Here is a 45,563-nt window from a genome sequence, read left to right as displayed (position 1 = left end):
CAAAGCCCGGGCTTGGGAAAGTCTGGGCTTTGAACATAAAAAAAGAGGATATGCCAGTTTTGACACACCCTCTTTTTGGCTTGTCTTCTAGGTTTATTCCAAGAAACTGTGCGGATGATAGGACTCGAACCTACACGCCTTACGGCACCAGATCCTAAGTCTGGCGCGGCTACCAATTACGCCACATCCGCAGGGTAATTTCGTTTAGCGTGGCAAAGATAGGAAGAATTTTGGTTCTGGCAAATTTGTAGGGTGGATAAATTCAAAGAAATACATGACTGAAGGATGATGTCGGATTGCCGGATGAAGTTCTTACCTCAGCAACCTTCTCGCCTCCTCGATAATTGTATCTATCCCATTATTTTCGTCCTTCTTGTTCATGTCCACCTTCTTGTCGGGGTCTATACCGAATTCGATGTGTTGTTTCTGGGCATCGAGGTGCGGGCTGGCGGAGAAGCGCACGCCCCATCCGTTGGGCAGTTCCGAGGAGAAGGGCAGGCCCGAGCCGCCGCCGGTTTTGTCGCCCACCAGGGTGACGTTGGGGAAATAGCGCATGGAATTGACAAAATCGTTGGTGGCGCTGTAGGAATGTCGGTTGGTGAGGACGGCGACCTTCTTTTGCCAGCGGATGTTGTTGGAGGGCTCGATGTAGATGGGGGTCGGTTCCGAGAAGTCGTTGTGTCCTTTGCCGGTCTTGTGCTGGATGTAGCCGGTCAGTACTTTTTCGTTGGTGAATCGTTGGGCCATGCGGGTGGCGTTGGTCAGGTTTCCGCCTCCGTTGTTGCGCACGTCGATAATCAGACCGTTGCAGACGGAGAGGTAGGAGAGTATCTCGCTCAGGTTGCCGTCGCCTATGCCGCTGGCGAAGGATTCGTAATACACGTAGCCGATGTTGTCTTCCAGAATGGTATATTTGGCGCCTCCGGCAATGCGGTAGCCTCTTCCCAGGTATTGTTCGATGAGGCTCTCGTTGAAGTTGCGGGGGTAGTCCAGGTACCAGTCCCAGTAGCGTGCCATGTTGTGTGAGGCGTAGAGATTGACGTGGCCGTCTTTCAGCTCGGCAAGCATGTTGCCCAACACTTCGAACAACCCGTCGTGACTCATGCCGGAAGTGATGAGGGGGCGATACTTGTTGTGGACGGCATCCCAGTCTATCTGTTTGTAGTCGAGGAAGCAGTATTGCTCGTCGATGATTTTCCACAAGGCCTCGAAGTTGCCTTGCGGGGTGTTGTCGAACTCCTCTTCACGGATGCATCCGTTCAGTAGGATGGGCAGTGCGAGCAGCAGGCTCCGAAGGATGAAAAGGTATCTTTTGGGTGTCATGATGGTATGTTTTTTAGGGAACGGAGTTAATGGGGTGTCAGGAGTTAGAGGCCGATAACTCCTTCTAACTCCCTTTAACTCCTTTTTTATTAGAAAACAAGTATAGCTCTTTCACAAACCCCACCATGAACACGTGCGAGTAGGTGTGGGTCTTTATCTCGTTCACCTTCGCCTGCTGCGTGTCCCACAGGTAGGCGAGGCGCATGCGGGCGCGTCCTACGGGGAAGTCGGCTGTCAGCATCTGCCTCAGAGAGGGCTGGTTGTGTAGGGAGGTGAAGCGGACAACACCGTCCCAATGGCCCAGCGTGAATATCTCGTAGTAGGATTGCCCGTAGTTGGGCATAAACATCACGCCCATCAGCGGGAGGTTCAGCTGGTAGCGCAGGGTGATGGGGCGGCCTTTGACGCGCAGTTCCCAGACGGCCATGCCCGATGCTGCCAGATTGACGTAGGCGCGTGCCTGGGCAGGATTATTACCGTTGCGCAGGTTGTAAACGAATCCGCCGTTGAAGTCGCCCACGCCTCCGGCAAGCAGTTTGAAGTTGCCGGTGAGGGGGAAGTGGTAGTGCAGCCCGTAGTTCCAGTTTGCCAGGGCGGAGAGGGTGTTGTTGTTATCGACCTTGTTGTGCGTATATCCCAGATCGGCCTGGAAGAGCGTTTGCAGCGACACGTGGCCGTTCAGGAGGCGTGTCATCCGCATGCTTTCGCGGACGATGCGGAAGTCGATGCCACGATATTCCTGTGGTGACAAGTAGGTGTCGAACACGTTGGTGAAGCCGGCACCATACAGGGTGGCGCGGGTGATGAGCCGGTGGCGGCTGGCGGAGTCGGTCCGCAGCGTCTGCGCCGGGTCGTCTTCCGCCTCCTGCGCCTTCAGAGGTGCGGTTGCCGCAAGCATGCCGCACAGAAGGATTATTATCTGGTATAACCTTGTCATCATAAAATCATCGTTCAAGCCGAAGGCTTATCATCGGGTGACTGTTATAAATCATAAATCTGAAATCATAAATCTCAAAACAGCTTCATCTGTCCGGTCATCTCGTCCAGAATGTCGCTCTCGCTCTTGCCGTGATCGGGGTCCAGGATCTCCGGTTCTTTGTCCGTTTCCGTCCGTTCGGGCTTCTGCGGGGGGAGCGGCTGTCGGGTAGGCTCCAGTTCGTTGATGGTGTCAAGGGTATAGGTGGTCAGGCGTTTGCCTTTGGCCTTGAATCCTTTCACGGCGATGAACTCGTCGGCCTCCACCACCAGCGGCTCGCGGAAGCTGTCGTGTCCGCCGAACACCACCTCAAGGCGCGGATAGCACTCGTCGGTCAGTAGGATAAGTTCGTTGTGCCTGTTTTCGCCCAAGTAGTTCTGTTTGCGGGCGGTCGTTTCCAGACAGAAGCGCTTGATGTAGGGGTAGTTCTGCTGGTCGGCGTCATACAGCACGGCGGTCCATATCTTGTCGGGTTCGTATTTTTCGATGATGCGTATGCCGTTGTCGTAATGGTTGTTCAGGTCGAAGCTGGTCGTGCAGAAGTCTCCGTTGTTGTATATCACCAGAATGGAGTCTCCGCTGTGGAACTCGCCCAGATACTCGCCGCGTCCATCGTAGTTGAGGCGCAGTACGTCGCTGTCGAACCATACTTTGCGTCCTCCCAGGGTGGAGCCTCCGCGCTGTTTGAGGGTGATTTTGTGTACGGGCAGCTTTGTGAGGATGTTTCCCATGGCCTGGCGCCCCTTGATGTTTATCCGGCTGAAGTCTTCCTCGAAGATGAGGTGGCGCACGCGTGGATTGGGCTTTAGTGTCACCTTGATGACCTCAGCCTCGCCGTTGGGATTGGCGGTGAAGTAGGTGACGCGCGAGTCGGGGGTGCCTTGGGTGACGTCGTATTCGCGGTCGCGCACTACGGAGGTCACGGCAAAGCGCTTGATGTAGCTGGTGCCCTCTTTGCCGTCGCGGTAGCATACGTTGTAGATGGTGCGTTTGTCGTTCTTCTTGAACACATTGGCGTAGAGGATGTTCTTGCCCACGAACTTCTTGTCGGTCACGGGAGTGATGATGTATCGTCCGTCGCGGAAGAAGACTATCACGTCGTCTATGGGCGAGCAGTTGCCTATGAACTCGTCCTTCTTCAGCCCTGTGCCGATGAAGCCCTCTTCGCGGTTGATGTAGAGTTTTTCGTTGGCTTCGATGACCTTGGTGGCCTCGATGGTGTCGAAGTTGCGCAGCTCCGTGCGGCGGGGAAATCCTTTCCCGTACTTCTCTTTCAGCGTGCGGAACCATTCTACGGTATATTCCACGATGTTCGCCAGGTGGCGTTCGGTCTCTTCAATTTCCTGCCTCATGCGGGCAATCTGCTCTTCGGCCTTGTCGGAGTTGAACTTGAGGATGCGCGCCATCTTTATCTCCATCAGGCGGAGGATGTCTTCTTTGGTCACTTCGCGGACGAAGGTGGGGTAATAGGGGGTCAGGCGGAGGTCGATATGTTCGCAGGCGGCGTCCATGTGGCGTGCTTGTTCGAACTCTTTGTCCTTATAGATGCGTTCTTCGATGAATATTTTCTCGAGGGAGGCGAAGTGGAGGCTTTCCAGTATCTCTGTCTTGCGTATCTCCAGTTCGCGGCGCAGCAGGGCGAGGGTGTTGTCGGCAGACTTGCGCAGCACGTCGCTCACGGTGAGGAAGTGCGGCTTTTGGTTGTCAATGATGCAGCAGTTGGGCGAGATGCTCACCTCGCAGTCGGTGAAGGCATAGAGCGCGTCGATGGTCTTGTCCGACGAGGTGCCCGGTGCCAGATGTACCAATATTTCCACGCTTCTCGAGGTGAGGTCTTCCACCTTGCGGATTTTGATTTTACCCTTCTCGCTGGCCTTCACGATGGAGTCGCACACGCTTGCCACGGTTTTTCCGAAGGGGATTTCCTTGACGGCGAGCGTCTTGTTGTCTATCTTCTCTATTTTGGAACGTACACGTACGCTTCCGCCCCGCTCGCCGTCGTTGTACTTGGATACGTCGATGGAGCCCCCCGTCTGGAAGTCGGGATAGAGCGTGAACGTTTTGCCGTGCAGGTAGCTGATGGCGGCGTCGCACAGCTCGTTGAAATTGTGTGGCAGTATTTTTGATGACAGCCCCACGGCTATTCCTTCTACGCCTTGCGCCAGTAACAGGGGGAACTTCACCGGTAGGGTCACCGGTTCGCGGTTGCGCCCGTCGTACGACAATTTCCATTCGGTGGTCTTGGGGTTGAACACTACGTCCAGGGCGAACTTCGTCAGTCGGGCCTCGATATATCGGGCGGCGGCAGCGGCGTCCCCCGTCAGTATGTTTCCCCAGTTTCCCTGGCAGTCGATGAGCATGTCTTTCTGCCCCAGCTGCACCAGTGCTTCCTTGATGGAGGCATCGCCGTGGGGATGAAATTTCATGGCTTCGCCCACGATGTTTGCCACTTTGTTGTATCGTCCGTCCTCCATACGGCGCATGGTGTGCAGGATGCGTCGCTGCACGGGTTTCAGCCCGTCCATGATGTGGGGTACGGCGCGTTCCAGTATGACGTAGGAGGCGTAGTCCAGAAACCAGTTCTGGTACATGCCGCTCAACTGGTGCTTCACGTTGGCATCTTTCGTGTCGGCGGGTTTATAATCCGAATGCTCCCCGTTTCCGGCGGGTAGTTCGCTGTTCAGGTCGTCTTTCGGTGCTTCAAAATCTTCACTCATATTTGTTCGAGGGTTGTTCTGTGATATTACTGATTATCGGTTGCAGGCAAAATTACGAATTTTATTTTATATATGGGAACCTCTGCGGTGGATTTTGCGTTTGTATGCTTTTATCTGCTTCTGCACGCCTCCTTTCTGTCCTGTCCGCCTTTTCCGGACCGTCCGAAAACGACGGTACTGCTTTCTCTTTACACAGAATTGCATGGAATACATTGCTTTCCCTTTGTCCTGTCTGTGAAAAGGTTTTTCTTGATGTAAAATATTTTCCTGTTCTATTCCCGGGGCCGGAACGTCAGGTCGAGAAAACGCTCTTCAACCATCCTCCGTGCTGTTCTCCCTGTCGGCTTTCTGTCCGCCCCCTACCAGGACCTATTCGGCTTCGGACGTTCTTCGGACAAACTCCACTCCCTAGGACCGAAGAATGTCCGAAGAACGTCCGAAGAAACACCGAAGAAACTATGGAGCAGATTAGGGCCGGATAAGACGCGAACCGAAAAGACAGAGTGGGACGAATTTTTTGGAAAGAAGATGAATAATGTAAATGTTTTTGATTTTCGGATGCTTTTAGAGGAGCGAAAGTCGATACATCTGCGGCATCATGTGCAAGCCCCCTATTTGTTCTGTTGCATTCCGTAGGTGCATGGCGCTACGAAAGACGCTATCCGGTATGTCGCTTTGGTGCTGTTGACGGAAATCAATTCTGTGACGTACAATCCTACGATTTTCCCTGATGCAGATTGTATCATCTCCGAAGCGCTCCGATACTGGAACGATTCTTACATGAATACCGTAAGGAGGTACCTTTCATCAAGGATGACATCGTGATGTATAAGGAAATCGACAAGACTGTCGCCTTCCTTAATCGTACGAAGTTCGATTATTGATGAATCAGGAGGCATCGGGAGTTGTCGGCCGGAAGCCGATGGGGCCGCTTGCATCAGCCGGCGTATTGGCTATGGCTCCTGACTCCGGGGCGTAATAACATCTTTTAACTCCCGATAACCCCTAAAATGTATAAATATAATTTTTATTAATGCTTTGTATAAAAAAGGAGAAAACTCAATCGGTAAATAGAGTTTTCTCCTTATATTTGCCCTCGCTTTAGGTACAGATAGCCTAAAGTCCAGAAAAAGGTATTCAAGAGAGAGATGGGCGAACACACCAGACATTTCACATCGCGGTCGGAGTTGAAGGAGCGAATCATCAATGTGGCTTCGGAAGCCTTTTCCGCATCAGGCATCAAATGCGTCACTATGGATGAGATTGCGGCTTCTTTAGGCATCTCCAAGCGTACATTGTATGAAGTGTTTCCCGACAAAGAAACATTGTTGGAAGCATGTATCCTGAAAGTTCAGGGAGAAACGGATACGTATATTGAAGAAGTCCTTCAGGAGTCGGACAATGTGCTGGAAGTCTTGCTGAAACTTTATCAGCATAGCATAGAGAAGTTCCATGCCACTAACAAGAAATTTTTTGAAGAGATAAAGAAGTATCCCAAAGCCTACGAAGCGGTGAGGCGTGACAATAACCGCAACCACGAAGACGCCATCAGTTTCTTCAGGCAGGGTGTGGTACAAGGTTTTTTCCGTGATGACGTGAACTTTGCCATCGTGGGGGTGTTAGTACGTAAGCAGCTTGATGTGTTGATGGAAACCGACCTCTGCGAGAAGTTTTCTTTCCTTGAAGTATATGAATCCATTATGTTCACCTTCTTGCGTGGCATTTCTACGGAAAAAGGAGCGGCTGAACTTGAGGACTTTATCTATAAATATCGCAAAAAACAACTTCCGGTTGGATAAAGAATATAATAAACAAACAAATAACGATTATTTATGAAGATGCAGAGATTTTGGATTGGCAAAATGTTGTTGCTGACCATGGTAGTGTTGTCTGCGGGTGGCAGCCGTATGAAGGCGCAAGAAGCTGACACACTGACCTTGAATCTTGACAGGGCTTTGGAAATAGCCCTGAGCGACAATCCCACGATGAAAGTTGCGGAAGAAGAGATTGCTTTGAAGAAAGTGGCTCACAAGGAGACGTGGCAAAACTTGTTGCCGGAAGCGAACATTGGTGGCACTTGGAGCCACACCATTACCGCTCCTGAAATGAATTTGGCCGGACAGAAGTTTAAGATGGGTATTGACAATGCCAATACGGTGTCAGGTGCTTTGACCGTCAGCCTGCCCTTGTTCGCCCCCTCCGTTTACCGGGCGATGTCCATGACCAAGACGGACATTGAATTGGCGGTGGAGAAATCGCGTGCTTCCAAGCAGGATTTGGTGAATCAGGTGACGAAAGCCTATTATCAGTTGATGCTGGCGCAAGATTCCTACGAAGTGCTGAAACAGAGTTACAAAGTGGCCGAAGAGAATTTCAACGTGGTAAACGCGAAATTCCAACAGGGTGCGGTCAGTGAGTTCGACAAAATCAGCGCCGAGGTGCAGATGCGCAGCGTGAAGCCTAATTTGGTTTCGGCAGGTAATGCTGTTACGCTGTCCATTCTTCAACTGAAGGTGCTGATGGGAATTACGGCGAATGTCAGCCTCCGTATTGAAGACAGCCTTGCCACGTATGAGAATTATGTGTTTGCCAACCAACTGGAGACTTTTGATGAAGGATTGGTGAACAACTCCACGATGAAACAGTTGGATTTGAACAGGAAGATGTTGCTGCAGAACCAGAAGACGCTGAATACCAATTTCATGCCATCGTTGTCAACGACCTATTCTTATCAATATCAGTCTGTAAGTAACCCCAACTGGAAATTGTTCCATTACGACTGGGCGGGAAGCTCTTCGCTTGTTTTCAACCTGAGCATACCCATCTTCCGGGCAAGCAATTTTACCAAGCTCAAAACCAACCGCATCCAGATGAACCAGCTGGCGCAGAACCGTATCGATACCGAACGTAAACTGAATATGCAGGCAACAAGCTATCGCAACAATATGGCGGCTAGCTCAGAGCAGGTGTCCAGTAACAAGGAGAATGTGTATCAGGCTAAGAAGGCGGTAGAGATTGCCGGTAAGCGTTATGAGGTAGGTAAGGGTACGGTGCTCGAACTGAACAATTCGCAAGTGCAGCTGACGCAGGCCGAGCTGACCTACAACCAGTCCATTTACGACTACTTGGTGGCTAAGGCCGACCTTGACCAGGTATTGGGTAGAGACTATATTATAAATGTGCAGAAATAAAAAATGAACGACGATATGAAAAAAGGTTTTCAATTGATTGCCCTGCTGTCTGTTGCGATGCTGGGCGCATGTAGCGGAGGTGGTGAGAAGGCTGCTGAAGCAGAGAGAGTGGAAGAAAAGCCGAAAGTAAAACTGGCGAGTGTGGCTTCTCGCCCGGTTGACCAGATTCAGGAATATACGGCTACCGTTGAGGCTGATGTGAAGAACAACATTGCCCCCTCTTCGCCGGTGCGCATTGACCGCATCTTTGTCGAAGTGGGCGATCGGGTAGCGAAAGGCCAGAAACTTGTCAGTATGGATGCGGCTAACCTGAAGCAGATGAAATTCCAACTGGACAACCAACGCATAGAATTCCAACGTGTGGATGAACTTTACAAGGTAGGCGGAGCCTCTAAATCAGAGTGGGATGCCGCCAAGATGACCCTTGACATCCGTGAGACTTCTTATAAAAATCTGTTGGAGAATACAGCGTTGCTCAGCCCCATCAATGGGGTGGTGACCGCTCGTAACTATGACAACGGTGATATGTACAGCGGTGGCAATCCGGTTCTTGTGGTAGAGCAGATTACTCCGGTGAAATTGCTTATCAACGTGTCCGAAGGTTACTTCACGCAGGTGAAGAAGGGTGCTCCCGTTTCCGTGAAGATAGATGTTTATGGGGAAGAAGAGTTCGAGGGTAAGATAAGCCTTGTTTATCCTACGATTGACCCGGCCACACGTACTTTCCCCGTAGAGATACAGCTCGTCAACCGTGACCAACGGGTACGTCCGGGCATGTTTGCACGTGCCACTCTGAACCTTGGAACTCAGGATCACGTGGTGGTTCCCGACCTCGCCATTGTGAAGCGTGCCGGATCGGGCGACCGTTATATCTACGTTTATAAGGACGGCAAGGTATCTTATAATAAGATAGAGCTGGGTCGCCGCATGGATACGGAATACGAGTTGATTTCCGGTGTGGAGAACAATTCGCAGGTAGTCATTGCCGGACAGAGCAAGCTTGCCGACGGTGTGGAAGTAGAGGTAGAGAAATAATTACTAATTATGATTTATGATTTATAAATGAACTTGCGGCGTTGTGCCGAACAGCCATTATAATTCATAAATTAAAAATCATAAATTAAGAAATGAGTTTATACGAAGGAGCGGTTAAGAAACCGATTATGACCTCGCTCTGCTTCCTGGCAGTGGCGATATTTGGTCTGTTCTCTCTGTCGAAGCTGCCGGTGGACCTCTATCCGGACATCGAGACCAACACCATCATGGTGATGACCTCGTATGCCGGAGCCAGCGCATCGGACATCGAGAACAACGTGACCCGTCCGTTGGAGAATACGCTGAACTCTGTCAGCAACCTGAAACATATCACTTCGCGCTCATCGGAGAACATCTCCGTGATTACGCTGGAGTTCGAATACGGCTATGACATCGACGTACTGACGAACGACGTGCGCGACAAGCTGGACATGGTTAGCTCCATGCTGCCCGATGAGGTGGAGACGCCCATCATCTTCAAGTTCAGTACGGACATGATTCCCATCCTCCTGCTCTCGGTGCAGGCGGAGGAGAGCCAACCGGCCCTCTACAAGATATTGGACGACAACGTGGCCAATCCCCTGGCACGTGTGCCGGGTGTGGGTACGGTATCCATCTCCGGTGCGCCCAAGCGTGAGATAAACGTCTATTGCGACCCCAACAAGCTGGATGCCTACGACCTTTCGGTGGAGACCATCAGCGCCATCATCAGTGCCGAGAACCGCAATACGCCGGGCGGTACGTTCGATGTGGGCAGCAACACCTATTCGCTGCGTGTGGAGGGTGAGTTCAAGGACCCCCGGGAGATGGAGAACATCGTAGTGGGCACCCACAACGGAGCCTCGGTCTACCTGCGCGACGTGGCACGGGTAGTGGACTCTGTGGAAGAGCGTGCGCAGAAGACCTACAGCAACGGTGTGCAGGGAGCCATGATTGTCGTACAGAAGCAATCGGGTGCCAACTCGGTGGCCATCTCGCAGAAGGTGATCGACATGTTGCCGCAGTTGCAGAAGTCGCTGCCGAGCGACGTGAAGCTGGGCATCATCGTCAATACGTCGGACAACATCCTGAACACCATCTCCAGTCTGGAGGAGACCATCATCTACGCCATGCTGTTCGTCATCCTGGTGGTGTTCGTTTTCTTGGGCCGTTGGCGTGCCACGGTCATCATCTGCATCACGATTCCGATGTCGTTGGTGGCTTCGTTCATCTATCTGGGCATCATAGACGGCGGTTCGCTGAACATCATATCCCTCTCCTGTCTCTCCATCGCCATCGGTAATGTGGTGGACGACGCGATTGTGGTCCTTGAGAATGTCACCACCCACATCGAGCGCGGCTCCGAGCCGAAGCAGGCGGCGGTGCATGCCACGAACGAGGTGGCCATCTCGGTAATCGCTTCTACGCTGACCATGATTGCCGTGTTCTTCCCCCTGACGATGGTAAGCGGTATGTCCGGTGTGCTCTTCCGCCAGTTGGGATGGATGATGTGTGTGATTATGACCGTATCTACGGTATCTGCCCTGTCGTTCACTCCGATGATGTGTTCGCAACTGCTGAAGCTTCAGAAGAAGCAAAGCAAGTGGTTCATCGCTTTCTATAAGCCGATACAGCGTGCGCTGGATGCGCTCGATGTCTGGTACCAGAACCGCTTGAACTGGGCGGTGCGTCACCGCAAGACGGTGGTGGTCTGCTGTGCCGGATTCTTCGTGCTCAGCTTTATGTGTGCCAAGTACATCGGTTCGGAGTTCTTCCCGGCGGCGGACAATGCGCGTATTGCCGTGAAGCTGCAACTCCCCATCGGCGCGCGCGTGGAGCGTGCGCAGGCGCTGGCTTCGGAGCTGACCGCCATGTGGATGAAACGTTACGAGGGCGTGATGCGCGTATGCAACTATACCGTGGGCCAGGCCGACTCGGACAACACGTTTGCCTCCATGCAGGACAACGGTAGCCACATCATCAGTTTCAACATCAGCCTGGTGAGCGTGGGCGACCGCGACATCACGCTGGAGACGGTCTGCAACGAGATGCGCCAGGACCTCAAGGCCTATCCCGAGCTGGACAAGGCACAGGTGATTCTGGGAGGAAGCAACAGCGGTATGAGCGCTCAGGCCAGTGCCGACTTCGAGGTCTACGGTTACGACTTCGCGGCCACGGACCGCGTCTCCGCCCAGCTGAAGGAGAAACTGCTCGGCGTGAAGGGCGTGAGCGAGGTGAACATCAGCCGGCAGGACTACCAGCCGGAGTATCAGGTGGACTTCGACCGCGAGAAGCTGGCGCTGCACGGCCTGAACCTCTCTACGGCGTCGGGCTACCTGCGCAACCGTGTGAATGGTGCGCTGGCCTCTTACTACCGCGAGGACGGTGACGAGTATGACATACGTGTGCGCTACGCTCCGGAGTTCCGTACCAAGATTGAAGACCTGGAGAATATCCTTATCTATACACCGTCGGGCCAGGGCATCCGCGTGAAGGACTTGGGCAAGGTGGTGGAGCGCTCGGCGCCTCCGACCATCGAGCGTAAGGACCGCGAACGTATCGTGACCGTGTCTGCCGTTATCTCCGGTGCCCCGTTGGGCGACGTGGTGGCGGCCGGTAACGCCATCATCGACAAGATGGACCTGCCGAGCGGCATCTCTATCCAGATTTCGGGTTCCTACGAGGACCAGCAAGATTCGTTCTCCGACCTGGGTACGCTGGCCGTGCTCATCATCATCCTGGTGTTTATCGTGATGGCGGCGCAGTTCGAGTCGCTGACCTATCCCTTCATCATCATGTTCTCCATCCCGTTCGCGTTCAGCGGTGTGCTGATGGCACTCTTCTTCACGGGGACGAACCTGAATGTGATGAGCTTGTTGGGAGGCATCATGTTGATTGGTATTGTGGTGAAGAACGGTATCGTGCTCATCGACTACATCACGCTCTGTCGTGAGCGTGGCATGGCGGTGCTCCACTCCGTGGTTACGGCAGGCCGCAGCCGTCTGCGTCCGGTGTTGATGACCACGCTGACCACTATCCTCGGTATGGTGCCGATGGCCGTGGGCCAGGGCGAAGGTGCCGAGATGTGGCGTCCGCTGGGTGTGGCCGTGATTGGCGGTCTGACGGTATCCACTATCCTGACCCTGATTCTCGTCCCCGTGCTCTACTGCTCGTTTGCCGGTACAGGCATCAAGCGTGCCCGCCGCAAGATTAAGCGCGACCGTGAGTTGAACGAATACTATCTGTCCCACAAAGACAAGATGACGAAACCTAAGAAATAATGATAAGATTTCAGATTTATGATTTATGCCGTTCGGATGAAGTGAATGGAATCCGTAAGGCTGAAGTCATAAATCTGGAATCTGAAATCTGAATTTTTAAAATCATAAATCAAAATGAAATCTATATTTATCACATTCGACCAAGCCTTCTACGAGCGCATCATGGCACTGCTCGACCGCATGAACTGCCGCGGCTTCAGCTACTGGCAGCAGGTGCAAGGCCGTGGCAGCAAGACGGGCGACCCGCACTATGGCAGCCACGCCTGGCCCAGCATGTGCTCGGCTATCATCACCATTGTGGACGATGCCAAGGTAGATCCCCTGCTTGAGGCTCTTCATAAGATGGATAAGGAGACCGAACAGCTGGGACTTCGTGCCTTTGTCTGGAACGTGGAGAAGACTATCTGATAAAGGCACCTCTGTTGCCGATTGATAAGAGAGGGTGTCAAAACTCATCAGCATGCAGATGGGTTTTGATATCCTCTTTTTCTTTGTTAGGACTATTTTCTAAACGTCTGTTTACTAATTGTTTATAATGTGGCTGACAGACACTTGCTTCCAACCTGACAGACACTTGTGTTCAAGAAGACAGACACTTGTGTCTGAGCCGACAGAAGCAAGTGTCTGTCAGCGCAGGTTTATATAGCGGGAATCAGCTTGAAATACCATTCGTTTGAAGCGCAAATCTGTTCATTTTGATTTGTTTTTGCCTCACCTTTCCGTATCTTTGCGCCCTTATAGAAAAAAAGCGATATGGAGAAGAGTGTATTGCGACATACGGGATTGCTGATGGTCATCGTGATGGGCATATTGCTGCTGATGAACAAACTGCCGGGGCTGACCTGGCGTGGCCATGTGTTGCGGCGGGTGGACATCCTTGGTGATGTGCGCCCACTTCCGGAAGCGGTGCAAGATACGGACAGTGTGTTGCCGCCGCCCCCCAAGGTGAAACCTGCTTTTGTGGATACTTGTCGCACGGGGATGACTTGCATCGAAGATTACAGCGATACAACGATGCACGGTATGGCGAATTTCTACCAGGCGCTTGATGAACTTGCCGTGACTCCTCGTCCGGTGCGCATCGCCTATTTCGGCGACTCTTTCATTGAGGGCGACATCCTGACCGCCGACTTGCGCATGCTGCTGCAAAAGCGGTATGGCGGCCGTGGAGTGGGATTCGTCACCATCACCTCCATTACCAGCGGCTTTCGGCCTACGGTGCGCCACACGTTCGGTGGTTGGCGAAGCCATTGCGTCATGGACCGCTCTACTTTCAATCGTAACAAACAGGGCGTTTCGGGCCACTATTTCATTCCGAACGAGGGTGCATACGTGGAGTTGCACGGGCAGACGGTTTACGATTCCCGGCTTGATACCTGCCAGCGGGCAAGCATCTTCTTCAGCAATCAGGGGGAGGTGACGCTTTCCGTCAATGTGAATCGGGGGGAGAGGCAGACCGAAACCTTCGAACCCACCGACGGATTGCGACAGATGCAGGTGGAAGGAGAAATCGGCTCCGTGCGATGGACGGTGGATAAGGCAGACTCTACGCTGTTCTATGGGGTGGCGCTGGACGGACTTTCCGGCATCACGGTGGACAATTTCTCTTTGAGGGGCAACTCCGGCCTTTCCCTTCGCTCCATTCCCGCTTGGATGATGCACGGATTCAACAAGCAACGTCCTTACGACCTGATTATTTTGCAATATGGCCTGAATGTGGCTTCTAAACAGCAGTTGAACTATGACAGCTATGTCAAAGGCATGCGCACCGCGTTGCAGCATCTGAAAGAGGCCTTTCCGCAGGCATCCATCCTGGTTGTCAGCGTGGGCGACCGTGACTATAAGACGGAAGAAGGCGAATTGCGCACCATTCCCGGCATCAAAAGCCTGGTCCGCTATCAGCATAGCATGGCGGCGGACGAGGCGGTTGCCTTCTGGAATATGTTTGAGGCGATGGGCGGAGAGGGCAGCATGGCTGAGATGGTGCATGCCAAACCTTCGATGGCCAATTACGATTATACCCATATCAATTTCCGGGGCGGCAAGCGTTTGGCCGGATTGCTGTATGAAGCGCTGATGTACGGCAAGGAACAGTATGATAGGAGGAGGGCGTATGAGGCGGAGTAGGAGAAGGAAGATATGGCTGCTGTCGCTTCTACTGTGTGCCTGCCTGCCTTTGTGCGCGCAGGACGCACTTCCGAAGCCGTCGCGGGCGTTGTTGGCGTTGCCGGATTGTGATACGCTTCTTGCCTACGGGCAACGCACGGACACGGTCTCCGTTCCGTGTCTCTCTTTTCCTGCCGCTTTCCGGCAGATCGGCGTGAACCGCTTGGAGGACGAGGCGGGCGTGCTCAAGCCTTTTTGGGAGAAACTGCGATTGGCCAAGTTGGGCGTTTCCAGCGATACGATTCGCATTGTCCATGTGGGCGACAGCCATATTCGGGGACACATTTTCCCACGCACGACCGGCGAACGGATGCAACAGGCCTTCGGCACGCTGTCCTATACCGATTTCGGCATTAACGGCGCGTTCTGCATATCTTTTACCCGCCCCGACCGCGTGGAGGAGATTGCCGGTCTGCATCCCGACCTGCTGATTCTCTCTTTTGGAACCAACGAAAGCCACAACCGCCGCTACAATGCGACGTCGCACTACCGTCAGATGGATGATCTGGTGCGTATGCTTCGGGCGAAGCTGCACGATGTGCCGTTGCTGATGACTACGCCTCCGGGTGCTTACGAAAGCTCGCGCCAGCGTGGCCGTCGCCGGACGTATCAGATAAACCCCCGTACCCCCATTGCCGTGCATGCCATCCGTAAGTATGCCGATGAGAATGGACTGGCGGTTTGGGATTTGTACGAGGTGGCGGGAGGCATGCGCCGTGCTTGCCTGAACTGGCAGGAGGCAGGTCTGATGCGTCCCGACCATGTTCACTATATGCCCGAAGGGTATCGGTTGCAGGGCGAGTTGTTTTATCAAGCTTTAATCAAGGGCTACAATGAATATGTGGAATATTGACGAGTTGCTTTCTGCTCTGAATATAGATTGGGAGCGGTTGTGCGGTGTGTTTGTGTACGATTCGCAGGCACCGATGATTTTCAGTAGCGGCCTTTTCCTTTGGCTGTTCGCCGCTTTCATGCTGGTTTATCTTCTGTTGCGACGTCCCACTACGGCACGTCTGCTGTTTGTCACCTTGTTTTCCTATTACTTCTATTATAAGAGCAGCGGTACGTATTTCTTTCTGCTGGGGCTTGTCACCATCTGCGATTTCTTCATTGCCCGGCTGATGGCATGCACTGTGGCCGCCGGTTTGCGCAAGGCGTGGGTGGCGCTGAGCCTTTTCATCAATCTGGGGCTGTTGTGCTACTTCAAATATACCAACTTCTTAGGCGAGGCCTTTGCTTCGTTGACGGGAGGGACGTTTACGGCATTGGACATCTTCTTGCCGGTGGGCATCTCGTTTTTCACTTTTCAGTCGTTGAGCTACACCATCGATGTCTATCGTAAGGAGATTGAGCCGTTGACCAATCTGCTGGACTACGCCTTTTATGTATCGTTCTTCCCTCAATTGGTGGCGGGCCCCATCGTGCGTGCGCGCGACTTCATTCCGCAGATACGCCGTCCGCTGTTTGTCTCCAAAGAGATGTTCGGGCGGGGCGTTTTCCTGATTGTCGGCGGCTTGTTCAAGAAGGCGGTGATTTCGGATTACATCAGTGTCAACTTTGTGGAGCGCATCTTCGACAATCCCACGCTCTACTCCGGGGTGGAGAACTTGATGGGTGTCTATGGCTATGCCTTGCAGATTTATTGCGATTTCTCCGGCTATAGTGACATGGCAATCGGCATCGCGCTGCTGTTGGGCTTCCGTTTCAATATCAATTTCGATTCCCCCTATAAGTCTGCCTCTATCACGGAGTTCTGGCGGAGGTGGCACATTTCCCTGTCCAGTTGGCTGCGCGACTACCTCTATATCTCTTTGGGCGGTAACCGGAAGGGCCGGATTCGCCAGTATGTCAATCTGATTATCACGATGTTCTTAGGCGGGCTGTGGCACGGGGCATCTTGGAACTTCGTCCTCTGGGGAGTGATGCACGGTGTCGCGTTGGCATTTCACAAGTGCTGGATGACGCTTACCGGGCGCAAGCGGGGAACGCAGAGCCACGGCATCCGCCGTTTTTTCGGCATCCTTATCACGTTCCATTTCGTATGTTTCTGCTGGATATTCTTCCGCAATGCGGAATTTTCCACATCAGTGGATATGCTGGGGCAGATATTTATGCAGTTCCATCCGCAACTCTTCCCGCAGTTGCTGGAGGGCTATTGGGAGGTGTTCGCCCTGATGGGGCTGGGATATATGTTGCACTTTGTGCCCGACAGTTGGGAGCGCGCCTGTGAGAAGGGTGTCATCCGCCTGCCTCTGTTGGGAAAGGCGTTGCTGCTGATTCTTATGATTTACGTGGTGATTCAGATGAAGAGCACGGAGGTGCAGCCGTTCATCTACTTCCAGTTCTGAGAAATGCGGGCGGCCGTTAAAAGTCCGGAAACGATAAGAGTGGTTCGGAGAGGTTCCTTTTTCCGATAAGTTTCCGCATGCTCTCTTTATAGTTTCGTTTCCCCTTCGATGAACTCTTCCAAGAAGAGGTTCTCACCATCGAAGACGGCATACGAGAAGTAGTTTATCCAATCGCCGAGAATCAGTATGCGGGCGGTGGAGCTCAGCATCAAATCCAGTTCGATATGGCGATGGCCGTAGATGAAGAAGTTGATGTCGGGGTGGCTTTTCAGGTACTCTTTGGTATAGAGCACCAGGTATTCGTTGTTTTCCCCCATATAGTCGGGCTCTTTTCCGTTGACGCGTTTCAGGCGGCTGTGTTTGGCCCAGTTCAGTCCAAACTCTACGCTCCAGCGGGGATGTAAGGCGGAGAATAGGGTTTGGAGGGTATGGCTGTGGAACAGGGTGCGCAGCAACTTGAATTTCTTGTCCGGATCGCCCAGCCCATCGCCGTGGGCAAGGTAAAACTCTTTTCCGTAGATTTCGGTCGTCATCGGTTTGCGGTGGATGATGACGCCACACTCTTGTGTCAGATAGTCGCCGCACCAGATGTCGTGATTGCCGGTGAAGAAGTGCACTTCCACGCCCAAGTCGGTCAGTTCGGAGAGCTTTCCGAGGAAACGGGTGTACCCTTTCGGCACTACATTCTTGAATTCGTACCAGAAGTCGAACATGTCTCCCAGCAGATATATGGCGGCAGCTTTGTGTTTGATGCTGTCCAGGAAGTTTACCAGGCGTCGTTCTTGTGTACGTCCGTGTTCGATGGCGCGTGAGCCGAGGTGTGCGTCTGAAAGGAAATATACGTTTTTCATTTTACGGGTGGAAGTTGAAAGTGGGGGTGGAAAGTTTTCCTTCTCTTTAGAGGAATCCTAATTCAAGTTTAGCCTCTTCGCTCATCATGTCCTTGTCCCATTCGGGTTCGAATACCAGGTTGATGGTGGCGGAGGTCACTCCTTCGATGGATTCTATCTTTATACGCACATCTTCCATGATGAAGTCGGCGGCGGGACAATTGGGGGCGGTCAGTGTCATGTCGATGGTCGTTTCTCCTTCATCGGTGACGTCTATCTTATAAATCAATCCTAAATCATATATGTTGACCGGAATTTCGGGGTCGAATACGGTCTTGAGCATAGAGACGATTTTCTCTTCTATTTCAAATCGGGTCATAGTCGTAAAGGGTTATATCTGTTTTCTGCGAACAAAGCTATGGATTTTAATTGAGAATGCCAAAGGACGCTCTTCTTTTCCTTGTTTGGAAGCACGGCTTTTTCATTTAAGGGAATTGGAGGAATTGGCTTCTTTCTTTTCTATAAAACAACTCGAAAGTCGCAAATGTTTACATGCACTATTCCCTTTCCGAAAATTCCGTCATGCTCTGTTTTTCCGTTCCGTGTCTTTTCAAGGTCTTTTCTGCTCCATAGTTTCTTCGGTGTTTCTTCGGACGTTCTTCGGACATTCTTCGGTCCTAGGGAGTGGAGTTTGTCCGAAGAACGTCCGAAGCCGAATAGGTTCTGGTAGGGGGCAGCCGTGGAGCAGATAAGGAGAACAGGGTAGAGAAAGGGAAAAGGCGTTTTTTCATCGGGACGCATCGGCTGCGAAAATGGAACGAAAAAAAAGTTTTACATTCAGAGCCTGCATCAATGTCATTTCCCTCTCCGTAGGCAATACGGCGATTGGTCAACATGGCGTCGGTTATGCAAAAGACGATGCTTTTTAGGTGAACTCTTTGGTCGGTTGGACGAAAAGAAGTATATTTGCTTCAACAAACAATGTGTATAGTTGAAGTATGGAAAGACAAGAAGACAATGGTCAGTTGCAAATCGAACTGAAGGAAGACGTGGCGCAGGGAACGTATGCCAATTTGGCGATTATCACCCACTCAAGTTCTGAATTTATCCTTGATTTTGTGCGGATGATGCCGGGGATGCCCAAAGCAAGCGTGAAGTCGCGCATCGTATTGGCGCCCGAACATGCCAAGCGCTTGTTGCGTGCGCTCGAAGAGAATGTCGGAAAGTATGAGCGTGTGTTCGGTCCTGTTCGGATGCCGGATGAACAGCCGATGGCCTCGTTTCCCAATGTCAAAGGTGAGGCCTGAAAAGCTCCGGGCAGGATGTGTCGTGAGCCTGTTTTTGATGAAAAAGACAGAAAATATCCGGGAATAACCGGTGAAAGAGTGGTGCCATGAAGTCAAAGTGGCTCTTTGGCGTAAAAAAAATATTGTAGTGCATTGATTATTCAAAACTTATTCCGTATCTTTGCAGCCCGAAAGTGTATAGTTTTGAATTAATATAAACAATAACATATAACTAAAAACAATTAAAATGCCTACAATTCAGCAATTAGTAAGAAAAGGACGCGAGGTGCTGGTGGAGAAATCAAAGTCTCCGGCGCTGGACTCTTGTCCTCAAAGACGTGGCGTTTGCGTGAGAGTGTACACAACCACTCCGAAGAAACCGAATTCAGCTATGCGTAAGGTAGCTCGTGTACGTTTGACTAACGGTAAGGAAGTGAACTCCTACATTCCGGGTGAAGGTCATAACTTGCAGGAACACTCTATCGTAATGGTACGCGGCGGTCGTGTAAAAGACCTTCCGGGTGTGCGCTATCACATCGTTCGTGGTACATTGGATACCGCAGGTGTGGCAGGTCGTACGCAAAGACGTTCTAAGTATGGTGCTAAGCGTCCGAAACCGGGTCAGGCTGCTCCCGCTAAGAAGAAATAATTCAGTATATACACGCTGGAAAAAGTAAAATTAAAAGTAAATAAAATTACGTTTTAGTTTGTTGGAAATGCTAAAGGTTGAGTAAATTCTCTAGAGGGAGGATTGAAGAAGACAGAAGTAAACAACCAAGAACGAAAAACATTATTCTTTCAGACAAATGAGAAAAGCAAAACCTAAAAAACGCGTTATCCTGCCGGATCCCGTTTTTAATGATGTGAAAGTTTCTAAATTCGTTAACCATCTGATGTATGATGGTAAGAAAAACACTTCTTATGAGATTTTCTATGCGGCTTTGGAGACAGTGAAAAACAAGATGCAGAACGAAGAGAAGTCTGCTCTCGAGATTTGGAAAAAGGCTTTGGATAATGTGACTCCCCAAGTGGAGGTTAAGTCACGCCGTATCGGTGGCGCAACTTTCCAGGTTCCTACTGAAATTCGTCCTGACCGTAAGGAGTCAATCTCTATGAAGAACTTGATTCTTTTTGCACGCAAGCGTGGCGGTAAGACAATGGCTGACAAGTTGGCTGCTGAAATTATGGATGCTTTCAATGAGCAAGGCGGTGCTTTCAAACGTAAAGAAGATATGCACAGAATGGCTGAAGCCAACCGCGCATTCGCTCATTTCAGATTCTGATACTGCAAGAAATAACTGATTGATGTTTTAACTTAAAGTAAAGAATAAGAAATGGCAAAGCAAGACTTACATTTGACACGTAATATCGGTATCATGGCTCACATTGATGCCGGAAAAACAACAACTTCTGAACGTATCCTTTTTTATACGGGTTTGACGCATAAAATTGGTGAGGTTCATGACGGTGCTGCAACAATGGACTGGATGGAGCAGGAGCAGGAACGTGGTATTACTATTACTTCCGCCGCTACCACAACCCGTTGGAAATATGCAGGCAACACTTATAAAATCAACTTGATTGATACTCCGGGACACGTTGACTTTACCGCTGAGGTAGAGCGCTCTTTGCGTGTGCTTGATGGCGCCGTTGCTGCATATTGTGCGGTAGGTGGCGTTGAGCCGCAGTCTGAAACCGTATGGCGTCAGGCTGATAAATACAATGTGCCGCGTATCGCATACGTTAACAAGATGGACCGTTCGGGTGCCGATTTCTTTGAAGTGGTTCGCCAGATGAAGGACGTCTTGGGCGCTAATCCTTGTCCGATTGTCATTCCTATCGGTGCGGAAGAGTCTTTCAAAGGTGTGGTTGACCTTATCAAGATGAAAGCTATCTTGTGGCACGATGAGACAATGGGCGCCGATTATGACATTGAAGAAATTCCTGCTAATCTGGTTGACGAAGCTAACGAGTGGAGAGACAAGATGCTGGAGAAAGTAGCGGAATTCGATGACGCTTTGATGGAGAAATACTTCGATGATCCTTCTACGATTACCGAAGAGGAAATCTTGAGAGCTCTTCGTAAGGCTACTGTACAGATGGCAGTTGTGCCTATGTTGTGTGGCTCTTCATTCAAGAACAAGGGTGTGCAGACATTGCTCGACTATGTTTGTGCTTTCTTGCCTTCTCCGCTGGATACGGAAAACGTAGTAGGTACCAATCCTGAGACTGGTGCGGAAGAAGACCGTAAACCGAGCGAAGATGAAAAGACTGCCGCTTTGGCGTTTAAGATTGCTACCGACCCCTATGTAGGTCGTCTGACTTTCTTCCGCGTTTATTCCGGTAAGGTTGAAGCAGGTTCGTATATCTACAACTCTCGTTCCGGTAAGAAGGAACGCGTATCTCGCTTGTTCCAGATGCACTCAAACAAGCAGAATCCGGTAGAAGTAATCGGTGCCGGTGATATCGGTGCCGGTGTAGGTTTCAAGGATATTCATACCGGTGATACGCTGTGCGACGAGACAGCTCCCATTGTATTGGAGTCTATGGACTTCCCCGAACCGGTAATCGGTATTGCGGTTGAGCCGAAGACACAGAAAGATATGGATAAGCTGTCTAACGGTTTGGCTAAATTGGCTGAAGAAGACCCGACATTTACTGTAAGAACCGACGAGCAGACAGGTCAGACGGTTATTTCCGGTATGGGTGAGCTTCACTTGGATATCATTATCGACCGTTTGAAACGTGAGTTCAAGGTTGAATGTAACCAAGGTAAGCCTCAGGTTAACTACAAGGAGGCCATTACTAAGACTGTTAACTTGCGCGAAGTTTACAAGAAGCAGTCCGGTGGTCGCGGTAAGTTTGCCGACATCATCGTGAACATCGGTCCGGTTGATGAAGACTTCAAGGAAGGCGGATTGCAGTTTATCGATGAAGTGAAGGGTGGTAACATTCCTAAGGAATTTATCCCGTCTGTACAGAAGGGCTTCACTACAGCAATGAAGAACGGTGTATTGGCAGGTTATCCGCTGGATTCACTGAAAGTAACTTTGATTGACGGTTCTTTCCACCCGGTTGACTCTGACCAGTTGTCATTTGAAATCTGTGCTATCCAAGCCTATAAGAATGCTTGTGCTAAGGCAGGTCCTGTATTGATGGAGCCTATCATGAAGCTGGAGGTTGTTACTCCGGAAGAAAACATGGGTGACGTTATCGGTGACTTGAACAAGCGTCGTGGTCAGGTAGAAGGCATGGAGTCCAGCCGTTCGGGTGCCCGCATCGTGAAGGCAATGGTTCCGCTGGCCGAGATGTTCGGTTATGTAACCGCTTTGCGTACCATCACTTCCGGTCGCGCTACCTCTTCGATGGTATATTCTCATCATGCCCAGGTTTCCAACTCTATTGCTAAGGCGGTGTTGGAAGAAGTAAAAGGACGTGTTGATTTAATCTAAAAAAACTTGAAGTTCCCGTAGGTTAGCGAATGACTCTTAACCTACGGAACTTCATCTTATATAACTATTAATAACTAAAGACACTAATGAGTCAAAAAATTAGAATCAAACTGAAATCTTACGACCACAACTTGGTTGACAAGTCAGCTGAGAAGATTGTAAGAACGGTGAAGACGACGGGCGCCATCGTTAGCGGTCCGATTCCTCTTCCTACGCACAAGCGTATCTTTACCGTGAACCGTTCGACTTTCGTAAACAAGAAGTCGCGTGAACAATTCGAACTCTCTTCTTACAAGAGACTGATCGACATCTATAGCTCAACAGCTAAGACAGTAGATGCTCTGATGAAGTTGGAGTTGCCGAGTGGTGTGGAAGTAGAAATCAAAGTGTAAGTATTAAAATTTAAGTGAAATGCCAGGATTATTAGGAAAAAAAATCGGAATGACATCCGTTTTCAGTGCCGAGGGCAAGAATGTGCCATGCACTGTTATCGAAGCAGGTCCTTGTGTTGTTACTCAGGTGAAAACTGTAGAAAAGGACGGTTATGAAGCTGTTCAGTTGGGCTTCCAGGATAAGAAAGAGAAGCACACAACGAAACCTCTGATGGGACACTTCAAGAAAGCCGGAGTAACTCCCAAGAAACACTTGGCTGAGTTCAAAGGATTTGAAACAGAATTGAATCTGGGTGATGCTGTTACCGTAGAATTGTTCAACGACGCAAACTTTGTGGACGTTGTCGGTACTTCTAAGGGTAAGGGTTTCCAAGGTGTAGTAAAACGTCATGGTTTTGGTGGTGTAGGTCAGACTACTCACGGCCAGCACAACCGTGCCCGTAAACCGGGTTCTATCGGTGCTTGTTCTTACCCTGCAAAAGTATTCAAGGGAATGCGCATGGGCGGACAGCTTGGTGGTGACAGAGTGACTGTACAAAACCTGCAGGTATTAAAAGTAATCGCGGAGCACAATCTCCTTTTGGTGAAGGGTTCTGTTCCTGGTTGCAAAGGTTCAATCGTAATAATTGAGAAATAATGGAAGTTAACGTATATAACATTAAAGGTGAAGACACTGGGAGAAAGATTACGTTAAACGAGTCTATCTTCGGAATTGAGCCCAACGACCACGCTATCTACTTGGATGTTAAACAGTTTATGGCTAACCAGCGTCAGGGTACACACAAATCAAAGGAAAGAAGCGAAATCAGTGGTTCCACTCGTAAGATTGGCCGTCAGAAAGGTGGCGGTGGTGCACGTCGTGGTGACATGAACTCTCCGGTACTTGTTGGTGGTGGACGTGTTTTCGGTCCGAAACCGAGAGATTACTACTTCAAATTGAACAAGAAAGTAAAGGCTCTGGCTCGTAAGTCGGCTTTGTCATACAAGGCTCAGAACAACGCTGTTATAGTGGTTGAAGACTTCTCTTTTGAAGCTCCGAAGACTAAAGATTTTATTGCAATGACAAAAAATCTTAAAGTTTCTGACAAAAAGCTGCTTATGATTTTACCGGAAGCAAATAAAAACGTATATTTGTCAGCTCGTAATGTGAAGGGTGCTAACGTGCAGACTATCTCAGGGTTAAATACTTACAGGGTATTGGACGCTGGGGTTGTTGTGTTTGCTGAGAGCGCACTTTCTGCTATTGACAATATCTTAATGTAAAAAGGAGGCTTAAATAATGGGATTTATTATTAAACCGTTAGTGACAGAGAAAATGACCGCAATTACTGATAAGGCGAACAATCGTTTCGGCTTTATCGTGCGTCCTGAAGCTAATAAACTGGAAATTAAGAACGAAGTTGAAGCCCTTTACAACGTTACGGTAGTTGATGTGAACACAATGAGATATGCAGGCAAAAGCAAAAGCCGCTATACTCGTGCCGGTCTCATCAACGGACGTACGAACGCTTATAAGAAAGCCATCGTTACGTTGAAGGAAGGAGATACTATTGATTTTTATAGCAATATTTAATAGAAATGGCAGTACGTAAATTTAAGCCCACAACACCGGGGCAAAGACATAAAATTATTGGTACTTTCGAAGAAATTACTGCACGGGTACCAGAAAAGTCTCTTGTATTTGGTAAGAAATCTTCAGGTGGTCGCAACAACGAAGGTAAAATGACCATGCGCTACATTGGTGGCGGTAGTAAGAAGGTTATCCGTATCGTGGATTTCAAGAGAAATAAAGACGGTGTGCCTGCAGTAGTTAAAACAATCGAATACGATCCGAATCGTTCGGCTCGTATCGCTCTGTTGTTTTATGCAGATGGAGAAAAAAGATATATTATTGCTCCCAATGGATTGCAAGTTGGAACGACTTTGATGTCAGGTGAAACGGCTGCTCCGGAAATCGGAAATGCGCTTCCGTTGCAGAATATTCCGGTCGGTACTGTAATTCATAATATCGAATTACGTCCGGGACAAGGTGCTGCCTTGGTTCGTTCGGCTGGTAACTTTGCTCAGTTGACTTCTAGAGAGGGTAAATATTGTGTTATCAAGTTGCCTTCAGGTGAGGTTCGTCAGATTCTCAGTACTTGTAAAGCTACTATCGGTAGTGTAGGTAACTCAGATCATGGATTGGAAAGTTCAGGTAAGGCTGGACGCTCTCGTTGGTTTGGACGTCGTCCGCGCAACCGTGGTGTTGTTATGAACCCGGTTGATCACCCGATGGGTGGTGGTGAAGGACGTGCTTCAGGAGGACACCCGAGATCTCGTAAGGGATTGTATGCTAAGGGTCTTAAGACAAGAGCTCCGAAGAAACAATCGTCTAAGTATATTATTGAGAGAAGAAAGAAGTAATCTGATTAATTGAGTAAATTATGAGTCGTTCATTAAAAAAAGGTCCGTATATTAACGTTAAGCTTGAGAAAAAAGTGCTTGCCATGAATGAATCAGGCAAGAAAGTGGTAGTTAAGACCTGGGCCAGAGCTTCAATGATTTCGCCTGATTTCGTAGGCCATACTGTTGCAGTTCACAACGGAAATAAATTTATTCCTGTTTACATTACCGAAAATATGGTAGGACATAAGTTGGGTGAATTTGCTCCAACTCGTACGTTCAGAGGCCACGCTGGTAACAAGAAAAAATAAAACAGGATTTATCTGAAATAATAAAGTAATAATATAATGGGAGCAAGAAAAAAAATATCGGCTGAAAAAAGAAAAGAAGCCCTTAAGACCATGTATTTTGCGAAATTGCAAAATGTTCCTACTTCCCCCCGTAAGATGCGTCTCGTGGCTGACATGATTCGTGGGATGGAAGTGAACAGAGCGCTCGGCGTTTTGAAGTTCTCTTCTAAAGAGGCTGCCGCTAGAGTGGAGAAGTTGCTGCGCTCTGCAATTGCTAACTGGGAGCAGAAAAACGAACGTAAGGCTGAGAGTGGTGAGCTCTTTGTAACCAAGATTTTTGTTGATGGTGGTGCTACCCTCAAGAGAATGAGACCGGCTCCGCAGGGTAGAGGTTACAGAATTCGTAAACGTTCAAATCACGTAACGTTGTTCGTTGGTTCTAAAAGTAATAACGAAGATCAAAATTAAGGTAAATGGGACAAAAAGTTAATCCAATAAGCAACCGTTTAGGAATTATCAGAGGATGGGATTCCAACTGGTATGGTGGAAATAATTACGGCGATTCATTGCTGGAAGATAGCAAAATTCGTAAATATCTGAATGCTAGACTTGCAAAAGCCAGTGTGTCCAGGATTGTAATTGAACGTACACTGAAACTCGTAACTATTACCGTTTGTACTGCACGTCCGGGTATTATTATCGGTAAGGGTGGCCAAGAAGTTGATAAGTTGAAAGAAGAATTGAAGAAGGTTACCGATAAAGATATTCAGATCAATATTTTTGAAGTGAAAAGACCTGAGTTGGATGCTGTTATTGTAGCAAATAACATCGCTCGCCAGGTTGAAGGTAAGATTGCCTATCGCCGTGCCATTAAAATGGCTATCGCTAATACTATGCGTATGGGAGCTGAAGGTATAAAGATTCAGATTTCAGGACGTTTGAATGGAGCTGAAATGGCCCGTTCTGAAATGTATAAAGAAGGAAGAACTCCGTTGCACACTTTCAGAGCAGATATTGACTACTGTCATACAGAAGCATTGACTAAAGTTGGTCTTCTTGGTATCAAAGTTTGGATTTGTAGAGGTGAAGTATTTGGGAAGAGAGAATTGGCTCCAAACTTTACGCAAAGCAAAGAAGGTGGTCGTGGAAGCAATAGCGGAAACAATGGCGGAAAGAACTTCAAAAGAAAGAAAAATAATCGCTAAACGAATTTGAATTTTAGGAATTATGTTACAACCGAAAAAGACAAAATTCAGAAGACAACAAAAAGGCCGTCAAAAAGGTGTTGCCCAAAGAGGTAATCAGTTGGCTTTCGGTTCTTTTGGAATTAAGGCTTTGGAAACAAAATGGATTACAGGCCGTCAGATTGAAGCTGCTCGTATTGCAGTGACAAGATATATGCAACGTCAAGGACAAATTTGGATTCGTATTTTCCCGGATAAACCTATTACTAGAAAGCCTGCCGATGTACGTATGGGTAAAGGTAAAGGTGCTCCAGAGGGTTTTGTTGCTCCTGTGACACCGGGAAGAATTATAATCGAAGCCGAAGGAGTATCATATGAAATCGCAAAAGAAGCTTTGCGTTTGGCTGCTCAGAAGCTTCCTATTACAACGAAGTTTGTTGTAAGACGTGATTATGATGTTCAAAATCAAAATGCGTAAGGAATATGAAAATAGCAGAAATTAAAGAAATGTCTACCAGCGATTTGGTAGAAAGAGTAGAGGCAGAAGTGGTGAATTACGACCAGATGATTTTAAATCATTCTATTTCTCCTTTGGATAATCCTGCTCAAATCAAACAATTACGCAGGACTATTGCGCGTATGAAAACTGAATTACGCCAAAGAGAACTTAACAATAAATGATGAGCTTGATGGAAGCAAGAAATTTAAGAAAAGAAAGAACCGGGGTTGTGCTGAGCAACAAGATGGATAAAACCATTACAGTGGCAGCCAAGTTTAAGGAAAAACACCCCATATACGGTAAGTTCGTTAGCAAGACGAAGAAATACCATGCTCATGATGAAAAAAATGAGTGCAATATCGGTGATACTGTACGCATCATGGAAACTCGTCCTTTGAGCAAGACTAAGAGATGGAGATTGGTAGAAATAATTGAAAGAGCTAAGTAATTATGATACAAGTAGAATCCAGACTTACAGTATGTGATAATAGTGGAGCAAAAGAGGCTCTCTGTATCCGCGTTTTGGGTGGTACAGGTCGCCGCTACGCTTCAGTAGGGGACGTGATTGTCGTTTCTGTTAAGAGCGTTATCCCTTCAAGTGATATTAAGAAAGGTGCAGTGTCTAAAGCTTTGATCGTACGTACTAAGAAAGAAATCCGTCGTGCTGATGGCTCTTACATACGTTTTGATGATAATGCTTGCGTGTTGTTGAACAATGCAGGTGAAATTAGAGGTAGTCGTATTTTCGGTCCGGTAGCTCGTGAGCTTCGTGCTACTAACATGAAAGTTGTGTCACTCGCTCCTGAAGTACTTTAATATTGTAAAAGAATTAACGAATGAGCAAATTACATATTAAAAAAGGCGATACAGTTTACGTAAACTCTGGTGAAGACAAGGGGAAGACTGGTCGTGTATTGAAGGTTCTTGTTGATAAAAACCGTGCAATTGTAGAAGGTATCAACATGGTATCAAAGAGTACCAAACCGAGTGCTAAGAACCCGCAAGGTGGTATTGTGAAGCAAGAAGCTTCTATCCATCTGTCGAACTTGAATCCCGTTGATCCGAAGACCGGTAAGCCGACGCGTATTGGTAGAAAATTGAGTGCTGAGGGCACTTTAGTGCGTTATTCTAAAAAATCAGGAGAGGAGATTAAGTAATGAGTAATACTGCTAGCCTTAAGAAAGAATATGCAGAGCGTATTGCGCCTGCATTGAAATCACAGTTCCAGTATTCTTCTTCTATGCAGATACCCGTACTTAAGAAGATTGTTATCAATCAAGGTTTGGGTATGGCTGTTGCTGACAAGAAGATTATTGAAGTGGCAATTAATGAAATGACTGCTATTACGGGCCAGAAAGCCGTAGCAACCATTTCTCGTAAGGATATTGCAAACTTTAAGTTGCGTAAGAAAATGCCTATCGGTGTGATGGTGACTTTGCGTCGCGAAAGAATGTACGAGTTCCTTGAAAAACTGGTTCGCGTAGCTTTGCCTCGTATCCGTGACTTCAAGGGAATTGAAAGCAAGTTTGATGGCAAGGGTAACTATACTCTTGGTATTCAGGAACAAATCATCTTCCCTGAAATTAATATCGATAGTATTACCAGAATTCTCGGAATGAATATTACCTTTGTAACCACTGCAAAAACAGATGAAGAAGGATATGCATTGTTGAAAGAATTTGGTTTACCGTTTAAAAACGCTAAAAAAGATTGATAATATGGCAAAGGAATCAATGAAGGCACGCGAAGTTAAGCGTGCTAAATTAGTAGCCAGATATGCCGAGAAAAGAGCTGCACTGAAGCAGATCGTTAGAACAGGTGATCCTGCAGAGGCTTTTGAAGCTGCGCAGAAATTGCAGGATCTGCCTAAGAATTCTAATCCGATTCGCTTGCATAACCGTTGCAAGCTGACTGGTCGTCCTAAAGGATATATCCGTCAGTTCGGTATCTCCAGAATTCAATTCCGTGAGATGGCTTCCAACGGTCTTATTCCCGGGGTAAAGAAAGCAAGCTGGTAAATTATTGTTTTTTAAATATTGTCAGGGTAGGCCTGATTAATTTAATTTATTTTTTATATGACTGATCCAATAGCAGATTATTTGACGAGGTTGCGGAACGCTATTCAAGCGAAGCACAGAGTTGTGGAAGTTCCGGCTTCAAATTTGAAAAAAGAAATCACTAAGATTCTTTTTGAAAAAGGCTACATTCTTAATTATAAGTTTGTAGAAGATGGTCCTCAAGGTACAATTAAAGTTGCCTTGAAGTATGATCCGGTAAATAAGGTGAACGCTATTAAGAAACTGGTGAGAATCTCTTCTCCGGGTTTGCGTCAATATACTGGATACAAAGACATGCCGCGTGTTATTAATGGTTTGGGTATTGCTATAATATCTACTTCCAAGGGTGTAATGACCAACAAAGAAGCCGCTGAACTGAAGATTGGTGGTGAAGTTTTGTGTTATGTATATTAATAGGAGGAATTAGCAATGTCAAGAATAGGAAAATTACCCATTAGTATTCCCGCTGGAGTAACAGTTACTCTGAAAGATGACGTGGTTACCGTTAAGGGACCCAAAGGCGAATTGAGCCAATATGTAAATCCTGCTATCAATGTTACCATCGAAGACGGTCATGTTGCTTTGGCTGAGAATGAAAATGCAATGCTGGATAATCCGAAGCAGAAGCATGCATTCCATGGATTATACCGTGCATTAGTACACAATATGGTTGTTGGTGTATCTGAAGGATATAAGAAAGAATTGGAACTTGTCGGTGTAGGTTACCGTGCTTCCAACCAGGGAAATATCATTGAACTGGCTTTAGGTTATACGCATAGTATCTTTATACAGTTGCCTCCTGAAATTAAGGTAGAGACCAAATCTGAAAGAAACAAGAATCCTTTGATCATATTGGAATCTTGCGACAAACAGTTGCTTGGCCAAGTTTGCTCTAAAATACGTTCTTTCCGTAAGCCTGAACCGTATAAAGGTAAGGGTATTAAGTTTGTTGGCGAAGAAATTCGTAGAAAGTCTGGTAAATCAGCCGGTGCTAAATAATCTTTAAATTGATAGTATTATGACAACAAAAATAGAAAGACGAATTAAGATCAAATATAGAGTACGCAATAAAATTTCAGGTACGGCTGAATGTCCGCGTATGAGTGTGTTTAGAAGCAACAAGCAAATTTATGTTCAGATCATCGATGATTTGGCCGGTAAGACATTGGCTGCCGCTTCTTCACAGGGTATGACTGAAAAGATGCCCAAAAAGGAACAAGCAGCAAAAGTTGGTGAACTGATTGCGAAAAAGGCTCAGGAAGCAGGTATTACTACTGTTGTTTTCGACCGTAATGGTTACTTGTATCATGGGAGAGTAAAGGAAGTGGCAGATGCTGCCCGTAACGGTGGACTTAAATTTTAATCATTATGGCAGGACTTAATAATAGAGTTAAGATTTCAAACGATATAGAGTTGAAAGACAGACTGGTTGCTATTAATCGTGTAACCAAAGTGACTAAAGGTGGTAGAACTTTTAGTTTCTCTGCTATCGTAGTAGTAGGAAACGAAGAAGGTATCATCGGTTGGGGCCTTGGTAAAGCCGGTGAAGTAACTGCCGCTATTGCCAAGGGTGTTGAATCTGCAAAGAAGAACCTGACAAGAGTGCCTGTTCTGAAAGGTACAGTTCCTCACGAACAATCGGCCAAGTTTGGTGGTGCTGAGGTGTTCATCAAACCCGCTTCTCACGGTACTGGTGTTGTAGCAGGTGGTGCAATGCGTGCAGTATTGGAGAGTGTTGGTATCACGGACGTTTTGGCTAAGTCAAAAGGTTCTTCCAACCCGCACAATCTGGTGAAGGCTACCATTTTGGCATTGAGCGAAATGCGCGATGCACGTATGGTTGCTCAGAACAGAGGAATTAGTATGGACAAAGTATTTAGAGGATAAGGAGGAAGAATATGTCGACTATAAAGATTAAACAAGTTAAAAGTAGAATTGGTGCTCCTGCTGATCAGAAGAGAACTCTTGATGCACTGGGACTTCATAAACTGAATCGTGTGGTTGAACACGAATGTACTCCTTCAATTCTTGGAATGGTGGATAAAGTTAAACACTTGGTTGCCATTGTTAAGTAATTATTTGTTGAATATAAAACGAATTACAATATGAATTTAAGTAATTTAAAACCTGCAGCGGGATCTACTAAGACAAGAAAGAGAATCGGACGTGGTCCGGGCTCTGGATTGGGTGGTACATCTACGAGAGGTCATAAAGGAGCTAAATCAAGATCTGGATATTCTAAGAAAATCGGTTTTGAAGGTGGTCAGATGCCTCTTCAACGTCGTGTTCCTAAGTTTGGCTTTAAGAACATCAACCGTGTAGAGTATAAAGCCATTAACTTGGATACAATTCAGAAATTGGCTGAAGCAAAGAATTTGCAGACTGTAGGTATTAGTGATTTCATTGCTGCCGGTTTCATTTCTGCAAGCCAGTTGGTAAAAGTATTAGGTAACGGAACTTTGACTGCTAAGTTGGATGTACAGGCACACGCGTTCTCTAAGAGTGCTGTAGCTGCCATCGAAGCTGCTGGTGGACAAGTAGTAAAACTCTAATTCAATGAGAAAAGCTATTGAAACATTAAAGAATATATGGAAAATTGAGGATCTGAGACAACGGATCCTCATTACCATATTGTTTGTGGCAATTTACCGTTTTGGTTCGTATGTCGTATTGCCGGGTATTAATCCGACAATGCTGGCACAATTGCATCAGCAAACAAGTGAAGGTCTTTTAGCTTTGTTAAACATGTTTTCCGGAGGAGCATTTTCCAATGCCTCTATTTTTGCATTGGGTATTATGCCTTATATCTCTGCCTCTATCGTAATTCAGCTATTGGGTATTGCGGTTCCGTATTTCCAAAAGTTGCAACGTGAGGGTGAGAGCGGTAGAAGAAAGATGAATCAGTACACTCGTTATCTGACTATTCTTATTCTATTGGTTCAGGCTCCTTCATATTTGCTCAATCTTAGGATGCAGGCTGGTCCTTCTTTAAATGCTTCATTAGATTGGACTTGGTTTATGTTTACTTCTACCATCATTCTGGCGGCGGGAAGTATGTTTATTTTGTGGCTTGGTGAGAGAATTACAGATAAAGGAATCGGTAACGGTATCTCATTGATCATCATGATTGGTATCATTGCTCGTTTGCCGCAATCTTTGTTCCAGGAGTTGATTTCCCGTATGACGGATAAGACTGGCGGTTTGGTAATGTTTTTGATTGAACTTGTCGTTTTGCTGGTTGTCATTGCATTTGCCATTCTGTTGGTACAAGGAACCAGAAAAATTCCTGTTCAGTATGCAAAGAAAATCGTTGGTAATAAGCAATATGGTGGTGCCAGACAGTATATTCCATTGAAAGTGAATGCAGCCAATGTGATGCCTATCATTTTTGCTCAGGCAATCATGTTTATTCCTATCACCCTCGTAGGCTTCTCGAATATAAATAATGCGAGCGGTTTCGTACGTTCATTGACTGATCATACAAGTTTCTGGTATAATTTGATTTTTGCGGTATTGATTATATTGTTTACGTATTTTTATACTGCAATTACTATTAACCCGACTCAGATGGCTGAGGATATGAAGAGAAACAATGGTTTTATTCCGGGTATCAAACCAGGAAAGCAGACTGCTGAGTATATTGACGTGATTATGTCGCGTATTACTTTGCCCGGTTCTTTCTTCTTGGCATTGGTTGCTATTATGCCTGCATTTGCTGGTATATTTGGTGTAAAAGCTGAGTTTGCTCAATTCTTTGGCGGTACATCTTTGTTAATCCTTGTAGGTGTGGTGCTTGATACTCTTCAGCAGGTAGAAAGTCATTTGTTGATGAGACATTATGATGGTCTGCTTAAGTCTGGACGTATTAAGGGACGCAATGGTAATGTTGCTGCATATTAATCTTTTTTTGAAGAATGATATTTCTTAAAACAGAAGATGAAATAGAGTTGCTCCGCGAGAGTAATTTGCTTGTTGGAAAAACTTTGGCTGAGATAGCTAAGGTTATAAGGCCCGGAGTCACAACAAAGGAACTGGATAAAGTAGCTGAGGAGTTTATCAGAGACAATGGTGCAGTTCCTACCTTTAAAGGTTTTCCGAATCAATATGGTGACCCGTTTCCTGCTTCTATCTGTACCTCTGTGAATGAGCAGGTGGTACATGGTATTCCGGGAGCTGACGTGGTGCTAAAAGAGGGAGATATTGTTTCTGTTGACTGCGGTACTTACAAGAATGGCTTTTGTGGTGATTCTGCCTATACATTTTGTGTGGGTGAAGTAGCAGAGGAAGTCCGCAAATTATTGGAAGTTACTAAAGAGGCATTGTACATAGGAATACAAAACGCAGTTCAGGGCAAGCGGTTGGGTGATATCGGATATGCGATACAGCAACATTGCGAAGCCAATTCTTATGGTGTGGTGCGTGAGTTTGTCGGTCACGGAATCGGGAAAGATATGCATGAGGATCCTCAAGTTCCTAACTATGGAAGACGTGGATATGGGGCAATGTTGAAAAAGGGCTTGTGTATAGCGATTGAACCGATGATAACCTTAGGTAATCGGCAAATAGTAATGGAACGTGATGGCTGGACTGTGAGAACCAAAGACCACAAGTGTGCTGCTCATTTTGAACATACAATAGCTGTTGGAACCGGTGAAGCTGATATATTGTCATCTTTCAAGTTCGTAGAAGAAGTATTAGGAAATAAAGCAATTTAAAGAATTAATATGGCAAAGCAATCTGCAATAGAACAAGATGGAGTTATAGTTGAAGCATTGTCTAATGCAATGTTTCGTGTTGAATTAGAAAACGGACATGAGATTACTGCGCATATTTCCGGTAAGATGCGAATGCATTATATTAAAATCCTGCCGGGTGATAAGGTAAGAGTCGAAATGTCTCCTTACGATTTGTCGAAAGGAAGAATTGTATTTAGATATAAATAATTTAAGATATGAAAGTAAGAGCATCTTTAAAGAAACGTACGCCAGAATGTAAGATCGTTAGACGCAATGGCCGTTTGTATGTTATTAACAAGAAAAATCCTAAGTATAAACAACGTCAAGGATAATATTATTATTTTTGCAAAAAAAATAATTTAGTATATGGCTATAAGAATAGTTGGTGTCGATTTGCCTCAAAATAAGAGAGGTGAAATTGCGTTGACCTATGTATATGGTATAGGTCGCAGTAGTTCAGCAAAGATTTTGGACAAAGCAGGTGTTGACAGAGACCTGAAAGTGAAAGACTGGACGGATGATCAGGCTGCAAAGATTCGTGAAATCATTGGTGCTGAGTATAAAGTGGAAGGTGATCTCCGTTCTGAAGTTCAATTGAATATTAAGCGTTTGATGGATATCGGTTGCTACCGTGGTGTTCGTCATCGTATTGGTCTTCCTGTAAGAGGTCAGAGCACAAAGAATAATGCTCGTACTCGCAAGGGTAGAAAGAAAACCGTTGCTAATAAGAAAAAAGCTACTAAATAATAATTGTTGATATGGCAAAAAAAACAGTTGCAGCAAAAAAGAGAAATGTAAAGGTTGACGCTAATGGACAGTTGCATGTTCACTCTTCCTTTAACAACATTATTGTTTCTCTGGCAAACAGCGAAGGTCAAATCATCTCTTGGTCTTCTGCCGGAAAGATGGGTTTTAGAGGTTCTAAGAAGAACACTCCTTATGCAGCACAGATGGCTGCTCAAGATTGTGCTAAAGTTGCCTACGATCTTGGTTTGAGAAAGGTAAAGGCATACGTGAAGGGTCCGGGTAACGGTCGTGAGTCTGCTATTAGAACTATCCACGGTGCTGGTATTGAAGTTACAGAAATCATTGACGTAACTCCGCTTCCGCATAATGGTTGCCGTCCTCCGAAAAGACGTAGAGTTTAATAATTTACCTTTAATAAGTGTGAGACTTGATTTTGTTATTGGATTGTAAATTCTCTCTGCAATCGCGGCTGCAACAAATTGAGTTCATGAATAAACAATTAAATATTTAAAAGAAATGGCTAGATATACTGGACCAAAATCAAGAATAGCCCGTAAATTCGGTGAAGGTATCTTTGGAGCAGATAAGGTATTGTCAAAGAAGAACTATCCTCCCGGACAGCACGGTAATTCTAGAAAGAGAAAGACTTCTGAATATGGTGTTCAACTTCGTGAGAAACAGAAAGCCAAATACACCTATGGAGTTTTGGAAAAGCAATTCCGCAATTTGTTTGAAAAGGCTGCTACAGCAAAAGGTATTACCGGTGAGGTTCTTCTTCAGTTGTTGGAAGGCCGTCTTGACAATATCGTATTCCGTTTGGGCATCGCTCCTACACGTGCAGCTGCTCGTCAGTTGGTGAGCCACAAGCACATTGTAGTAGATGGTGAAGTTGTTAATATTCCTTCGTATGCTGTAAAACCGGGTCAGGTGATTGGTGTTCGCGAAAGATCTAAGTCTTTGGAGGTTATCGCTAATTCATTGGCTGGCTTTAATCATAGCAAATATCCTTGGTTGGAATGGGACGATAACGCTAAGGTCGGCAAATTGCTGCACGTGCCTGAAAGAGCAGACATTCCTGAAAATATTAAGGAGCATTTGATCGTAGAATTGTACTCTAAATAATAATTAATTGCATGGCGATATTAGCATTTCAAAAACCTGATAAAGTATTAATGTTGGAAGCGGATTCTAAATTCGGCAAGTTCGAATTTCGTCCGTTGGAGCCGGGTTTCGGTATTACCGTGGGTAATGCTCTGCGCCGCATCCTGCTTTCTTCATTGGAAGGTTTTGCCATCACCACTATTAAGATAGAGGGGGTTGAGCATGAGTTCTCCAGTGTTCCGGGAGTTAAAGAGGATGTTACTAACATTATCTTGAATCTGAAACAAGTGAGATTCAAGCAAGTAGTTGAAGAGTTCGAGAGTGAAAAGGTAAGTATCACAGTCGAGAATTCAAGTGAATTTAAAGCAGGTGACATAGGTAAGTATTTGACTGGATTTGAAGTGTTAAATCCTGAATTAGTTATTTGTCATTTAGATTCAAAGGCAACTATGCAGATAGACATTACGATTAACAAAGGTCGTGGTTACATTCCGGCTGACGAAAACCGTGAGTTCTGCACCGATGTGAACGTAATTCCTATCGATTCTATTTATACTCCGATACGTAATGTGAAGTATCAGGTAGAAAACTTCCGTGTAGAGCAGAAGACTGACTACGAGAAACTGGTGCTTGAGATTACTACCGATGGTTCCATTCACCCGAAAGAGGCTTTGAAAGAAGCTGCCAAGATTTTGATTTATCATTTTATGCTCTTCTCCGATGAGAAGATTACGCTGGAAACCAGCGATACCGATGGTAATGAAGAATTTGATGAAGAGGTTCTGCACATGCGTCAGTTGTTGAAGACGAAGCTCGTTGATATGGATCTTTCCGTTCGTGCCCTCAACTGTTTGAAGGCTGCCGACGTAGAGACATTGGGCGACTTGGTACAATTCAACAAGACGGATTTGCTGAAGTTCAGAAATTTCGGAAAGAAATCGCTTACCGAGCTTGATGATTTGCTGGAAAGTCTGAATCTGTCGTTTGGGACTGATATTTCTAAATATAAATTAGATAAAGAATAAAAAATGAGACATAATAAGAAATTCAACCATTTGGGTCGTACTGCTTCTCATAGAAACGCTATGTTGGCTAATATGGCGTGTTCTTTGATTAAGCACAAAAGAATCACTACGACCGTTGCAAAGGCTAAAGCTCTGAAGAAGTTTGTTGAGCCTTTGATTACAAGAGCTAAGGATGATACGACTAATTCACGTCGTGTTGTATTTAGCAATTTGCAAGATAAGTATGCTGTTACTGAGTTGTTCAAAGAAATCTCTGTGAAGATTGCCGATCGTCCGGGTGGTTACACTCGTATTATCAAGACTGGTAACCGTTTGGGTGACAATGCAGAAATGTGCTTCATTGAACTCGTTGATTACAATGAGAATATGGCGAAGGAAAAGGTTGCCAAGAAGGCTACTCGTACTCGCCGTTCTTCTAAGAAGGCTGCTGCTGTTGAAGCTGAAGCTCCTGTTGCTGAAGAAGCAAAAGCAGAATAAATCGACTATTCTTTTTATATATAGAAAGCCGTCCCGGCGATTGGGGCGGCTTTTTTATTTGTATCTGTTCAAACTAAGCTGCCTTTCAATATCATTCAGTTGGGATATCGTTTTTTTGATGGCAAACGCAGCTGTTCTTTATTAAAATAGATTAAATTCAGCGCTATTGACCGCTCTTTTATTAACTTTGTTTGCAAAACCAAAAAACAAGTCGCTTTGAAATATAAACTATTAGTCCTTGATATAGACGGGACACTTCTTAACAATGCGAAAGAAATCAGCCGGCGTACGCTTGCATCATTGCTCAAAGTGCAGCAAATGGGTGTACGCATCGTATTGGCGTCCGGAAGGCCTACATACGGCATCATGCCATTTGCCAAAGCTCTTGAACTGGGCAATTACGGTGGGTTTATCGTTTCTTACAATGGTTGTCAGATAATTGACGCTCAGAGTGGAGAGATTCTGTTCGAACGGCGAATAAATCCGGAAATGATCCCCTATCTGGAAAAGAAGGCGCGTAAAAACGGTTTTGCCTTATTCACCTACCACGATGACACGCTGCTGACCGACAGCCCCGATAATGAGCATATTCGTCTCGAAGCCAAGCAGAATGGTTTGAGAATCATTGCGGAAGAAGAGTTCTCTATTGCAATCGACTTCGCACCATGCAAATGTATGCTTGCCAGTGACGATGCAGAGGCGTTGGCCGGATTGGAGGTGTATTGGAAAAAGCGTCTGGACGGGACGCAGGATGTATTCCAATCGGAACCTTACTTTCTGGAAGTTGTTCCTTGCGGTGTTGACAAGGCAAATACGCTGGGTGTATTATTGTCCCATCTGGGTATCAGCCGTGAAGAGGTGATAGCCATTGGCGATGGCGTATGCGATGTCAACATGCTCCAGATTGCTGGTATGGGCATCGCCATGGGACATTCGCAAGACTCTGTAAAAGTGTGCGCAGACTACGTGACGGCTTCCAACGAAGACGATGGCGTTGCCCAAGCTGTCGAGAAGCTGATTCTGGCTGAGGTTCATGCCGCCGAGATTCCCCTTGACCTGTTGAATGCGCAGACGCACCACACCCTAATGGGCAACTTGGGCATTCAGTACACCTATGCCTCGGAAGAACGCATCGAAGCTACCATGCCTGTAGATCACCGCACACGCCAGCCTTTCGGCATCCTGCATGGAGGTGCCACCCTTGCGCTTGCCGAAACAGTTGCCGGACTTGGATCCATGATAATCTGCCAGCCTGACGAGATTGTGGTGGGCATGCAGGTCAGTGGCAACCATATCTCTTCCGCACACGAAGGAAACACCGTGCGGGCGGTAGCTACTATCGTGCATAAAGGGCGTTCGTCCCATATATGGAACGTAGATGTGTTCACTTCTACCAACAAGCTTGTCTCTTCTGTCAGAGTAGTGAACAGTGTACTGAAAAAAGATAGAAAATAGATGATGTATATCCAATAAATCTGAATTTCGTATCTGATTTGTTGTCATTGGTAAAATGCTTCTCGCAGATAGGAGGGAGATGGCAGGAACTTCTATTCCGCTACCGTAATTCCCATTTTTTTCATCAGGAAGCAGGCGTTCATGTTCCGGGCGACGCCGGGGCGCAGGCGATAGGAGAAAGTCAACTCGTTGTCGGTGATGTCAGCCTCGAAGCAGTGGTTGCGGATGTGGTCGGGGAAGAGGTTGATGAGGGTGCCGAGGAGCAGGTCGTGGGTGGCGATGATGCCGTTTGCCTGTAAGGTCATGAACTGCTTGATAAGGGCGAACGAACCTTTCTGCTTGTCGGTGGAGTTGGTGCCTTTTAATATCTCGTCCAGGATGATGAAGAGCTGTTCGCCTGTCTGGAGCTTGTCGATGATGAGTTTCAGACGTTTCAGTTCGGCGAAGAAGTAAGACTCGTTGTCGTTCAGCGAGTCGGAAGTGCGCAGGCTGGTGATGAGCCGGGCGGGAGTCAGCTCCATTTGGCGGGCGCAGACGGGGGCGCCGATGCAGGCGAGGAGGTAGTTGACGCCGATGGTGCGCAGGTAGGTGCTCTTTCCGGCCATGTTGGCGCCGGTGATGATGATGAAGTAGGGGCGTTTCTCCATCGTGAGGTCGTTGTGGACGCAGCGGTCGCGGTGCATCAGCGGGTGTCCCAATGCCGTGGCGCAGAAGCGGAAGGAGGAGGGGACTTTATCCAGGATGTTCGGATAGGTGTAATCCGGGTGGTTGTAGGCGAAGGTGGCGAGCGAGTTGAGCGCGTCTATTTGTCCGATGGCCTCCAGCCAGCGCGGCAGGTCGGCGGCATACTGCTCTTTCCATGTCTCGATGCGTATCATCTGGCGCAGTTCCCAAAAGAATAATCCGTTCAGAATGACGTACATAAATACGTTGTTGCGTTGGTCGAGTTCGTCCATCAGTTTGTTCAGCCGGCGGATGGCGAGGGAGGCTTGCTGTTTTTCTCCGCCGATTTCCTCTTTTATCTGTTTGAGTAGGGCGGACTGCATCGGTTGTTCTGCTATCTGGCGAAGCAGATTGGCATAGGTGGAAAGTATTTGCAACTTCTTCCCATAGACCGCCTGCATTTTGCTGATTCTGCCGGTGAAGACGAAACCGGCGGCGACAAAGCACGCCCAAATGATGCCATAGAGGTTGGCGGGCAGGATGTCTGCGATGACAAGTGCGATACAGAGCAGGTTTGTGCCCGTTACCAGCAGGGGAAGGGCACGCAGCAGCTTCTTGGTCCGGAAGACATCCGGACTTTGCGACCACGCTTTCAGTTCGGTTTCATCGGCGCTTTCTCCTTTGTATAGCAGGCCGAGGATGCGGAAGTGTTGCCTGAATTTCAGTTCGGGAGCCAGTTCTTTGACGGCCTCCTGCCGTTGGAAAATGGCGTTTTTCTCTTCTAAATGCCGGTTCAGCCAGGCGGCAAGCCGGGTTTTGCCCGGCTGGGTGGAGGTACGGTTGATGTATTGGAAAAGCGAGTGCGGACCGAACACATCCAGGTCGAAGGTATAGAGGTGCGTGGCATCCGTGAACTCTTTCCCTTCGTCGAAGGCGGAAGTGTCGTGGTCGAGTGCCGCCAGCTCTTGTTCGTTGATGGCTATCTTCTGCTCCAGATACTCTTTCTGGTAGAACAGACGGTTGTGGTACTTGACCAGCAGCAGGAAGGGAAGCAGCGTGACGCAGGCAATGCCACCCAAAAACGTCCAACTTTCGGCACGGAAATAGATGATTCCCGTCAGTCCGGCGATAAACAGCAACAGGCGCAATGTCCCGATACGGTAAATCTGCCGTTGCACTTTGTTCAGTTCCAATCGGGCTTCTTCTGTGATGCGGTGGTAGCTTGCCTTTGTTTCTTCGAGGATGTTCATTGCTTTTCGGGTTTTGAAGATGATGTTGCAAAGATAGTGTAAATCTGTCTTCACACTGCTTGCCGGAGTACAAAAAGAGTGGCAGAAATCATGCATTTTCAGTTCAATCCTTTCGCTTTGTTCTTCATTTGGGGTAGAGCGCTCTCTTTTTCGGGCAAATGTTTGTTCTCTTTCGATAAAAAGCGTACCTTTCGTGGCCAGAAAACAACGTTTTGTAAGAAGGAGATTTTGATATGAAAAGGTATTGGTTATTGACGGTTCTGATGGTGTTGTCGGTTTTGTCCGCTGCGGCTCAGCAGGTGATGTATTCCAATTTGAAGGGATTGGTAGAGCATTGCGGCGACACGGTGACTACCTTGAAGATTGAAAAACGCAATAAGAATCAGATTTACTTGATGGGAGGTGCGGATTACCGCATCACTGTGGACGATAATCCCGGTTTATGCCGCTACCTGAAGGCGCGTTGCTATGCCGTTCAGGTAGATACATCGCTGTATGTCAACTGCAAGAAGATGCGTTACAAGCGTTATCGGTTTGGCAGTTGGTATGCGCCCGCTATATGGGTAAACGGAAAGGTTTACTTCTGCGCGCAACCCGTCGGGCAGGTGGCCACCAGTACGATGACCCGAGAAGATGCCGCCAAGCTGGGCGGTGAAGTGGGGAATGCCATCAATGCGTCGGGACTGGCGAACGCCCGTGTCTTCTATGAGCTGAACGTGGAGACCGGCAGGTCGGAGTTCGTGGGCAAGGAGAAGATGTTGCAGTTGCTCGAAGGGTATCCGGCATTGAGGGCGGCGTTCGAGCTGGAGACGAGCGAGTCGGCAGAGGTTGTCGGCAAGTATCTGCGGACGTTGCGCTGATGTATGTGCCTGTATGCCACGCTTGATTTGGCATGGATTTGATATAAGAAGTGATGCCTTGTCAAGGGGGAATAATACCCTGTTTGACAGACGCAAGTGTCTGTCGTCTCAAAGTCTTGTGTTTGACCTGGCAGACACAAGTGTCTGTCGTCTCAAACACTTGTGTCTGTTAAGTGGCTTATATATGGTTGATAATCAGTGCGTTTATTTCTTGTAAAGAGGTTCTGCATCTGAAATGGCGTAATCTTTGTTTTTGTAGGGAACAGCTACTTTCTGCTCTTTTCCGAAGAACGGGAAGAACGCGAGGAAGAGCTGCGTGAAGGTGAGCCGGCAGAGCGTGAAGACGAAGTGGACGAGCTGCGGGTGACAGATGAGGTCCCACGGCTCTTCTCTTGTCTTGTGCTCCTCACGCGCTCACGCTGTGTGGGATGCGGATTGTCCTTACGGTTATTCACGCTGTTGTGCCGCGGACTGCTTGTGTTCACCTCCCGTTTCGGCGTTGCGGTGGCAGGGGATGGAACACGTCCGGCACGGTCGTTGCCGCTCACGTTGCGTCTGGTGGTGTGCACCTCTTCCTTGCCTGCCGGACGTTTGCCGGAATTTGGACGGATGTTCACTGGACCGAAGTCGGAGCGGAAGTGGTTGTGGGCGTGTTTGTCGTCCCTGACGCGCCACGCGCCGGTGTAGTGCGGGTGGTGGTAGCGGTTTCGGTAATAGCTATTGTGGTAATGCGTCCGGTAGTGCCCTCCGCAGTAGGTGCGGTAATGGTACGGGCGCGGGAAATAGAAGTGGTTGTGGTTGGTATAGGGGATGTAAACCCTGAACGACCAGCGCCCGCCGCTTGCATAAACCGGGCGGTAAAAGTAGGTGGCCTGCATGAAACGGCTGTACTGCCTGCTGCTCAACACCCATCGGAGGTCGTCGTTGCGCACGTCCAGATAGTCGTAGTAGCGGTTCAGCGCCCACTCTTCGCCCCGCATCACGTCGTCCATCAAGTAGCGGATGCCGGCAATGAAGTCATAATTGATTTCATATACATCATTATATTGTTCCGTATTCAGGTTCAGTTCGTAGGCCATCTTGTCTGTCAGGAACCGGGTCTCCTTGCGTACTTTGCTGTTGCTCATCGCCGCACTGCAAACGGCGGTACTCACCACGGCGGTAAGAATCATACATATAATCCGTTTCATACATCCTCCTTTTCTTGCTGTTTCTTTCATACTATCGTTTGATAAATAAAATCGTTTCTCCTTTATTGGTACGACAAAAATAGGGAGAGGAAATTCCCCTCCCTAATGAATCTCTCTATTTTTGAACAGGGAAAACCCTAACTGGCGGGATTAATCCCTAATTCTGATTCCGTCTTCTTCCAGTGTGACCAGCTGCTTCTTGTACAAGTCGCCCACCGCCTTCTTGAAGGTCTTCTTGCTGACGCCGAAGGCCGCGTAAATCTCGTCAGCCGGGCTCTTGTCGTTCAGCGGGGTATATCCGCCGTGCTCACGGATGTAGGTCCATAGGACAGTTGCGAAATCTTCCACTTTCGCCTGTCCCGATTTCTGCAACATCAAGTCTATCTTGCCGTCTTCGCGCACCTGTTTCACGTAGGCTTTCAGTCTCATGCCCGTATGCAACGGCTGGAATATCTCGCTGTCATACAATAATCCGCCGTATTGGTTCTCGATAATCGCCTTGAAGCCCAGATCGGTCTTCTGCCAAATCAGGATATCGACTTCCTGCCCGGGGTGGTAGGGCGCTTTCTCTTTGGAAAGGTAGCGGTCCACCTTGGCCGATGCCACGATGCGGTAGCTTTCGTCATCCAGATGGGCATGAATGATATATTTCTTTCCCACCTGCATCTTCATTTTCTGTTCACGGAAGGGGACAAAGAGATCTTTCATCAGTCCCCAGTTCAGGAAAGCTCCGTATTGGTTCACCCAAGCCACTTCCAGGCAGGCGAACTGGCCTACTTGCACCAGCGGTTCCAGTGTGGTGGCCACCAGCCGCTCTTCGTTATCCAGGTAGAGGAAGACCTTCAATTCATCGTCCACCTTGCAGTCTTCGGGAACATAACGGGAGGGGAGCAGTATCTCGCCCTCTTCCCCGCCATCGAGATACATGCCGAAGTCCACTTTCTTCACTACCTTCAATGTGTTGTATTTTCCTAATTCTATGCTCATACTCTTTTTGCTTTGCGCAAAGATAGCGAATTTGGGTGCATACGCGCAATCTCAAACGGAAGAAATAACCTTTTGCGTCAAAAGATAATTCTTATCTATGAACAATTCATTCAAAAAAACAATTATCTTTGCAACGTGACACGGCTCTGCCCTTGTCGCAATATGGAATGTATTCACCTTTAAATAAAAAAACATTATGGAATTTCTTACAAATGAAAAATTGACCATCGTCGGCGCAGCCGGCATGATCGGTTCTAACATGGCTCAGACAGCTTTGATGATGGGTTTGACTTCCAACCTGTGTTTGTATGACGTGTTCTCTCCCGAAGGTGTGGCAGAAGAAATGCGCCAGAGCGGTTTCGACGAAGTGAATATCACAGCTACTACGGACGTGGCCGAGGCTTTCAAGGATGCTAAGTATATCATTTCTTCCGGTGGTGCGCCGCGTAAGCAGGGCATGACGCGCGAGGATTTGCTGAAGGGCAACTGCGAAATCGCCGAGCAGCTGGGTAAGGACATCAAGACTTATTGCCCCGATGTGAAACACGTGGTAATCATCTTCAACCCCGCCGACCTGACCGGTTTGGTGACATTGTTGTATTCCGGTTTGAAACCTTCTCAGGTGACTACTTTGGCCGGTTTGGACTCTACCCGTCTGCAGAGCGCGTTGGCGAAGAAGTTCGGTGTGCAGCAGTGCAAGGTTACCGGTAGCGCTACATACGGTGGCCACGGTGAACAGATGGCGGTATTTGGCAGTGCTGTGAAGATAGACGGCAAGCCTCTGACAGACATCATCGGCACTCCGGAATTCAGTGAGGAAGAGTGGGAAGCCATGAAGGTGGACGTAACGAAGGGTGGTGCTAAGATCATCGAGCTTCGCGGACGTTCTTCTTTCCAAAGCCCGTCTTACATCTCTGTTGAAATGATTCGTGCAGCCATGGGTGGCGCCGCATTCCGCTGGCCGGCAGGTACATACGTGAAGAATGATAAGTACGACCACATCATGATGGCTATGAAGACCACTATCGATGCTACAGGTTGTCACTACGAAGTGCCCACCGGCACTGAGGCCGAAGTGGCTAAGTTGGATGCCAGCTATGCACACCTCTGCAAGATGCGTGATGAACTGGTGACTCTGAATATCGTTCCGCCCGTTAGCGAGTGGAGTGCTATCAACCCCAATCTTTAATAGCTTCTGTAGATAATAATAAGGTGAGGCCGTTGCCGGAATGGGGCATGGCCTCACTTTTTTTATTGAATTTAGGCAATCCATCGTATATTTTTCAATAAAAGTATTGCAATATAAGAAAATCTCCTTATCTTTGCACCCGCAAACGAAGAAGGTGCCATAGCTCAGTTGGTAGAGCAAAGGACTGAAAATCCTTGTGTCCCCGGTTCGATTCCTGGTGGCACCACCTTTTTAAGAAAAAAGTATCGGAATGTAGCGCAGTTGGTAGCGCACTACGTTCGGGACGTAGGGGTCGGGCGTTCGAGTCGCCTCATTCCGACAGAAAGCGGCAAGCAGTGGAAATTGCTTGCCGCTTTCTGTTTTTTCGCCGACGTATGCGCTTGCGGGGCGGGGGCAGCGTGGAGACGTGGGCGGATTTGGGGGTCAGCGGATATTTCCGGTTGGTCATCCTTTCTTTTACATTATATTTTTTACCTTTGTGGCATGAAACCCGAT

Annotated in this window: 54 protein-coding genes, 3 tRNA genes and 1 pseudogene; 48 read left to right on the top strand and 10 right to left on the bottom strand. The window is 47.7% G+C overall.

All coding sequences use genetic code 11. The features are described from left to right. Positions 1-109: 109 nt before the first annotated feature. The 4 genes from K2G43_RS08220 to K2G43_RS08205 all read right to left on the bottom strand — a co-directional run bounded on the left by K2G43_RS08220 (position 110) and on the right by K2G43_RS08205 (position 5,016). A tRNA-Leu gene (locus K2G43_RS08220) sits at positions 110-191 on the bottom strand. 121 nt (positions 192-312) lie between these two features. After that, a complete protein-coding gene (locus K2G43_RS08215; RefSeq protein ID WP_300154067.1) occupies positions 313-1,323 on the bottom strand; it encodes a S41 family peptidase in 1,011 nt (336 codons plus the stop codon). A gap of 64 nt (positions 1,324-1,387) precedes the next feature. Beyond that, the gene (locus K2G43_RS08210) at positions 1,388-2,263 is read right to left on the bottom strand and encodes a DUF3316 domain-containing protein (RefSeq protein ID WP_297644707.1); all 876 of its coding nucleotides are present in this window, start codon (positions 2,261-2,263) and stop codon (positions 1,388-1,390) included. A 71-nt stretch (positions 2,264-2,334) separates the two neighbouring features. Next, complete coding sequence (locus tag K2G43_RS08205; protein ID WP_300154064.1) at positions 2,335-5,016, bottom strand: DNA gyrase/topoisomerase IV subunit A; 2,682 nt, start codon at positions 5,014-5,016, stop codon at positions 2,335-2,337. A 591-nt stretch (positions 5,017-5,607) separates the two neighbouring features. Here K2G43_RS08205 and K2G43_RS08200 point away from each other — a divergent pair. The 9 genes and pseudogenes from K2G43_RS08200 to K2G43_RS08160 form a co-directional block, all read left to right on the top strand. Beyond that, positions 5,608-5,900 (top strand): annotated as a pseudogene (locus tag K2G43_RS08200) (aromatic amino acid lyase); the annotation flags it as partial. Between the two features lie 264 nt (positions 5,901-6,164). Then, positions 6,165-6,815 (top strand): TetR/AcrR family transcriptional regulator, encoded by a 651-nt coding sequence (locus K2G43_RS08195; protein WP_297643737.1) that lies wholly within the window; start codon positions 6,165-6,167, stop codon positions 6,813-6,815. 33 nt (positions 6,816-6,848) lie between these two features. Further along, on the top strand, positions 6,849-8,207 hold the full coding sequence (locus K2G43_RS08190) for a TolC family protein (RefSeq protein WP_300154059.1): 1,359 nt from the start codon (positions 6,849-6,851) through the stop codon (positions 8,205-8,207). A 15-nt stretch (positions 8,208-8,222) separates the two neighbouring features. Continuing rightward, positions 8,223-9,242, top strand: a complete 1,020-nt coding sequence (locus tag K2G43_RS08185) for an efflux RND transporter periplasmic adaptor subunit (RefSeq protein ID WP_297643741.1) — start codon at positions 8,223-8,225, stop codon at positions 9,240-9,242. A gap of 92 nt (positions 9,243-9,334) precedes the next feature. Next, positions 9,335-12,502, top strand: coding sequence for an efflux RND transporter permease subunit (locus K2G43_RS08180; protein WP_300154055.1), 3,168 nt, complete (start codon positions 9,335-9,337; stop codon positions 12,500-12,502). 114 nt (positions 12,503-12,616) lie between these two features. Next, positions 12,617-12,910 carry a PG0541 family transporter-associated protein gene (locus K2G43_RS08175; protein WP_297643743.1) on the top strand — a complete coding sequence of 98 codons (294 nt, stop codon included), beginning with the start codon at positions 12,617-12,619 and terminating at the stop codon, positions 12,908-12,910. 345 nt (positions 12,911-13,255) lie between these two features. After that, positions 13,256-14,629, top strand: coding sequence for an SGNH/GDSL hydrolase family protein (locus K2G43_RS08170; RefSeq protein WP_297643745.1), 1,374 nt, complete (start codon positions 13,256-13,258; stop codon positions 14,627-14,629). Continuing rightward, positions 14,598-15,521, top strand: a complete 924-nt coding sequence (locus K2G43_RS08165; protein ID WP_300154052.1) for an SGNH/GDSL hydrolase family protein — start codon at positions 14,598-14,600, stop codon at positions 15,519-15,521. The genes K2G43_RS08170 and K2G43_RS08165 overlap by 32 nt, the downstream gene beginning before the upstream one ends. Next, on the top strand, positions 15,508-17,016 hold the full coding sequence (locus K2G43_RS08160; RefSeq protein WP_300154073.1) for an MBOAT family protein: 1,509 nt from the start codon (positions 15,508-15,510) through the stop codon (positions 17,014-17,016). Before K2G43_RS08165 ends, K2G43_RS08160 begins: the two co-directional genes overlap by 14 nt. 86 nt (positions 17,017-17,102) lie before the next feature. Here K2G43_RS08160 and K2G43_RS08155 read toward each other — a convergent pair whose 3' ends face one another. Next, a complete protein-coding gene (locus K2G43_RS08155) occupies positions 17,103-17,867 on the bottom strand; it encodes a UDP-2,3-diacylglucosamine diphosphatase (RefSeq protein ID WP_297643749.1) in 765 nt (254 codons plus the stop codon). A 46-nt stretch (positions 17,868-17,913) separates the two neighbouring features. Beyond that, on the bottom strand, positions 17,914-18,225 hold the full coding sequence (locus tag K2G43_RS08150; RefSeq protein WP_297643750.1) for an iron-sulfur cluster assembly protein: 312 nt from the start codon (positions 18,223-18,225) through the stop codon (positions 17,914-17,916). Positions 18,226-18,844: 619 nt separating this feature from the next. Between K2G43_RS08150 and K2G43_RS08145 the strand changes: the two genes are divergently transcribed. The 35 genes from K2G43_RS08145 (at position 18,845) to K2G43_RS07975 (ending at position 38,929) form a co-directional block, all read left to right on the top strand. Beyond that, the gene (locus K2G43_RS08145; RefSeq protein ID WP_300154047.1) at positions 18,845-19,153 is read left to right on the top strand and encodes a DUF3467 domain-containing protein; all 309 of its coding nucleotides are present in this window, start codon (positions 18,845-18,847) and stop codon (positions 19,151-19,153) included. A 226-nt stretch (positions 19,154-19,379) separates the two neighbouring features. Beyond that, a complete protein-coding gene (gene rpsL / locus K2G43_RS08140) occupies positions 19,380-19,781 on the top strand; it encodes a 30S ribosomal protein S12 (protein ID WP_300154044.1) in 402 nt (133 codons plus the stop codon). Positions 19,782-19,938: 157 nt separating this feature from the next. After that, positions 19,939-20,415, top strand: a complete 477-nt coding sequence (gene rpsG / locus K2G43_RS08135; RefSeq protein ID WP_297644137.1) for a 30S ribosomal protein S7 — start codon at positions 19,939-19,941, stop codon at positions 20,413-20,415. A 51-nt stretch (positions 20,416-20,466) separates the two neighbouring features. Then, positions 20,467-22,584 carry an elongation factor G gene (gene fusA, locus K2G43_RS08130; RefSeq protein ID WP_297644136.1) on the top strand — a complete coding sequence of 706 codons (2,118 nt, stop codon included), beginning with the start codon at positions 20,467-20,469 and terminating at the stop codon, positions 22,582-22,584. Between the two features lie 86 nt (positions 22,585-22,670). Beyond that, the gene (gene rpsJ / locus K2G43_RS08125) at positions 22,671-22,976 is read left to right on the top strand and encodes a 30S ribosomal protein S10 (protein WP_004291244.1); all 306 of its coding nucleotides are present in this window, start codon (positions 22,671-22,673) and stop codon (positions 22,974-22,976) included. A gap of 19 nt (positions 22,977-22,995) precedes the next feature. Further along, the gene (gene rplC / locus K2G43_RS08120) at positions 22,996-23,613 is read left to right on the top strand and encodes a 50S ribosomal protein L3 (RefSeq protein ID WP_297644135.1); all 618 of its coding nucleotides are present in this window, start codon (positions 22,996-22,998) and stop codon (positions 23,611-23,613) included. After that, entirely contained in the window at positions 23,613-24,239 is a 627-nt protein-coding gene (rplD, locus tag K2G43_RS08115; protein WP_297644134.1) for a 50S ribosomal protein L4, read from the top strand. The genes rplC and rplD overlap by 1 nt, the downstream gene beginning before the upstream one ends. A 16-nt stretch (positions 24,240-24,255) precedes the next feature. After that, a complete protein-coding gene (gene rplW, locus K2G43_RS08110) occupies positions 24,256-24,549 on the top strand; it encodes a 50S ribosomal protein L23 (protein WP_297644133.1) in 294 nt (97 codons plus the stop codon). Positions 24,550-24,554: 5 nt separating this feature from the next. Next, positions 24,555-25,379 carry a 50S ribosomal protein L2 gene (rplB, locus tag K2G43_RS08105; RefSeq protein WP_297644132.1) on the top strand — a complete coding sequence of 275 codons (825 nt, stop codon included), beginning with the start codon at positions 24,555-24,557 and terminating at the stop codon, positions 25,377-25,379. A 20-nt stretch (positions 25,380-25,399) separates the two neighbouring features. Further along, entirely contained in the window at positions 25,400-25,669 is a 270-nt protein-coding gene (rpsS, locus tag K2G43_RS08100; RefSeq protein WP_297644131.1) for a 30S ribosomal protein S19, read from the top strand. Between the two features lie 36 nt (positions 25,670-25,705). Then, positions 25,706-26,116: a 50S ribosomal protein L22 gene (gene rplV, locus K2G43_RS08095; RefSeq protein WP_004291236.1), complete on the top strand. Its 411-nt coding sequence runs from the start codon at positions 25,706-25,708 to the stop codon at positions 26,114-26,116. Between the two features lie 5 nt (positions 26,117-26,121). Further along, on the top strand, positions 26,122-26,853 hold the full coding sequence (rpsC, locus tag K2G43_RS08090; RefSeq protein WP_294633891.1) for a 30S ribosomal protein S3: 732 nt from the start codon (positions 26,122-26,124) through the stop codon (positions 26,851-26,853). Positions 26,854-26,875: 22 nt separating this feature from the next. Further along, positions 26,876-27,310 carry a 50S ribosomal protein L16 gene (gene rplP / locus K2G43_RS08085; protein ID WP_294633890.1) on the top strand — a complete coding sequence of 145 codons (435 nt, stop codon included), beginning with the start codon at positions 26,876-26,878 and terminating at the stop codon, positions 27,308-27,310. A gap of 5 nt (positions 27,311-27,315) precedes the next feature. Further along, complete coding sequence (gene rpmC, locus K2G43_RS08080) at positions 27,316-27,513, top strand: 50S ribosomal protein L29 (RefSeq protein WP_297675626.1); 198 nt, start codon at positions 27,316-27,318, stop codon at positions 27,511-27,513. Beyond that, on the top strand, positions 27,510-27,779 hold the full coding sequence (gene rpsQ, locus K2G43_RS08075) for a 30S ribosomal protein S17 (protein ID WP_101541763.1): 270 nt from the start codon (positions 27,510-27,512) through the stop codon (positions 27,777-27,779). Before rpmC ends, rpsQ begins: the two co-directional genes overlap by 4 nt. Before the next feature lie 2 nt (positions 27,780-27,781). Then, positions 27,782-28,147, top strand: a complete 366-nt coding sequence (gene rplN / locus K2G43_RS08070; RefSeq protein ID WP_005825700.1) for a 50S ribosomal protein L14 — start codon at positions 27,782-27,784, stop codon at positions 28,145-28,147. A 20-nt stretch (positions 28,148-28,167) separates the two neighbouring features. After that, positions 28,168-28,488, top strand: a complete 321-nt coding sequence (gene rplX / locus K2G43_RS08065; RefSeq protein WP_297644128.1) for a 50S ribosomal protein L24 — start codon at positions 28,168-28,170, stop codon at positions 28,486-28,488. Next, positions 28,488-29,045, top strand: a complete 558-nt coding sequence (gene rplE, locus K2G43_RS08060) for a 50S ribosomal protein L5 (RefSeq protein ID WP_297644127.1) — start codon at positions 28,488-28,490, stop codon at positions 29,043-29,045. The genes rplX and rplE overlap by 1 nt, the downstream gene beginning before the upstream one ends. Positions 29,046-29,049: 4 nt before the next feature. Next, on the top strand, positions 29,050-29,349 hold the full coding sequence (gene rpsN, locus K2G43_RS08055; protein WP_297644126.1) for a 30S ribosomal protein S14: 300 nt from the start codon (positions 29,050-29,052) through the stop codon (positions 29,347-29,349). 57 nt (positions 29,350-29,406) lie between these two features. Beyond that, the gene (gene rpsH, locus K2G43_RS08050; protein WP_300154028.1) at positions 29,407-29,802 is read left to right on the top strand and encodes a 30S ribosomal protein S8; all 396 of its coding nucleotides are present in this window, start codon (positions 29,407-29,409) and stop codon (positions 29,800-29,802) included. A gap of 15 nt (positions 29,803-29,817) precedes the next feature. Further along, positions 29,818-30,387 carry a 50S ribosomal protein L6 gene (rplF, locus tag K2G43_RS08045; RefSeq protein ID WP_300154023.1) on the top strand — a complete coding sequence of 190 codons (570 nt, stop codon included), beginning with the start codon at positions 29,818-29,820 and terminating at the stop codon, positions 30,385-30,387. Positions 30,388-30,406: 19 nt separating this feature from the next. Continuing rightward, positions 30,407-30,751: a 50S ribosomal protein L18 gene (gene rplR, locus K2G43_RS08040; protein WP_300154020.1), complete on the top strand. Its 345-nt coding sequence runs from the start codon at positions 30,407-30,409 to the stop codon at positions 30,749-30,751. 5 nt (positions 30,752-30,756) lie between these two features. Beyond that, complete coding sequence (gene rpsE, locus K2G43_RS08035) at positions 30,757-31,275, top strand: 30S ribosomal protein S5 (RefSeq protein ID WP_300154017.1); 519 nt, start codon at positions 30,757-30,759, stop codon at positions 31,273-31,275. An 11-nt stretch (positions 31,276-31,286) separates the two neighbouring features. Beyond that, positions 31,287-31,463: a 50S ribosomal protein L30 gene (rpmD, locus tag K2G43_RS08030; RefSeq protein WP_300154014.1), complete on the top strand. Its 177-nt coding sequence runs from the start codon at positions 31,287-31,289 to the stop codon at positions 31,461-31,463. A gap of 30 nt (positions 31,464-31,493) precedes the next feature. Beyond that, positions 31,494-31,940, top strand: coding sequence for a 50S ribosomal protein L15 (gene rplO, locus K2G43_RS08025; RefSeq protein ID WP_300154011.1), 447 nt, complete (start codon positions 31,494-31,496; stop codon positions 31,938-31,940). A gap of 4 nt (positions 31,941-31,944) precedes the next feature. After that, positions 31,945-33,288, top strand: a complete 1,344-nt coding sequence (gene secY, locus K2G43_RS08020; RefSeq protein WP_300154008.1) for a preprotein translocase subunit SecY — start codon at positions 31,945-31,947, stop codon at positions 33,286-33,288. A gap of 14 nt (positions 33,289-33,302) precedes the next feature. Beyond that, positions 33,303-34,103 carry a type I methionyl aminopeptidase gene (gene map, locus K2G43_RS08015; RefSeq protein WP_300154005.1) on the top strand — a complete coding sequence of 267 codons (801 nt, stop codon included), beginning with the start codon at positions 33,303-33,305 and terminating at the stop codon, positions 34,101-34,103. Between the two features lie 9 nt (positions 34,104-34,112). After that, positions 34,113-34,331, top strand: a complete 219-nt coding sequence (gene infA / locus K2G43_RS08010) for a translation initiation factor IF-1 (protein WP_002558052.1) — start codon at positions 34,113-34,115, stop codon at positions 34,329-34,331. A gap of 8 nt (positions 34,332-34,339) precedes the next feature. After that, positions 34,340-34,456 (top strand): type B 50S ribosomal protein L36, encoded by a 117-nt coding sequence (gene ykgO, locus K2G43_RS08005; RefSeq protein WP_002558051.1) that lies wholly within the window; start codon positions 34,340-34,342, stop codon positions 34,454-34,456. Positions 34,457-34,490: 34 nt separating this feature from the next. After that, positions 34,491-34,871 carry a 30S ribosomal protein S13 gene (rpsM, locus tag K2G43_RS08000; RefSeq protein ID WP_005941839.1) on the top strand — a complete coding sequence of 127 codons (381 nt, stop codon included), beginning with the start codon at positions 34,491-34,493 and terminating at the stop codon, positions 34,869-34,871. A gap of 11 nt (positions 34,872-34,882) precedes the next feature. Next, positions 34,883-35,272 carry a 30S ribosomal protein S11 gene (rpsK, locus tag K2G43_RS07995; RefSeq protein WP_005656474.1) on the top strand — a complete coding sequence of 130 codons (390 nt, stop codon included), beginning with the start codon at positions 34,883-34,885 and terminating at the stop codon, positions 35,270-35,272. A 115-nt stretch (positions 35,273-35,387) separates the two neighbouring features. Next, on the top strand, positions 35,388-35,993 hold the full coding sequence (rpsD, locus tag K2G43_RS07990; RefSeq protein WP_297641888.1) for a 30S ribosomal protein S4: 606 nt from the start codon (positions 35,388-35,390) through the stop codon (positions 35,991-35,993). 11 nt (positions 35,994-36,004) lie between these two features. Next, positions 36,005-36,997 (top strand): DNA-directed RNA polymerase subunit alpha, encoded by a 993-nt coding sequence (locus K2G43_RS07985; RefSeq protein ID WP_297641886.1) that lies wholly within the window; start codon positions 36,005-36,007, stop codon positions 36,995-36,997. Positions 36,998-37,000: 3 nt separating this feature from the next. Continuing rightward, positions 37,001-37,474 (top strand): 50S ribosomal protein L17, encoded by a 474-nt coding sequence (gene rplQ, locus K2G43_RS07980; RefSeq protein WP_297641884.1) that lies wholly within the window; start codon positions 37,001-37,003, stop codon positions 37,472-37,474. Positions 37,475-37,690: 216 nt separating this feature from the next. Beyond that, on the top strand, positions 37,691-38,929 hold the full coding sequence (locus K2G43_RS07975) for a Cof-type HAD-IIB family hydrolase (RefSeq protein WP_297641882.1): 1,239 nt from the start codon (positions 37,691-37,693) through the stop codon (positions 38,927-38,929). A 92-nt stretch (positions 38,930-39,021) separates the two neighbouring features. On the opposite strand, the gene K2G43_RS07970 is transcribed toward K2G43_RS07975, so the two are convergent. Then, the gene (locus K2G43_RS07970) at positions 39,022-40,842 is read right to left on the bottom strand and encodes a MutS family DNA mismatch repair protein (protein ID WP_300154070.1); all 1,821 of its coding nucleotides are present in this window, start codon (positions 40,840-40,842) and stop codon (positions 39,022-39,024) included. Between the two features lie 233 nt (positions 40,843-41,075). Here K2G43_RS07970 and K2G43_RS07965 point away from each other — a divergent pair, with 233 nt between their 5' ends. After that, positions 41,076-41,702: a DUF6563 family protein gene (locus K2G43_RS07965; RefSeq protein ID WP_297641878.1), complete on the top strand. Its 627-nt coding sequence runs from the start codon at positions 41,076-41,078 to the stop codon at positions 41,700-41,702. Between the two features lie 266 nt (positions 41,703-41,968). On the opposite strand, the gene K2G43_RS07960 is transcribed toward K2G43_RS07965, so the two are convergent. Continuing rightward, positions 41,969-42,892 carry a hypothetical protein gene (locus K2G43_RS07960; RefSeq protein ID WP_300153994.1) on the bottom strand — a complete coding sequence of 308 codons (924 nt, stop codon included), beginning with the start codon at positions 42,890-42,892 and terminating at the stop codon, positions 41,969-41,971. Positions 42,893-43,042: 150 nt separating this feature from the next. Then, a complete protein-coding gene (locus K2G43_RS07955) occupies positions 43,043-43,879 on the bottom strand; it encodes a S1-like domain-containing RNA-binding protein (RefSeq protein WP_297641874.1) in 837 nt (278 codons plus the stop codon). A 196-nt stretch (positions 43,880-44,075) separates the two neighbouring features. Between K2G43_RS07955 and K2G43_RS07950 the strand changes: the two genes are divergently transcribed. From K2G43_RS07950 to K2G43_RS07940, 3 genes are all read left to right on the top strand, one after another. After that, entirely contained in the window at positions 44,076-45,068 is a 993-nt protein-coding gene (locus tag K2G43_RS07950; protein WP_297641872.1) for a malate dehydrogenase, read from the top strand. Positions 45,069-45,221: 153 nt separating this feature from the next. Beyond that, positions 45,222-45,294 (top strand) — tRNA-Phe (locus K2G43_RS07945). Between the two features lie 20 nt (positions 45,295-45,314). Next, positions 45,315-45,387, top strand: a tRNA-Pro gene (locus K2G43_RS07940). Here the strand turns inward: K2G43_RS07940 and K2G43_RS07935 are convergent. After that, positions 45,379-45,563, bottom strand: a 185-nt coding sequence (locus K2G43_RS07935) for a hypothetical protein (RefSeq protein WP_300153989.1), incomplete at its 5' end; no start/stop codon positions are given. The genes K2G43_RS07940 and K2G43_RS07935 overlap by 9 nt on opposite strands.

The sequence above is a fragment of the Bacteroides sp. genome (genome assembly GCF_029057325.1).
Taxonomy (GTDB): domain Bacteria; phylum Bacteroidota; class Bacteroidia; order Bacteroidales; family Bacteroidaceae; genus Bacteroides.
Note: the sequence above shows the minus strand (reverse complement) of the source record. Positions and strands in the feature narration are given on the sequence as shown.

Bases quoted from the DNA above. Each gene is read 5' to 3' on its own strand.
- K2G43_RS08215 (WP_300154067.1), bottom strand. From the start codon at position 1,323: ATGACACCCAAAAGATACCTTTTCATCCTTCGGAGCCTGCTGCTCGCA.
- K2G43_RS08210 (WP_297644707.1), bottom strand. From the start codon at position 2,263: ATGATGACAAGGTTATACCAGATAATAATCCTTCTGTGCGGCATGCTT.
- K2G43_RS08205 (WP_300154064.1), bottom strand. From the start codon at position 5,016: ATGAGTGAAGATTTTGAAGCACCGAAAGACGACCTGAACAGCGAACTA.
- K2G43_RS08195 (WP_297643737.1), top strand. From the start codon at position 6,165: ATGGGCGAACACACCAGACATTTCACATCGCGGTCGGAGTTGAAGGAG.
- K2G43_RS08190 (WP_300154059.1), top strand. From the start codon at position 6,849: ATGAAGATGCAGAGATTTTGGATTGGCAAAATGTTGTTGCTGACCATG.
- K2G43_RS08185 (WP_297643741.1), top strand. From the start codon at position 8,223: ATGAAAAAAGGTTTTCAATTGATTGCCCTGCTGTCTGTTGCGATGCTG.
- K2G43_RS08180 (WP_300154055.1), top strand. From the start codon at position 9,335: ATGAGTTTATACGAAGGAGCGGTTAAGAAACCGATTATGACCTCGCTC.
- K2G43_RS08175 (WP_297643743.1), top strand. From the start codon at position 12,617: ATGAAATCTATATTTATCACATTCGACCAAGCCTTCTACGAGCGCATC.
- K2G43_RS08170 (WP_297643745.1), top strand. From the start codon at position 13,256: ATGGAGAAGAGTGTATTGCGACATACGGGATTGCTGATGGTCATCGTG.
- K2G43_RS08165 (WP_300154052.1), top strand. From the start codon at position 14,598: ATGATAGGAGGAGGGCGTATGAGGCGGAGTAGGAGAAGGAAGATATGG.
- K2G43_RS08160 (WP_300154073.1), top strand. From the start codon at position 15,508: ATGTGGAATATTGACGAGTTGCTTTCTGCTCTGAATATAGATTGGGAG.
- K2G43_RS08155 (WP_297643749.1), bottom strand. From the start codon at position 17,867: ATGAAAAACGTATATTTCCTTTCAGACGCACACCTCGGCTCACGCGCC.
- K2G43_RS08150 (WP_297643750.1), bottom strand. From the start codon at position 18,225: ATGACCCGATTTGAAATAGAAGAGAAAATCGTCTCTATGCTCAAGACC.
- K2G43_RS08145 (WP_300154047.1), top strand. From the start codon at position 18,845: ATGGAAAGACAAGAAGACAATGGTCAGTTGCAAATCGAACTGAAGGAA.
- rpsL (WP_300154044.1), top strand. From the start codon at position 19,380: ATGCCTACAATTCAGCAATTAGTAAGAAAAGGACGCGAGGTGCTGGTG.
- rpsG (WP_297644137.1), top strand. From the start codon at position 19,939: ATGAGAAAAGCAAAACCTAAAAAACGCGTTATCCTGCCGGATCCCGTT.
- fusA (WP_297644136.1), top strand. From the start codon at position 20,467: ATGGCAAAGCAAGACTTACATTTGACACGTAATATCGGTATCATGGCT.
- rpsJ (WP_004291244.1), top strand. From the start codon at position 22,671: ATGAGTCAAAAAATTAGAATCAAACTGAAATCTTACGACCACAACTTG.
- rplC (WP_297644135.1), top strand. From the start codon at position 22,996: ATGCCAGGATTATTAGGAAAAAAAATCGGAATGACATCCGTTTTCAGT.
- rplD (WP_297644134.1), top strand. From the start codon at position 23,613: ATGGAAGTTAACGTATATAACATTAAAGGTGAAGACACTGGGAGAAAG.
- rplW (WP_297644133.1), top strand. From the start codon at position 24,256: ATGGGATTTATTATTAAACCGTTAGTGACAGAGAAAATGACCGCAATT.
- rplB (WP_297644132.1), top strand. From the start codon at position 24,555: ATGGCAGTACGTAAATTTAAGCCCACAACACCGGGGCAAAGACATAAA.
- rpsS (WP_297644131.1), top strand. From the start codon at position 25,400: ATGAGTCGTTCATTAAAAAAAGGTCCGTATATTAACGTTAAGCTTGAG.
- rplV (WP_004291236.1), top strand. From the start codon at position 25,706: ATGGGAGCAAGAAAAAAAATATCGGCTGAAAAAAGAAAAGAAGCCCTT.
- rpsC (WP_294633891.1), top strand. From the start codon at position 26,122: ATGGGACAAAAAGTTAATCCAATAAGCAACCGTTTAGGAATTATCAGA.
- rplP (WP_294633890.1), top strand. From the start codon at position 26,876: ATGTTACAACCGAAAAAGACAAAATTCAGAAGACAACAAAAAGGCCGT.
- rpmC (WP_297675626.1), top strand. From the start codon at position 27,316: ATGAAAATAGCAGAAATTAAAGAAATGTCTACCAGCGATTTGGTAGAA.
- rpsQ (WP_101541763.1), top strand. From the start codon at position 27,510: ATGATGAGCTTGATGGAAGCAAGAAATTTAAGAAAAGAAAGAACCGGG.
- rplN (WP_005825700.1), top strand. From the start codon at position 27,782: ATGATACAAGTAGAATCCAGACTTACAGTATGTGATAATAGTGGAGCA.
- rplX (WP_297644128.1), top strand. From the start codon at position 28,168: ATGAGCAAATTACATATTAAAAAAGGCGATACAGTTTACGTAAACTCT.
- rplE (WP_297644127.1), top strand. From the start codon at position 28,488: ATGAGTAATACTGCTAGCCTTAAGAAAGAATATGCAGAGCGTATTGCG.
- rpsN (WP_297644126.1), top strand. From the start codon at position 29,050: ATGGCAAAGGAATCAATGAAGGCACGCGAAGTTAAGCGTGCTAAATTA.
- rpsH (WP_300154028.1), top strand. From the start codon at position 29,407: ATGACTGATCCAATAGCAGATTATTTGACGAGGTTGCGGAACGCTATT.
- rplF (WP_300154023.1), top strand. From the start codon at position 29,818: ATGTCAAGAATAGGAAAATTACCCATTAGTATTCCCGCTGGAGTAACA.
- rplR (WP_300154020.1), top strand. From the start codon at position 30,407: ATGACAACAAAAATAGAAAGACGAATTAAGATCAAATATAGAGTACGC.
- rpsE (WP_300154017.1), top strand. From the start codon at position 30,757: ATGGCAGGACTTAATAATAGAGTTAAGATTTCAAACGATATAGAGTTG.
- rpmD (WP_300154014.1), top strand. From the start codon at position 31,287: ATGTCGACTATAAAGATTAAACAAGTTAAAAGTAGAATTGGTGCTCCT.
- rplO (WP_300154011.1), top strand. From the start codon at position 31,494: ATGAATTTAAGTAATTTAAAACCTGCAGCGGGATCTACTAAGACAAGA.
- secY (WP_300154008.1), top strand. From the start codon at position 31,945: ATGAGAAAAGCTATTGAAACATTAAAGAATATATGGAAAATTGAGGAT.
- map (WP_300154005.1), top strand. From the start codon at position 33,303: ATGATATTTCTTAAAACAGAAGATGAAATAGAGTTGCTCCGCGAGAGT.
- infA (WP_002558052.1), top strand. From the start codon at position 34,113: ATGGCAAAGCAATCTGCAATAGAACAAGATGGAGTTATAGTTGAAGCA.
- ykgO (WP_002558051.1), top strand. From the start codon at position 34,340: ATGAAAGTAAGAGCATCTTTAAAGAAACGTACGCCAGAATGTAAGATC.
- rpsM (WP_005941839.1), top strand. From the start codon at position 34,491: ATGGCTATAAGAATAGTTGGTGTCGATTTGCCTCAAAATAAGAGAGGT.
- rpsK (WP_005656474.1), top strand. From the start codon at position 34,883: ATGGCAAAAAAAACAGTTGCAGCAAAAAAGAGAAATGTAAAGGTTGAC.
- rpsD (WP_297641888.1), top strand. From the start codon at position 35,388: ATGGCTAGATATACTGGACCAAAATCAAGAATAGCCCGTAAATTCGGT.
- K2G43_RS07985 (WP_297641886.1), top strand. From the start codon at position 36,005: ATGGCGATATTAGCATTTCAAAAACCTGATAAAGTATTAATGTTGGAA.
- rplQ (WP_297641884.1), top strand. From the start codon at position 37,001: ATGAGACATAATAAGAAATTCAACCATTTGGGTCGTACTGCTTCTCAT.
- K2G43_RS07970 (WP_300154070.1), bottom strand. From the start codon at position 40,842: ATGAACATCCTCGAAGAAACAAAGGCAAGCTACCACCGCATCACAGAA.
- K2G43_RS07965 (WP_297641878.1), top strand. From the start codon at position 41,076: ATGAAAAGGTATTGGTTATTGACGGTTCTGATGGTGTTGTCGGTTTTG.
- K2G43_RS07960 (WP_300153994.1), bottom strand. From the start codon at position 42,892: ATGAAACGGATTATATGTATGATTCTTACCGCCGTGGTGAGTACCGCC.
- K2G43_RS07955 (WP_297641874.1), bottom strand. From the start codon at position 43,879: ATGAGCATAGAATTAGGAAAATACAACACATTGAAGGTAGTGAAGAAA.
- K2G43_RS07950 (WP_297641872.1), top strand. From the start codon at position 44,076: ATGGAATTTCTTACAAATGAAAAATTGACCATCGTCGGCGCAGCCGGC.